Below are 42,853 nucleotides of genomic sequence, written 5' to 3'. Positions count from 1 at the left end.
AATATCAGAAAGTAATGGATGGTCAAAGATAAAGTTTAAAGGAAAAGAAGCATATGTATCAAGTGCATATTTAAAGAATAGTGATGGAGGATCAGTAACACCAGATCCAGACCCAGAACCAGACACAGGAAATACTACAACAAAGGTAGTAACAGCAACATCACTAAACGTAAGAAGTGGGCCATCAACAAGTAATAGTGTTATTGGAAGCTTAAAACAAAATGAAAAAGTAGAAGTAATATCAGAAAGTAATGGATGGTCAAAGATAAAGTTTAAAGGAAAAGAAGCATATGTATCAAGTGCATATTTAGAAAATAGTGATGGAGGATCAGTAACACCAGATCCAGACCCAGACACAGGAAATACTACAACAAAGGTAGTAACAGCAACATCATTAAATGTAAGAAGTGGGCCATCAACAAGTCATAGTGTTATTGGAAGCTTAAAGCAAAATGAAAAAGTAGAAGTAATATCAGAAAGTAATGGATGGTCAAAGATAAAGTTTAAAGGAAAAGAAGCATATGTATCAAGTGCATATTTAGAAAATAGTGATGGAGGATCAGTAACACCAGATCCAGACCCAGATACTAATTTAAAATCAGTAACAGCAACATCACTAAACGTAAGAAGTGGACCATCAACAAGTCATAGTGTAGTAGGAAGCTTAAAGCAAAATGAAGTTGTAGAGGTAATATCAGAAAGCAATGGATGGTCAAAGATAAAGTTTAAAGGATTAGATGGATATGTATCAAGTACATATCTAAAAGATTATGAAGGTGACCCTACTAATCCAGATGGCGGAGGATCAGGTGGAGATAGCTCTGAAATTGTAGATGGAGCAACTGTGAACTATAAATCTGTCGGATATTCACTACAAGAACATGTTAATAGACAAGTTAGTAAAGGTAGTGGAAATATGATAGCTTCTTCTTCAGGTGGATTTACTCAAGCTAATAAAAATGATGTACAACGTTTTGTAGATCCTAATAACTTTAAGGGAAGTAAGAAGGGAATGTTACAATTCTTAAGACTAGATAGCTACAAAGGTGGAATAACAGCAAGTGAGCTAAATGGGTACTTAAACAGTTTAAGACCAGCATCAAATGGAACTAATGTATTTTACAATCAAGGTCAAGCATTTATAGATGCTGCTCAAAAATATAATATTGATTTAGTATATTTAGTTAGTCACTCGATGTTAGAAACTGGATATGGAAGATCTACTCTAGCTCAAGGACAAATATTAACACATTATCAAGGTCAACCACTTCCGCAGCCGGTTAAAGTGTACAATTTCTTTGGAATAGGAGCATTTGATGGAACTGCTAATTTATCAGGAGCAGAAGCTGCATATAAAAATGGATGGACTACTGTTGAAAAAACTATAGAAGGATCTGCAAAGTGGATATCTTCAAACTATATACATAATAGTAAATATAGTCAAAATACTTTATATAAAATGAGATGGAGCTATGATCATTTATGGCATCAGTATGCAACGGATGTAAACTGGGCAAATGCTATATCTGGAATAATGTCTAAATTAATTGGGATGTATGATACTAATTCTAATTTAGTATACGAGGTTCCTGTACATAGATAAAAAATGAGGGTTTTACCCTCATTTTTTATATTGCTTTTTTATACTTTAGAAATGTATCTATATTATTTTCGTGTATTATATTCTTTATATTACCAAAATTATAAGTTGCTAAAGCATATTCTTTCATATTATCAAAAATAAGCTTTTCGTTTTTATTTTCAAAATCAATTAAATTAGATGCTATTTGCCAAGCCTTAACCTCCCGATTTATTAAATTTTTCTTTAATTTTATTACACAGTCTTCGATATCAGGAGGTAAATTTTTCTTGTGAAGGTTATCTATGTCTATATCTATATCATACTTGATGAGATTATTTAAAAGTGTTTTAACCAGTTGATTGTATTCTATTTTATTATCTTTTATATCTTTATCTAATATGTGGCCAACCTCATGATATATTACAAATTTAGCAATTAAAAAAACGTTTTTATAAGATATATTTAAGAAAATATTTTTAGAATGTAAAAAAGAGAAGAAATTATAACAAAAAGATATAAAACCTTGCTTAGATACTAATATCAATCTAAGGTTAGGCAATGTACATATAGGTATAAATTTTTTTTTGAAATAAATTAGATAAGGTTTTTTATTCGCATTTATATTTCTAACTATTTCTTTCATAATTTTTTTTTCGCCAAGATCACTATATATAATTAAAAGCTTATTTATTAATTCAGTATCACACATATTCATGAAATCACCACCTAAAGTATGTCATTGGATTATATAATATAGTATTAAAAAATATATAGTTTGTAGCTAATCCAAATTAAAAAAATATATTATATGTGATATAATGATTTGATAAAGAGGAGGTGTCTTCTTATGGAAAGTGTAAAAGATTATCTTGAAAGATTAGAGATAAATAATAATATACTAATCAAACAATTTGCAGATGTAAACATAAGCAAAGTTACTTATTTTAAAGAAGAAAAAATAATATATATATATTTAAACTCTAAAAATATAATAAGTTATGATCATATAAATCTTTTTAGAAAAGAGTTAAAACAGCACTTAGAGTACTTTAGTGATGTCAGAGTTAAGATAAGATATATTAAATTAGAAAAGCAGAAAACTAAAGATATTATAAAAAAATATTGGACAAATATAGTATATATACTTACAAAATTATGCCCATCACTAAGTGGCTGGGTAAAAAGTATTGAATATATGTGTATAAATGAAACTTTAAAGATAAAATTACCATCAGATCTTTTTTACAAAAGACTAATGCAAAAAAATGTAATACAGGTTTTAAACAATGTATTTAATGAAGAATTAGGTTTAGATATAGAAATCATGTTTGAAAAATCTATAAATAAAGGACCTAATGTAGAAAAGCTTATAAAGGAAAATGATAACTTAACAGAAGCTATGGTAAAGGAAAGAATAGAGGAAACTATAGCATTAGATTTTGAAGAAAACGAAGAAGTAGAAAATAAAGCAATAGAGGTGGAAGTCAAAGAAGAATATATATATGGAGAAAATGTAAATGCTCCTGTTGAAAAAATAAATAGATTAAATCAAGATTCTGGAACTGTATGTATAGTTGGAGAAGTGTTTGATATTGAACTTAAAGAATTAAGAAATGGAAAAGTTCTTATGATAGCAGCAATTACAGACTATACAAGTTCTATAAATTGCAAATTATTCTTAAATGACATGAATAAAGATAAGGTAATAGATAGTGTTACTAAAGGTGCTTATCTAAAAATAAAAGGGGATGCTCTATATGATAATTATCAAAGAGAGCTTACTATGACAATAAGTGGTATAAAAAAAGAAACTAAAGAAGAAAGAATGGATACATCGGATGTAAAGAGAGTGGAATTGCATGCTCATACTCAGATGTCATCTATGGATGCTATATGTTCTACTAAAAAGTTAGTGGAAAGAGCTGCTAAATGGGGACATCCAGCTATAGCTATAACTGACCATGGAGTAGTACAAGCATTTCCAGAAGCTATGGATGCTGCGAAAAAACATGGAATAAAGGTTATATACGGAGTTGAAGGTTACTTGGTTGAGGATGAGGTACCTATAATAAAAGATCCAAATGATAAAGATTTATCTCAAAGCTTTGTTGTATTTGACATAGAGACTACTGGTTTCTCAAATACTAATGACAAAATAACGGAGATTGGTGCAGTAAAGATAGAAAATTTTAAAGTTGTAGATAGATTTAGTGAACTAGTAAACCCAGAAACTGATATATCTTACAAAATTCAAGAACTTACAGGTATTACAAATGATATGGTAAAAGATAAGCCAACTATTGAAGAAGTTTTACCTAGGTTTTTAGAGTTTACAGGAGATAGTGTCTTAGTTGCTCATAATGCAGACTTTGATATGGGATTCATATCGCAAAAAAGTAGAGAGCAAGGTTTGGAGTTTAAAAATAAAAGTATAGATACTTTAATGTTAGCAAGAATATTACTTCCTCATCTAAAAAGACATAGATTAAATGTTATAGCAAAAGACTTAGGAATCCCACTTTTAAATCACCATAGAGCAGTAGATGATGCAGAAGCTACGGCACATATATTTAATAAGTTTTTAGAAATGCTAAAAAAACAAGGTGTGGAAAAGCTAAGCGATGTTAATGAAAAACTAGGAGGTCTTGACTATACTAAAATAGCGACTAACCACATAACTTTACTTGCTAAAGATTATACTGGATTAAAAAATCTATACAAAATAGTATCTGATGCTCATGTAAATCATTTTTATAGAGCTCCTAGAATTTTAAGAAGTGTATTAGAAAAGTATAAAGAAGGAATAATTATTGGATCTGCATGTGAAGCTGGACAAGTTTTCAATGCTGTAAAGAGAAACTTACCAGATGATGAAATTGAAAAAATTATAGAATTATATGACTATATAGAAGTTATGCCTATAGACAATAATAGATTTATGATTGAAAAAGGAGAAGTTAAAGACGAAGAAGAGCTGAGAGATCTAAACAGAAAATTAATACAAGTAGCTAAAAAATTTGGAAAACTACCAGTAGCTACTGGAGATGTACATTTTTTAGATAAACACGAAGCTGTTCTTAGAAAAGTTTTAAAAAACTCTCAAGGATTTAAGGTGGATGGAGAAGAAACGTATCTTCATTTTAGAACTACAAATGAAATGCTAGATGAATTTAGCTACCTAGACCCAATAGAGTCTTATGAAGTGGTTGTAGGAAATCCTAATAAAATTGCTGATATGGTTGAGGTTATAAAACCTATACCAGATGATACTTATCCTCCAGTTATAGAAGGGTCAGATGTCGAGTTAAGAGAAATGTGTTATGCTAAAGCAAAGAGGATATATGGAGATCCTATGCCACAAGTAGTTGAAGCTAGATTAGATAGAGAACTTAATTCCATAATAGGAAATGGATATGCAGTTATGTACATTATATCTCAAAAACTAGTTACTAAATCTTTAAGAGATGGATATCTAGTTGGATCTAGAGGTTCGGTTGGATCATCATTTGCAGCTACAATGAGTGATATAACAGAGGTTAACCCTCTACCAGCTCATTATATATGTGAAAATGAAGATTGCAAGTATTCCTATTTTTATGAAATAGGTGAATGGGGATCAGGAGCAGATTTACCTGATAAAGATTGTCCCAAATGTGGTAGGCCGCTAAAGAAAGATGGACATGATATACCATTTGAAGTTTTCTTAGGATTTGAAGGAGATAAAGAGCCGGATATAGATCTTAACTTCTCAGGAGATTATCAACCGGTAATTCATAAGTACACTGAAGAGCTATTTGGAGAAGGGTATGTTTATAGAGCTGGAACAATAGGTACAGTTGCAGAAAAGACTGCATTTGGATATGCGAAAAAATATATAGAAGAAAATAATATAAACACAACATCTGCAGAAGCACTAAGATTAGCAAATGGATGTACAGGTGTAAAAAGAACATCAGGGCAACATCCAGGAGGCGTTATGGTTGTTCCTCATTATAAAGAGGTTTATGATTTTACACCGATACAATATCCTGCTAATGATACATCTTGTGGGGTAATAACAACTCACTTTGACTATCACTCTATAAGTGGTAGGATATTAAAGCTTGATATACTAGGGCACGATGTGCCTACCATAATAAGAATGCTTGAAGATATAACGGGAATAGATGCTACAACTATACCGTTAGATGATAAAGAAACAATGTCTTTGTTTACATCAACTGATGCACTTGGAGTTACACCAGAAGAAATAAATTGTCCTATAGGATCACTTGCGATACCTGAATTTGGTACTAAGTTCGTTAGACAAATGTTACTTGATACAAAACCTACAACATTTGCAGAACTTGTTCGTATATCTGGACTTTCACACGGTACAGACGTGTGGCTAAACAATGCGCAAGAGCTTGTACAAAAAGAGATAGTTGGACTTAAAGATGTTATATCAACTCGTGACGATATAATGAACTACCTTATATTCAAAGGATTACCACCTAAGATGGCCTTTACGATAATGGAAAGTGTAAGAAAAGGTAGAGGGTTAAAGCCGGAACATATAGAAGAAATGGAAAAAAATGACGTACCTGAATGGTATATATGGTCATGTCAACAGATTAAGTACATGTTCCCTAAAGCACATGCGGTTGCATATGTAATGATGTCATTTAGATTAGCTTATTGTAAAGTACATTATCCTGAAGCTTTCTATGCAACATATTTTACAACTAAAGCTGAAGATTTTGATGCAGACTTAATAGTTAAGGGATTGCCGACAATTAAAGCTAAGATAAAAGAAATAGAAGAATTAGGGAATGAAGCTACAACAAAAGAAAAAAATATGTTAACTGTTTTAGAAGTTGCACTTGAAATGTATGCAAGAGATATAAAAATACTACCTGTAGATATTTATAAATCAGATGCTAAGAAATTCCAAGTGGTAGGTGAAAAAACACTTCTTCCGCCTATGATAGCTCTGCAAGGAGTAGGTGAAAATGCAGCTATAAATATACAAAAAGAAAGAGATAATGGAGAATTTATTTCAAAGGAAGATTTAAGAAAGAGAACTAAAATTTCAAAAACAGTAATAGAAACTCTAACAAATCATGGATCACTTGAAAACATGAGTGATGAAAATCAACTATCTCTATTTTAAAAATAATAAATTTGGTTGTTTTAAAGTTTAGATTACATTCTAGCTAAACTTTGAAACAACTGTATTATTAGGAGGGGATCAATATCAATAATTTAAAGCTTACAGAAAAAGGTATCAATAGAGACAAATCATCAAATAAAGGAATTATAGCATTTTTATTAGTTATTATTGCTATGATTATATCAACAGGGGGATTTATTTACTTAAATGATAAAGTTTCTATATGGAGCTTATCTGTTGTTATTGGAGGGTTAGACATTGTAATTATATCAGTATGCATAATTATATCTTCTAAATTATTTTCTTACAAAGGATTAGAATATTTAAAAAAACAGAAAATAATATTTAACGGAAAAAGTTTTTTAAATTCAATATATATGATAGTAGGATATATACTTATAAAATGTGTGATTACTTCGTTTATAAGTATGCATGTAGATTTAAATGCTACTAGTAAAATTTCTCAAACATTTATAAATACTTATTTAGGTGGAAATAAATTTTTAGGAATATTATTAGTATGCATTCAGATAATGATAATAGGTCCTATAGTAGAAGAGTTACTTTTTAGAGGGATATTATTAAGAAGTTTATTAGAAAAATTTTATCAAAAACCTTTTAAAGCAATAATCTACACATCTTTAGTATTTGGATTTGTACATTTCAACTTAGTGCAAGGGATATTTTCTTTTTTAGGAGGAATAATATTAGGAGTTATATACTACTACACAAAGTCTATTAAGCTATGTATAATAACTCATATATTGAATAATATATTGATAATAATTCCTAATCCAACAGGTATAACTATCAATATTTTATACATAATAATAGGGATAGCTTTAATAAAAAAAGGTCTAAGTGGATTAAGGATAGAATTTGAAAATGCATAAAATTCATAAGAAAAATGTCGATGAAAAAATAAAAAAATTTTAAGAAAACGCTTAACAAATTTAGAAAAACATAATATAATAATAGAGTAAAGACGAGGCGACATAGCCAAGTGGTAAGGCAGTGGACTGCAACTCCTTGATCCCCAGTTCGAATCTGGGTGTCGCCTCCAATTTAAAATATGGGAATATAGCTCAGTTGGTAGAGCAATTGACTGTTAATCAATGGGTCACAGGTTCGAGTCCTGTTATTCCCGCCATTAAAAAATAGGCTAATATTAGTCTATTTTTTTTGCTTAAAATTAAAAAAGGTCGACAATTTATGACAGATAACTTGCAGTTTAAAAATAATAGGAGTATTATGAAGTGTATGTGAAGAATTGGATTTTATAATATGTATGAGGTGATTTAAAATGAATGAGCTTAGAGAGCACATAAAAGAAAGTGGACTTATATCTAAGGTCTTTTTAAGGTGGTTTCTATTAGCTTCTATATCAGGAGTGGCAGTTGGAGTTGTAATTTCATTCTTTTTAAAAAGTTTACAATGGGCAACTAGTACGAGAGAAGCTAATCCATGGTTACTATATTTATTACCTTTAGGTGGAGCACTTGTAAGTTATTTATACGCTAAATATGGAAGAGACTCAGCCAAAGGTAACAACCTAATAATAGAAAGAATAAATGAAGGTGAAGGTCATATACCCTTTAGAATGGCGCCTCTAGTATTTTTTGGAACATTTATAACACATCTATTTGGAGGTTCAGCAGGTAGAGAGGGAACTGGGGTTCAAATTGGGGCAAGTATATCATCTAAAATAGGTAATTTACTTAAACTAAAAGGTATGGATTATACAATACTTATAATAAGTGGAGTAAGTAGTGGTTTTGGTGTTGTATTTGGAACTCCTATAGCGGGAACAATATTTGGACTTGAAGTAAGTACTGTTGGGAAAATGAGATATGAAGCTATAATACCTTGCTTTATATCGAGTTACATAGGAAACTTTGTAGCTAAGTTATTTAAAGTAGAACATAGTCATTATCATATGGGAGCTTCTGTAGATGGAGTAGATGTATTTTTTAAAGTTTTACTATGCGCAATTTTATTTGGATTGACAAGTAAGCTTTTTGCAGAACTTACTCATAATTTAAAAAAGTTTTTTGCTGAAAAAATACCAAATTCAACTTTAAAAAGCTTTGTAGGTGGTATAATTATCATTATTTTAGTTGGAATAATTGGGACAAGAATTTACCTTGGACTAAGCTTGGATTTATTAAGTGATGCATTTAATGGACCGGTTCCAAAGGGTGCATTTATAATAAAACTAGTACTTACAGCACTTACACTTGCAGTTGGATTCCAAGGTGGTGAGGTTACACCTTTATTTGTAATAGGGGCAACGTTAGGAAATTTACTAGCGGGAATTATTGGACTACCTATTCCGTTCTTAGCAGGTCTTGGAATGATAGCAGTATTTGCAGGAGCTACAAAAACTCCAATAGCTTCTTTTGTAATGGGTATTGAGTTATTTGGTTCTGCAAACATAGGATACTTATTTATAGTTTGTGTAATGAGTTATGTATTTGCAGGTAGAAGTGGAATATATACAGCACAAGATAGTAGTTTATTAAATAGAGATTAAAGACTAGCATATGCTAGCCTTTTTTGTTTAAGGAAATTTATAGAAAACACACTGAATTAAAATAAAAAATACATTTTAATTTAAAATTACAATTTATTTCACTTGAAAAATGAGAAATTTAGTGTAAAATATTTATGATTAAGTGTATGAAAGGTGTGAATTTAATGTATAAATATGCGATTTTAGCTAACCCAGGACATAATCGTATATACTTTGATACAGCTATGAAAATAGCATATTCAGAGTTACAGGCTATTACAAAATCAAGAGGGATTGAGCTGAAAATATATGAACAAAACTTGGGGTTACCTGCATCTATTTGTTTTACAACAAATAAAAAATTAAAAGAAGAAGATTTTAAGGTGTTAAGTGTATCGTCTATATATTATGCCATATTCGAAATTTTAGAAGACAATTTATTAAGAGCCATAAATCCAATTAAATATAATACTTTCCCGGAAAGTCTAAATCAAATATTAAAATACAATGGAAAAACTAATGAACAATTTACAAGATTAATGGTAAATTTAGCTATTAGTGCATGTGAAACAAAAAGTGAAAAAATATGTTTAATAGATCCAATGTGCGGAAAAGGAACAACACTATATGAAGGTATAATTAGAGGGTTTGATGTTTTTGGTGTAGAGATAAACTCACAATGGACACAAGAAATATATACATATCTTCTTAGATACTTGAAAACAGGTAAATACAAGCATAAAGCTGAAAAAGGAAAACAATCATCTCAAAAAGGAAAGAAAATTGCTGAATATTTTAAAGTTGTAACTGCTTGTACAAAAGAACTTTATAATAAAAAATGTGTGCAAAATATTAATGTTTTTAATTCGGATACAAGAAATACAGGAGTATTAATAAAAAAAGAATCTTGCGACATTTTAGTTTCAGATTTACCGTATGGGGTTCAACATGGAAGTAAAAATGAAAAAGATTCTAATTTAAATAGAAGTCCACTAGATTTACTAAAAGATTGTATACCATCATGGAAAAAAGTAATAAAAGTAGGGGGATCAGTCGTAATATCTTTTAATGAATTTACTTTAAAGTATAGTGATGTTGAGAAAGTATTTGAAAGTAATGGATTTAAAGTTTTAAATGAAGATCCTTATATAAATTATATACACAGAGTTGATCAATCTATAAATAGAAATTTAATAGTAGCAGTAAAGATTAAATAAAAATATTGTAAAAATATGTAGATTAAATGAAATATATAATGTATACTAAGTATTATGACTAGGTAATAATACGAGGTGAATAATGAAAAAGAAAGCAATTATAATAATATCAATAATAATTTTAATATTAGTTGGAGTATCTTGTTACATTGGATACTTAGTATATGATGGATCCGTGGGATCTGAACAAAAAATAAAAAATGAAGACATAGTAGAAGTTTTTTCTCAAAGAGAGGGCAAACCTCTTGAAAAACTTAAAAACTATAAATATGAAGATGTTTTTATACAATCTCCTGAAAATGGATATAAAGTAGAAGGAAAACTTATAAAATCTAATGAACAAACTGAAAATACTGTAATTATAGTCCATGGTATAGAAAGTAATTATTATGAATATCTAGAAAAAGCATATGTATATTTAGAAAATGGATACAATGTTATGCTATATAATCAAAGACACACAGGTCATACAGGTGGGGATGATTATACATTTGGGTTACGCGAAAAATATGATTTAGAAAGTGTAGCTAAATTTGTACATGATAAATATCCTAATGGAATAATTGGAGCACATGGACACTCTATGGGAGCTGCAACGGTAGTTATGCATTCAGAAATAAATGAAAAGAATAAATATGTTGATTTTTATATAGCAGATTCTCCATATCACGAAATGAAAGATGCGGTAAGATTAGGTATTGAAGCTGAAAATATACCATTGTTACCAGTTGCATATGCAGAGGCTATGGGAGATATTTACACTCAAGTTAAATCTGGATTCAAATATGAAGATGTAAAACCATATAAATCGGTAGAAAACATAACTACTCCTATGTTTTTAATTCATGGAAAAGAAGATAAAGTATGTTCTCCAAAAAGTAGTCAAATTATATATGATAATATACCACATGATAAAAAAGAATTATGGCTTATTGATGGAGTTCAACATGTAAATGGATATGATATTTTAGGAAAAGAATATTTTGATAGAATATTTAATTTTATAAATGAAAATATTGAAAGTAAGTAATCTTAAAGTTAGAAAATAAAGTGTTTAAAAAATATACAATATATACTAAAAATATTAAAAATTTAAAACGAAAAGAGTATGTAAATTTAATTTTGATAGAATTTGCATACTTTTTTTTTATTTTTATTAATTTTATGAAAAATGAATAAAGATGCACGGGCTTGACTAAAAAGTATAAATATATATAATAAAAGACAATATGAAAATGATTTCCAAATGGCATTTTTGTATTAAACAGTAAGGAGGGGATTATTTTGTTTGGAAAGAAAAAATTAGGTTTAGTTCCTAAGCTAATAATAGCTATAATTATAGGTATTATATTAGGAAGTTATGCACCGAAAGGAATTATTGAGATTTTAATAACTGTAAGTGGTTTATTCTCAGCATTTTTAAAATTTGTAATACCATTTATAATACTAGGGTTTGTAACTGCTGGTATAGCAGACTTAACTTCAGGAGCAGGAAAATTATTAGGAATCACAACTGGTATAGCTTATGGGTCAACTGTACTTGCAGGTACTATTGCATACTTGGTTGCAATAACTATATTTCCTACTTTTATAGACAGTAGCATATCTGGGACAATAGGGGATCCAAATGCAGGTATGTTATCGCCAATATTTACAATACCGTTAGAACCTATGCTAGATGTTACAGCTGCTATAGTATTTGCATTTATGATGGGGCTAGGAATATCAGCATTAAGAGGAAAAGGTAAAGGGGAAGTTTTATTTAATATAGCTATGGATTTTCAAGAAATAATAAAAGCTACATTATCAACTATAATAATACCGTTATTACCACTTTATATAGCAGGAACTTTTGCAAATATAACTTATGCAGGTCAAGTTTGGAACATATTAAGTGTATTTGGAAGAGTATATTTAATAGTAATACCATTACATATAATTTATATATGTTTCCAATTCACTGTTGCTGGAATGTATGCTAAGAAAAATCCAATACAAATGATAAAAAATCAAATACCAGGATATTTAACAGCTGTTGGAACTCAATCATCTGCAGCTACAATACCTGTAAATATAGAATGTGCAGAAAAAAATGGGGTATCAAGCCAAATAAGAGAATTTGTTGTACCACTTTGTGCAACTATACATTTATCAGGAAGTATAATATCTGTAATTTCATTTACAGTTGGAGTATTAATGATGAATAACATGAATTATAGCCCAGGAGTTATATTCCCGTATTTATTTATGTTAGGGGTTGCTATGGTTGCTGCTCCAGGAGCACCTGGGGGAGCTATAATGAGTGCACTTCCATTTTTACCAATGGTAGGGATACCTTCAGATGGAGGGCTTGCAAGTTTAATGATAGCTTTATATATAACACAAGATAGTTTTGGGACAGCAGCAAACGTATCAGGAGATAATGCTATAGCTGTTGTTATTGATAAAATTAACAGTAAATGGACTAAAAAAGAAGTAGCATAGTACGATTTTATTAGTTTACTTAAACTTAATGATAAATTATTTATTAATTGGAAATAGGTAACATCTTCACAGAAGATGTTACCTATTTTATTTAATATTAAAATACAATATTTGAATATTAAATAAATAAAATTGCAAAATAAAATATATATTTAATTATAAAAATCTTGACAAATTAAGATAGACACTAGAAAATTTGCAAAGAAAAACAATATATGGTATTATAGTATATAAAATAGTATATATTGCAAAAACTAAGAGTGAGACAACGAGTTCTCACTCTTTTATTATAGCATGTACATATGCTTAAAATAACAACTGAATAGGAGGGAAGCAAAATGAAAAAAAGTACAGAGTCGTTAATAGAAGAATTAGTACTTCCAATAACTGATGAAAACAACATAGAATTAGTTGATGTTGAATATGTTAAAGAAGCAGGAGAATATTACTTAAGAATATTTATAGATAAAGATGGAGGAGTATCTCTAAATGACTGCGAAGTTATAACGAGAGCTATAAACCCAATATTAGATGAAAAAGACCCGATAAAAGAAAACTATTTCTTAGAAGTGTCTTCACCAGGACTTGATAGACCACTTAAGAAAGAAAAAGATTTTATAAGATATGCGGGAAGAGATGTAGAAGTTAAATTATATAAAAACATAAATGGATTAAAACATTTTGAAGCTGAACTAGTTGAATTAGTTGATAATAAAGTAGTTAAACTAATAGTAGATGGTGAAGAAATGGAATTTGATAAAAAAGATATAGCTCTTATAAGACTTGCTATAAATTTTTAATTAAAACTTAATATAGGAGGACAAAAAAATGAATCACGAATTTATGGAAGCATTAGATGAATTAGAAAAAGATAGAGGAATAGACAAAGATATACTTATAGATACTATAGAACAAGCATTATTAACAGCTTATAAGAAAAACTTTGGGTCTGCTCAAAATGTTAGAGTATATTTTGATAGAGACAAAGGAGATGTAAAAGTATATTCTCAAAGAGTTGTTGTTGATTCAGAAGATATCTATGATACATTCTTAGAAATCGAAATAGATGAAGCAAGACAAATAAGCCCTAACTATGAGATCGGTGATATAATAGAAAATGAGATAACTACTACTGAGTTTGGTAGAATAGCAGCTCAAACAGCTAAACAAGTTGTTGTTCAAAGAATAAGAGAAGCTGAAAGAGACATAGTATATAATGAGTTTATAGATAAGCAAGACGAAATAGTAACAGGTGAAGTTGCTAGAGTTAACAAAAATGTAGTTCACGTTAACCTTGGAAGAATAGAAGCTATAATGACTCAAGCTGAGCAAATACCTGGAGAATATTATAAAGCGGGACAACATATAAAAGTATATATATTAGAAGTTAAGAAAACTAATAAAGGACCTCAAATAAATGTTTCAAGAAGTCATCCAGGATTAGTAAAGAGATTATTTGAGATGGAAGTACCTGAAATATTTGAAGGAACTGTTCAAGTTAAGAGTATTGCAAGAGAAGCAGGATCAAGAACTAAGATGGCAGTTTACTCAGTGGATGAAAATATAGATCCAATCGGAGCATGTGTTGGACCTAAAGGATCAAGAGTTAAAAACATAGTTGATGAATTAGGTGATGAAAAAATAGATATAATCAAATACAGTGAAAACCCAGTAGAATTTATATCAGCAGCACTTAGTCCATCAAAAGTTGTATCTGTAGATGTTAACGAAGAAGAAAAGAGTGCATTAGTAGTAGTTCCTGATTACCAATTATCACTTGCAATAGGTAAAGAAGGACAAAATGCAAGATTAGCAGCTAAGTTAACTAACTGGAAAATAGATATAAAAAGTGAAAGTCAAGCAGCTAAAGATGCAGAAGCTTTAGAAACAGTTGATGAAGCAGACAATCAAGAAGATATAGATGCTTAATTGTAAGGAGTGATACATTTGCAAAAGGTAAAGAAAATTCCTCAAAGAAAGTGTATAGCTTGCCAAGATAGAGATAATAAAAAAGAGCTAATACGAATTGTGAAAAATAAAGAAGGTCAAATCTTTTTAGATAAAACAGGAAAAGCAAATGGTAGAGGAGCATATATTTGTAATTGTAGAGAATGTTTAGAGAAAGCTATTAAAAGTAAAGCTTTAAACAGAGCTTTTAAAATAGATGTTGCCGATGAAGTTTATGAAGGGTTAATGAAGGAGATAGATGATAATGAATAAAGCCGATGAAGCTAAGTTATACTCTTTCTTAGGTCTAGCACAACGTGCAGGTAAATTAGTATCAGGTGATGACTCTACTATGCTTGATGTTAAAAAAAATAGAGTTGAATTAGTTATAGTAGCAGAAGATGCTTCTAAAAATACTAAAAAGTTATTTAAAGATAAAACATCTTTTAGAAATATAAAATGTGTTACATATTCGACTAAGCTACAATTAGGATTAGCCATTGGAAAGGCGCCTAGAGCAGTTATGGGAATAAAGGACACAGGTTTTGCAAATAAGATACTAGATCTTATTGAAAATACAAAAATATAATAGGGGGTGGTCTTGTGTCAACAAGAGTATACCAATTAGCAGAAAATTTAGGAATGACTAGTGAAGAGCTTATAGCTAAGCTAGGTGAATTAGATATAAACGTAAGTAATAAAAATGATGAATTAAGTGAAGAAGACACTGAAATGGCTATGGAATTATTAGCTGATGAAGTTGCAGCAGGAAGTGGACTTCCTACTATATCAGTAGAAGGAAAATTAACTGTTCAAGAATTAGCAAATGCTTTAGATAAAGCAGCTACAGAAGTAATAATGAAGCTTATGAAAATGGGAACTATGGCAACTATAAACCAAGAAATAACATTTGAAATAGCTTCTTTAGTAGCTAAAGATTATGGATTTGAATTAGTTGAAGGATCAGCTAACGAAGATTCTGAAGAAGAAATAGAAGCATTAATGGATATACAAGAAGATAAAGAAGAAGATTTAGAAAAGAGACCTCCAGTTGTTACAGTTATGGGACATGTTGACCATGGTAAAACATCTTTATTAGATGCTATAAGATCAACAAGCGTAACAAACAAAGAGGCTGGTGGAATAACTCAACATATAGGTGCATCTGAAGTTACTATAAACGGAGAAAAAATAGTATTCTTAGATACTCCAGGACATGAAGCTTTCACATCTATGAGAGCTAGAGGAGCACAAGTAACAGATATGGCGATACTTGTTGTTGCTGCAGATGACGGTATAATGCCTCAAACTATAGAAGCTATAAACCATGCTAAAGCTGCTGAAGTACCAATAATAGTTGCTATAAACAAAATAGACAAGCCTGCTGCTAATGTTGATAGAGTAAAACAAGAATTAGCAGATCAAGGATTATTAGTTGAAGACTGGGGTGGAGATGTTATATCAGTACCAGTATCAGCTAGACAAGGAACTAATATAGATACATTACTTGAAATGATATTATTAGTTGCAGAAGTTGAAGAATTAAAAGCTAATCCAAATAAAAGAGCAGTAGGTACTGTAATAGAGGCTCAACTTGATAAAGGTAGAGGACCTGTTGCGACTATACTTGTTCAAGGAGGAACTTTAAACGTAGGAGATCCTATAGTTGCAGGATCAGCTTCTGGTAAAGTTAGAGCAATGATAAACGATAAAGGTAGAAGAGTTAAAACTGCAGGACCTTCAACTGCTGTTGAGATACTAGGTTTATCTGAAGTACCACAAGGTGGAGATCAATTCGTAGCAGTTGCTAGTGAAAAAATAGCTAGAAACGTAGCTGAGAAGAGACAACACATAGCAAGAGAAGAAATGTTAAAATCTAACCAAAGAGTAAGTCTTGATGACTTCTTTAGTCAATTAGAAAGTGCAGAAGTTAAAGAACTTAACGTAGTTGTTAAAGCTGACGTTCAAGGATCTGTTCAAGCGGTTAAGCAAGCATTAGAAAAATTATCTACAGAAGAAGTTGCTGTTAGAGTTATACACTGTGGAGTTGGAGCTATAACTGAATCTGACGTAATGTTAGCAAGAGCATCTAATGCTATAATAATAGGATTTAGCGTAAGACCAATAGCTACTGCTGAGGTTATGGCTAAGAAAGAAGAAGTAGACATAAGAACATACACAATAATATATAAAGCTATAGAAGACGTACAAGCTGCTATGACTGGTATGTTAGATCCAGAATATGTAGATGAAGAAACTGGTAAAGCAGAAGTAAGAAATACATTTAAAATATCTGGAGTTGGAACTGTAGCAGGATGTTATGTATTAAGTGGTAAGATATTTAGAAGTGGTAAAGCTAGAATAGTTAGAGATGGAATAATAATACATGATGGAGAAATAGCTGCATTAAAGAGATTTAAAGATGACGCTAAAGAAGTAAATCATGGATACGAGTGTGGTATGACGTTTACTAACTTTAATGATATAAAAGAAGGCGACATAGTAGAAGCTTATGTAATAAAAGAAGTTGAAAGAAAATTAAAATAGTAAGTAAAAGAGGTCGATATTATGGCATCATATAACAGAACGCAAAGAATAGGCGAAGAAATAAGAAAAGTTGTAAGCACAATGCTTATAAGTGGAATAAAAGATTATAGAATAAATTCTATGATAAGTGTTACGGATGTTGAAGTAACAAGTGACTTAAGTTATGCTTATGTTTATGTAAGTATATTAGGTGGAAATAAAGAATCAAGTATGCAAGGTTTAAAAAGTGCATGTGGATATATAAGAAAAGAAGTAGGAAGAAATGTTAAGCTTAGACATACTCCAGAGATAATATTTAAGATAGATGATTCTATAGAAAAAGGAATGTATATGGAAAATCTAATCAAGCAAGTTAATGAAGAAAATAAAAAAAGCAAGAATGACTCTGATGGGGAGACTCAAGGAGAATAATTCATGTTAGATAATATTAAAAATATTATAAAAGCTATAATTGAAGGTAACAATTTTATTGTTACCTCTCATTATAGTCCGGATGGAGATAACATAGGCTCAACACTATCAATGTATTATGCACTTAATAAATTAGAAAAAAATGTATTATATGTATTAGATGATAGTATACCTAGAAACTTAGAGTTTTTAGTTGATGAAATAAATATACTAAAATCTGAAGAAGTTAATGTGAACTTAAATGATTATACATTAATATCACTTGACTGTGGAGACTTTAGCAGAATTTGTGTAGATGAAAAAATTAAGACAGAAGTTAAACAATTAATATGTATAGACCATCATGCTAGTAATGATAGTTTTGGAGATTTAAATTATATAAATCCTAAAGAATCTTCTACTTGTGAATTGGTATACAATTTACTAAAAGAGATGTCTGAAACTATAGGGAATCAGATGATAGATGAATCTATAGCAACATGTTTATATACAGGACTTTTAACTGATACTGGTAATTTTTCTTATTCTAATACAAATCCAAGTAGTTACTTAATGGCTTATGATTTAGTAAACTTAGGAGCTAAAAAAGATAATATAATCCAAAGGTTATTCCAAAGTAATCCTTTTAATTATTACAAATTATTAGGGGAAGCTTTAGAAACATTAGATATAGTCGATGGAAAAGTTGCTAGTATGATGCTAACTATAGAGATGTTGGATAGAAATCAAATTTCGTTCAATGATGCTGATGGGGTTACATCTTATACTAGAGATATAGACGGAGTTGAAGTTGGAATCTTATTTAAAGAAAAAGGTCCAGGAGAAATAAAAGTAAGTTTTAGATCTAAAAACTATGTAAATGTAAGTGCTATAGCACAATCTTTTGGTGGAGGCGGACATGTTAGAGCCTCAGGATGTACTATAAAAGATAGTATTGAAAATGCTAAAGAAATGGTGATTAACGAAGTTTTAAAACATATTTAAGGATGATTGAAAATGAATAAAATTGTAAATATACTTAAACCTACAGGAATGACATCTCATGATGTTGTAGGTAAAGTTAGAAAAATATTAAATATAAAAAAAGTTGGTCACACAGGTACCCTTGATCCAGATGCATCAGGGGTACTACCTATATGTATAGGAAAAGCTACAAAAGTAAGTGAACTTATTCTTAATAAGGATAAATCTTATATTTGTGAATTAACATTAGGAATAACTACGGATACATATGATTCATCAGGTGAAATACTTGAAAGATGTGATGAGTTTAGTATTTCAAAAGATGAACTAGAGAAAGCTTTTGAAACTCAAAGAGGAGAAATAAAACAATTACCTCCTATGTATTCAGCGCTTAAAGTTAATGGTAAGAGAATGTGTGATCTTGTAAGAGCAGGGCGAGCTGATGAAATAAAACTTAAATACAGAGATGTAAATATAAAAGAGTTAACTTTATTATCGTTTAAAGATAATAAAGTAATGTTTTATGTAAAGTGCTCTAAAGGAACTTATGTAAGAAGTATATGTTATGATATAGGTCAAACATTAGGTTGTGGAGGACATATGTCTTTTTTACTTAGAACATCTTCTGGTAAGTTTAATATAGACAATGCTATAACTTTAGAGGAATTAGAGTTACTACGCGATGAAAATAAATTAGAAGAACATTTATATGATATAGATTATGTTTTATCAAACCTTAATTATATAGAAATAAATCCTAAGGCGATTAAGTCTTATGTTAATGGAGCTATAGTATATAAAAAAGGATTTGTAAAAGGTGATTATAAAGAAAGTGATGAACTTGTAAGGGTTTATAGTGAAGGTGAATTTTTAGGAGTAGGTAAATTCTTAAAAGTAGATGGCACATTATGCTTAAAAAGTGATAAACTATTTATATAGAATATAAGTAGTGGGGAATTTATTATGACTATTATAAAATCATTAGACAAAATAAACAATATTGGAGATAGTTTTGTAACAATTGGGAATTTTGATGGCATACACAAAGGGCATGTAAAGCTTATAAAAAAGACTGTAGAAGAAGCTAAAAATAAAGGGCACAAAAGTGTAGTATTTACTTTTGAAAATCATCCTATGAGGTATTTTAGGACAAACTCTGTGAAAAATATAATTACTAACGATGAAAAAATAAAAATATTAAAATCATTAGGAGTAGACATTATTTTAATGATACCATTTGATGAGTATATGACTAAAATTTCAACAGTTGAATTTGTAAAAAATATTTTAATTGATAAGTTGAGTTGTAAAAAAATTATAGTTGGACATGATTTTACTTTTGCTAGAAATAAAGAGGGCAATTGTACAATCTTAAAAGAATTAGGAAAACTATACGATATGGAAGTGGAAATAATAGAACCTATAAAGATAGATGATATTAGAGTTAGTAGTAGCCATATAAGAAAACTTATAGAGTTAGGGAAAGTAAATGATATAAAAAAATTTTTAGGAAGAAACTATTATTTAGAAGGCGAAGTAATACATGCACGAAAGATAGGGCGTACTATAGGATTCCCTACTGCAAATTTAAAAGTGGATGACAATTTAATAGTTCCTAAAAATGGTATATATGCAGTGAAAGTGTATTTAAAAAATAGAGAGTTTTATGGGGCTACAAACATAGGATATAATCCAACTGTAAATGGAAAAACTCTATCTATAGAAACCCATATACTAGATTTTGAAGAAGATATATATGGCGATATCATTAAGGTAGAATTTTTAAACAGGATAAGAGATGAGAAAAAATTTAACTCTTTGGATGAACTTAAGAATCAATTAAGTGAAGATGTAAAATATGTTTATAAAAAGTATATTTGCAAATAAGTATACTTTGTGATAAAATAAGACTCGTGAACCATTACTCAGCATTTGAATACTCCAATCAATGCTTAGTAATAGGGGATTAATAAAATAAATGGAGGTATTCACAAATGAACAAAACTGAAATAATAAAAGAATTCGGAAGAGCTGAAGGAGATACTGGTTCTCCAGAAGTACAAATAGCTTTATTAACAGCTAGAATAAATGAATTAAACGGTCACTTAAAAATACACAAAAAAGACCACCACTCAAGAAGAGGTCTTTTAAAGATGGTTGGTAAGAGAAGAAACTTATTAGCTTACTTAAAAGAAAAGGACTTAGAAGGATACAGAGCTTTAATAGCTAAGTTAGGATTAAGAAAATAATTATATTTTTTAAAAAATAAAAAGAAGGTTTATGCCTTCTTTTTTTGTTTTAAATCTTGAAATTTAGTATCAGCTTTAGTTTAAATATAAACAATTTACAATAAATTGATATTAAATTAAAATATATAAAGGAATAAGAACAATTTATATAGAAATTTTTCTTTTAGGAGGGGATTTACTATGAAAATAAAATTAATATGTGATAGTTTATGTGATATACCTATGGAGTTAGTAGAAAAATATGATATAGAAATAATTCCATTAACTATAATAATAGAAGATAAAGAATACAAAGATGGTATAGATATGACTAATGAAGAATTCTATAAGACTATGAAAGAAATACACACTGTACCGAAGACATCTCAAGCTACATATATGCAATTTAAAGAGGTATTTGATAAATATAAGGATGATTACTCGATAGTTTGTATAAATGGTTCTTCGAACTCATCAGGAACATATCAAAGTGCAGTTATGGCAAAAAATGATACAGAAGGAGATATAAATGTATTTGATACATTAAGTTTATCTTTAGGAAGTGGGCAATATGTTATAAAAGCATGTGAACTTATAGAGCAAGGTTTAGACGCTAAAAATATAATTAATGAGCTTGAGAACTTGAGAGAAAGTGTTAATTTATTTTTTGTTCCGGATAGTTTAGAATACCTAAAAAGAAGTGGAAGGGTATCTGTAACAACAGCCACTATAGGAAATATGTTAAGTTTAAAACCTGTATTTTCCATGAAAGATGGAAATATATCTTTAGTAACAAAGGTAAGAGGTAAAAAACATGTAGTACATACATTGATAGATTTGATAAAAGAGCAATATGATACATTTGAAGATAAAAACGTAATGATCGGTTGCGGAGCTAATTTAAAAGAGTTTGAAGTTCTAAAAAAAGATGTTGAAGAACATTTAAAAGCAAAAAAAGTATATTTAACTAGAGGTGGAGCTTGTATTTGTTCTCACACAGGACCAGATATACTTGCGATTAGTTGTTCAAATTAAATGTATTAAATTTAATATAATAAGCAAATAATAAGTTAAAGTAAAAATATTTGTTTATTTACGTTTTGTATCTCTAAAAACATATCAATACAAGTCAGTAATTTACTTTTATGTTGTTAAATTATAGTATTTTTGATAAGATAATACATAGGATACTAAACGCGGTTTTAATTAAAGAGGAGGTACAAGCATTAATGTTTGAACATAAAGTTTTTAAAATGGATTTTGCAGGAAGAGAGCTTTCTGTTGAGATAGGGAAAATTGCCGAACTAGCTAGTGGAAGTGCTATACTTCAGTATGGTGAAACTATGGTTATGGTAAATACATCAAAATCATCACAACCAAGAGATGGAATAGACTTTTTCCCTCTAAGTGTTGATTATGAAGAAAAATTATATTCAGTAGGAAAAATACCTGGAGGTTTCTTAAAAAGAGAAGGAAAACCTTCAGAAAAAGCTATACTTACATCAAGACTTATAGATAGACCTATAAGACCTTTATTCCCTAAGGGATTTAGAAATGATGTACAAGTAGTTGCTACAGTTTTATCAGTAGACCAAGACTGTACTCCTGATATAGTAGCTATGATAGGTTCATCTGTAGCTTTATCTATATCTGATATACCATTTAATGGACCAACAGGTTCAGTATTAGTGGGATTAGTAGATGGGGCATTTGTTATAAATCCAACAGCAGAACAAAGAGAAAAGAGTTGCCTTCACCTTGTAGTTTCAGGAACTAAAGATGCTATAATGATGGTTGAAGCTGGAGCTGAAGAAATACCAGATGAATTAATGTTAGAAGCTATATTATTTGCACATGAAGAAATTAAGAAAGTTGTAGAGTTTATAGAAACTATAGTTAATGAAGTTGGTAAAGAAAAAATGGAAGTTACTCTTTATCAAATAGATGAAGATGTTGAAAAAGCTGTTCGTGAATTTGCTACAGACAAAATGAAAGAAGCGGTAAAAACTGTAGAGAAGCTTGAAAGAATGGAAAAAATGGATGCAGTAAAAGAAGAAACTTTTGCTCATTTTGAAGATATAATAGAAGAGTTCGGACAAGATATAGAGGAAACGTTACATGCTATAATAAAAGAAGAAGTAAGAAAACTTATAGTACATGAAAATATAAGACCAGATAACAGAAAGCCAAATGAAATAAGACCTATATGGTGTGATAATGGATTTATACCAAGAGCACATGGTTCTGGGTTATTTACAAGAGGACAAACTCAAGTTATGTCTATAGCAACATTAGGAGCACTTGGGGATGTTCAAATACTTGATGGACTTGATGAAGAAGAAAGTAAGAGATACATGCATCACTACAACTTCCCAGCATACAGTGTTGGTGAAGCTAGACCTTCAAGAGGTCCAGGAAGAAGAGAAATAGGACATGGTGCACTTGCAGAAAGAGCATTACTTCCTGTAATACCTTCTAAAGAAGAGTTCCCATATGCAATAAGAGTAGTTTCAGAAGTTTTAAGTTCTAATGGATCAACATCTCAAGGTAGTGTATGTGGATCAACATTATCACTTTTAGATGCTGGTGTACCTCTTAAGGATATGGTAGCAGGTATAGCTATGGGACTTATAAAGCATGATGAAAAAGTTGCTGTACTTTCAGATATACAAGGTATGGAAGACCACTTAGGAGACATGGACTTTAAAGTTGCAGGTACTGAAAAAGGTATAACAGCTATACAAATGGATATAAAAATAGCTGGTATAGATGAAGAAGTTTTAAGAACAGCTTTAAGCCAAGCTAAAGTTGGTAGAATACACATACTAAATGAAATGAGAAAAACAATAGATGCTCCAAAACCAGAGTTATCTAAGTATGCTCCTAAGATAGTAACAATGAATATAAATCCAGATAAAATAAGAGATGTTATAGGACCTGGAGGAAAGATAATAACTAAGATAATAGATGAAACTGGAGTTAAAATAGATATAGAACAAACTGGAGAAGTATTTATAAGTGGAATTGATGCTGAAATGATTGCAAAAGCTCAACAACTTATAAATGATATAGTTGCGGAAGCTGAAGTTGGAGAAACTTACACAGGTAAAGTAACTAGAATAATGAACTTCGGTGCATTTGTAGAAATACTTCCAGGAAAAGAAGGATTACTTCACATATCACATATTGCACATGAAAGAGTAAATAAAGTTGAAGATGTGTTAAACATAGGTGATGAAGTGACTGTAAAAGTAACTGAAATAGATGAAAAAGGAAGAGTTAATTTATCTAGAAAAGTACTTTTACCAAAGCCTGAGAAAAAAGAAGCTAAAGAAGTTAAAGAAAATAAAGAAAATAAATAAACATAATATAAATTGAAATACCTCATAGCTAAATAGCTATGAGGTATTTTTTTACGCTTAAGGAATTTATGTTGATAACTGATATAACATAGTTATATCAATACCTTGATGAAAGTAAAAAAGGACATTTTTGAGCAACGGACGAAGTCGTTGGCGACATGAAGTACTTCGCACACGTAGTGGCTCAAGCGAAGCAAATTTTTTATAAAAGCATTTTTTACAATAGTAAAAGCACTTTAAGTTATATATACAACTAAAAATACGATATATAATTATAAATGCATAAAAAGTTAGACTACCTAATAGAATTTAATAAGATGAAATTATACATATTAGGAGGAAGCTTTTATGATAATGATGGTACTTAATAAAAAGAAGTTAAAAAAAATTATTACGATAGCAATAGTTATAATTTTAGCAATTACAGGTATTGTATTTATGAGTAAGAACTCTTCTAAACCTACCATGAATACCTTTTACAAAGCTAGTGAGCCATATCATAATGGGACAAAGGAAAATAGTGGATACGTTGCAATTAGTTGCAACGTAGACCTAGGTTGGGAGAGTGAGTACATAGAAAAAATACTTAAAGTTTTGGATGAAAAAAAATTAAATATAACATTTGCTGTTACAGGAAGATGGGCTGAAGAGAATCCAGAATTTTTACTTGAGATTCAAAAAAAAGGACATGAAATAGCTAATCATGGATATAAGCATTTAGATTATGCTACATTAGACTATAACAAAAATTATGAGCAAATAAAAACATCTAAAGAAATAATTGAAAATATAATTAAAGAAGAAACAAAATTTTTCCAAGCTCCAGGTGGATCTTTTAATAAAGAGACAGTAAAAGCATGTAATGATCTTGGATATATACCATACAAATGGGATATAGATACTATAGACTGGAAAAATAGACAAGAACCAGATGTGATTATAGATAGAGTTAAGTCTAAAGATATGAAAAATTCTAGTATAATACTTATGCATCCTACTTATGCAAGTGCTGAAGGTATTGACGATATTATAAAAATTATAGAAAATAAGGGATTAAAACCTGGCAAACTTAGTGATGTTTTTGAGATTTAAAATAGAAAATAGATTATTTTAATGTTGAATAATTCATTTTACTAAATTATAATTTAAAGGACATTGATTAAGATATGAACTTAAATAACTATCATAAATATTATAATGCACAAAGAAATTGGAGGATGAGTATGCATAAAATACACGTATTAGATAATGGACTTACAATAGTGGGGGAAGAAATACCGTACTTAAAATCTATAACACTAGGAGTATGGGTAAATGCAGGGTCAAGAATTGAAAGTGAAAAACTAAGTGGAGTTTCTCACTTTATAGAACATATGCTATTTAAAGGAACTAAAAATAGAACATCAAAAGAGATAGCTAGTACAGTGGATAATCTAGGTGGGCAAATAAATGCTTTTACTAGTAAAGAATGCACTTGCTATTATGTAAAATTATTAGATGAACATATAAATATAGGATTAGATATATTAAGTGATATGTTTTTAAATCCACTATTTGATGAGAAGGATATAGAAAAAGAAAGACAAGTAATATTAGAAGAATTAAAAATGTATGAAGATTCTCCAGAGGACTTAGTATATGACTTGCTTATGGAAAAAATATACAAAACAGATGCACTTGGAATGAATATAATAGGAACTAAAGAATCTCTAAAAAAAATGAATAGAGAAGTTATAAAAGACTATTTTAATAAATATTATGTAGCTAGTAACTCTGTTATATCGATAAGTGGAAACTTTAAATTTGAAGATATGGTAAATTTAATTGAAGCTAAATTCAAAGATTTACCTAAAGGTGATGTTGAAGTAAATATAACAACTCCAAAATTTCATCCTTGCTTTATAGCTAAAAATAAAGATACAGAACAAGTTAATTTGGCTATAAGTTTAAAAGCTATACCATTAGAGGATAGAGAAGATGCTTATGCCCTTTCTATTGTTAATAATATATTTGGAGGAAGTATAAGTTCTAGACTATTTCAAAGTATAAGAGAAAATAAGGGACTAGTTTACTCTATATACTCTGCTCCAAGTCTTTATAGAAAAAGTGGAGAACTAGGTATTTATGCAAGTATGAGTAACGAAAATCTAAAAAAAGTATATAATTTAGTATTGGAAGAAATTGATAACTTAAGAAAAAATGGACTTACAGACCAAGAGATAAAGGAAAGTAAAGAGCAACTAAAAGGAAGTTATATTCTAGGGCTAGAAAGCACGAGTAGTAGAATGATGTCTATAGGAAAATCTATGCTCTTAACTAAAAAAGTAAAAAATCCTAATGATATTATAGAAAGTATAAATAATATTGATAAAGAGAGAATAGACTTAATTATAGACAAGATATTTAATAAAGACAAAATAGGTGTATGCATCGTAGGAAGAGATGTAGAGAATATAACTTTAGACTAATTAGAATAGACATATAATTTAAGGTTATCTATAAAAAAGATATATTATTATATGGGGGGATACTTATGAATTTATCTGAAGTGGCAGGTAAGGAGATTGTAAACTTAGTTACAGGAGAAAGATTAGGTGTTGTTGGAGAATGTGACCTTATTATCGAAGATACTACAGGGAAAATACTAGCTTTATTAATTCCTAGAGAAAGAGGTTTCTTTGGATTTAGAAAAGACAAGTCTGTGTTGGAAGTACCATGGAGAAATGTTAAAAAAATTGGGAATGACATGATTATAATAGAATATGAAGGTATGTACTAGGAGGATAATATGACAATAGTAGTTCAAAAATTTGGTGGGACATCTGTGGAATCTTATGAAAAAATGCAACAAGTTTGCAAAATAGTAAAAGATTATAAGGAAAAAGGCATAGATTTAGTAGTTGTAGTTTCGGCTATGGGGAGAAAAGGTGCTCCATATGCGACAGACACATTAATCAATTTATGTAAAGAAGCAAATGACAATCCATCTAAAAGAGAATTAGACTTAATAATGTCTTGTGGAGAGATAATATCAGGGACGATATTAGCTAATATGTTAAAAGGATATGGAATAGATGCTGTGTTTTTAACAGGTAGTCAAGCTGGAATATATACTGATGGTAAATTTTCAGACTCTAGAATAGTGGATATAAAACCAGAAAGAATATACAAAGAACTATCAGAAGGCAAGGTTGTGATTGTAGCTGGATTCCAAGGGTCAACAGAAAGTGGAGAAATAACAACTTTAGGAAGAGGTGGAAGTGATACTTCTGCTGTAGCCATAGGTAAGGCATTGGAATGTGAGAATGTTGAAATTTATACTGATGTTGATGGAATAATGACTGCAGATCCAAGGGTAGAGCCAGAAGCTAAAGTATTAAATTATATAAATTATGAAGAAGTATTTCAAATGGCAGATAAGGGAGCAAAAGTAATACATCCTAGAGCTGTAGAAATAGCTAAAAGTGGTTCTATAACTTTAAATATAAAAAACACATTAAATCCATCATACCCAGGAACTAAAATAAGTGGTATGTGCCCAAAGTTTGAAGTTAACAAAGAAGAAAATACTTTAAAAACTATGACAGCAGTAGCTCATAAAAATGGAATTGCTCAAGTTAAAGTAAAATCTAGAGAAGATATATTTACAGAGATAATGAATGAAATAGAAGAAAATGAAATAAGTTTAGATATGATAAATTTCTTCATAGAAGAAAAAGCCTTTGTAATAGATAATGAAAAAGTAAATGCTCTGACTAAGATACTTACAAATCACAATTTAGATTATAAAATAAAAGAAGATTGTGCTAAAGTAACTTTAATAGGATCTAAAATGACAGGCATTCCAGGTGTTATGGCAAAAATAGTAAGAGCTTTATCAAAAGAAAAAATAAACTTACTACAAACATCAGATTCAAACATGACAATTTCATGTTTAGTTGAAGAAAAAGATATGAAAAAAGCTGTTCATGCTATACATGAAGAGTTTAAATTAAATTAATAATATCCTCCTTTTTTGGTTAACTTATATTTAAAGTTAAACCTGATAAGGAGGATATTTTTATGTCAAATAAAAATAAAAAGTCAAAAAATAAACAACCGCATTTTAAATTAGAATTTGGTGAAGAATTAAGTTTACCAGCTCACTTTAGACCTAAAAAAAGTGGGTCTGTAGCACAAAACACAGCTAGACCTATAAGTAAACACCCTAAAGGAGATAAATAAAAATCTTAAAGGAGGCTATGTATGAAACTTAAATCAGAAGAAAATCAAAATAACAACGAGGAACCTGAAGATATACAAGACATAAAACAGATGGGAGTTCCAAATATTCCGCAGCAAAACACTAAAGACATACAATGTATAACTATAATAGGTGAAATAGAAGGACATTTTGCAGGAAATCCTCAAAAAAAATCTACTAAGTATGAACATATAATACCTATGTTATTTTCTATAGAAGAAAGTAAGGATATAAAAGGAGTTTTAATTATATTAAATACAGTAGGTGGAGATGTTGAAGCAGGGCTTGCAATGTCGGAGCTTATAAATAGCGTATCTAAAAAGGTGGTAACTTTAGTGCTTGGAGGAAGTCATAGTATAGGGGTGCCACTTGCAACTGCTGGAGATTATTCATTTATAGCACCTACAGCTACGATGATTGTTCACCCTATAAGAACAAATGGATTAGTTATTGGAGTTAATGAAACTTTTGAATATTTTAAGAAAATGCAAGAAAGAATAACTCAATTTATAACTAGAACATCACAAATAGAAAGAGATGAATTAGAAAAGCTAATGTATTCAAAAGAAGAATTGGTTAGTGATGTAGGGAGTGTACTTATAGGTAAAGAAGCTGTAGAATGTGGACTTATAAATGAAGTAGGCGGGCTTAAAGAAGCAATGTGCAAGCTAAGACAGCTTATAAAAGAAGAGGATAGTGAAGAGAATAAGTAATATAATTAAATAAATTTGGTTAAATAATAAAATATGTGATATAATTAAAAGATATAAAAGTGTTAGTGTATAGATACATTAGCACTTTTTGCTATGATTTTGGAGTTTATTAATTCTTAGATAAATTTATTTTTAAAGAGGTGAGATTGATGGCTAAGAAGAAATCTAAAAAGAAAAAGAACATAGAATCTAGCTTTAAAGCAGAATATAACAACCTAATAACTATATTCATAGGAATATTTTTATTATATAGTTTAAACTCTAGTTCTATGGGGCTATTAGGTACTATTATTCAAAATATATTTTTAGGATTGTTTGGGAAATTATCTATATTTATACCATTTATGATAATTATAGGTGGAATACTAGGTTTTTTCGAGAAAAACGAATATATATATAGAATTAAAAGTACAAAGTTATATTATGTAGGGGTATTATTTATATTTATATTCTACGGGCTTATAAATGCAAATAGCTTGCCTATAGATAGTCCTACTAACTCATATGTAATTAAAGAAGTTACAAAACAAGCAGTAAGTGGAGAAGGATGTGGATTAATAGCTACAGTTATAACATATTATGTAACTAAAATATTTGGAATAACAGGAGCTTGGTTAGTAAGTATATTTGCATTAATTATAATAGGATTGTTTACATTTAATATATCTTTAAAAGATTTAATATATACTATGAAAGTTAAAGCTCAAAAAGAAAAAAATAGTAATCTTACTATTAAAGAGAAAGCTCAGAATTTAAAAGAAGCTATGTTTAATATGGTAACTGAAGAAGTAGATGAAAATACAATGGTTACTAAAAAAGGACTAAGAGGTAAATCTAAAAAAGAAGAAACTAATGAAGATAGTATAGAAGATGATGAAAATGACAAAACAATAAAGATAGTTGGATTTAATAAAGCTGAAGATGATTACTTAGAAATTCTAGAAGGAACTCAAAGTATGCCAGAATTAGAAGTTCTAAAAGAACTTCAAAAAGCCAAGCCTACTGAGAAAACTGAAGTTTCTAATAAAACAAACAACAGTTTAGAAAAAACTCAACCTATGGAAATAAAAACTGAATCAAAGTATGAAAATTACAAAAAACCTAGCATTGAACTTTTAAATAAAATAGACTCAAAAACTGATGATAAGAGTAAGAAGAAAGTACTAAAAAATGCTTCTTTACTAGAAAAAACTTTATCTGACTTTGGAGTTGAAGCAAGTGTAAACCAAGTAACTGTTGGGCCTACTATAACAAGATATGAATTACAACCAAGTCCAGGAGTAAAGGTAAGTAAAATTGTAAACTTAACAGATGATATAGCGCTTAGTTTAGCTGCTAAAAGCATAAGAATAGAAGCTCCTATACCAGGAAAGAGTGCAATTGGTATAGAGGTTCCAAATGAAGAAGCGCAAATGGTTACATTAAGAGAAGTTCTTGAAAGTGATGAGTTTAAGAAGTTTGACTCTCCTTTAGCTATGGGATTAGGTAAGGATATAGCAGGTAAGCCTATAATTGCGGATATAGGTAAAATGCCTCACTTACTTATAGCAGGATCTACTGGTTCGGGGAAAAGTGTATGTGTAAATACTTTAATAAATAGTATATTATACAAATCAAATCCTGATGAAGTTAAGTTTTTACTTATAGACCCTAAAGTAGTTGAATTAGCAAACTACAATGGAATTCCTCATTTATTAATACCAGTTGTAACTGATCCTAAAAAAGCAGCAAATGCTTTAAATTGGGCTGTTACAGAAATGAACAGAAGATATAAATTATTTGCAGAGACAAGCGTAAAAGATATAACTAGTTATAATGAAAAAGCAGAAGATAAACTTCCTAAAATAGTCATAATAATAGATGAGCTTGCAGACCTTATGATGGTTAGTGCAAGTGATGTGGAAGATTATATATGTAGATTAGCTCAGATGGCAAGAGCGGCAGGAATGCATTTAATAGTTGCAACGCAAAGACCATCAGTGGATGTTATAACAGGAGTTATAAAAGCAAATATACCATCAAGAATTGCATTTGCAGTATCATCTCAAACTGACTCAAGAACAATACTTGATATGGGTGGAGCAGAAAAACTTTTAGGAAAAGGTGATATGTTATTCTATCCATTAGGAGCAGCAAAGCCTGTAAGATTACAAGGAGCTTTTATATCTGAAGATGAATCAGAAAAAGTTATAGAATATGTAAAGAGTCAAGTTAATGAAGAAGTTAAATATGAAGAATGTATAGTAGATAGTATAGCTAAAATATCTAAAGAACAAGCAAGTGATGTAGATGAACTTTTAAATGATGCTATAGAATTTGTAGTTGAAAGCGGACAAGCATCAGCATCAATGCTTCAAAGAAAGTTTAAAATAGGATTTAACAGAGCGGCAAGATTAATAGATGCTATGGAGGAAAGAAACATAGTAGGGCAAAGTGAAGGTAGTAAACCTAGAAAAGTTTTAATAAGCAAACAAGATTTAGATAATTTAGAAGGTGAATAAGGTTGAAGACAATAAGTGTAAAAAATGCGTTAGAGTTACCAAGTACAATATTTATAGACGTTAGAACAGAAGCGGAATTTAATGAAGATCATATGATGGATGCGTTTCATATGCCATTATTTAATGATGATGAGCACAAAGATATAGGTACAATTTATAAAATGCAAGGAAAGCAAGATGCTATACAAAAAGGCTTTGATTATGTAAAAGATAAGCTAAAGCATATGTATATGGAAGTATTAAGTCTAGCGAATGAATACGAGAATATAGTTTTATATTGTGCTAGAGGCGGTATGAGAAGTGGAAGCTTAGCAAATATGATAGCTACTTTAGGTGTTAATGTATATCAATTAGAAGGTGGATATAAGGCGTATAGAAACTTTGTATTAGATTACTTTAAAACTGTTATGGATACTAAAGAATTTATAGTACTGCACGGATTAACAGGTGTTGGTAAAACAGATATGCTTTTAATGTTAGAAGAAAAAGGTATAGATATTATAGACTTAGAAGGTATAGCTAAGAATAGCGGTTCTACATTTGGATTTATAATGTTTGACGAAAAACCACCAACTCAAAAGAAATTTGAAACTAAACTTTTTGAAAGACTTTATTTTTCAAAAAGTAACTATATATTTATAGAAAGTGAAAGTAAGAGAGTTGGACATGTTAATGTTCCTCACGAAATATATGAAGGTATAGTAAGAGATGGATATCATATTCTAATGGAGTGTAGTGTTAAATCTAGAGTGGATAGATTATGCAGAGATTATATATATACAGACAAGAAAAAACCAGAAGCATTAATAGAATGTATGAATAAATTTAGAAAAAGATTAGGAAATGCAAAAGTAGATCATTATATTGAACTATTTAATGAAGGAAAATATGAAGAGCTTATAGAACATTATTTAGTAGAATATTATGATGCGCTATATGGTCACTCAGTTGAAAAGTATAAATACAATAAAGTTGTAAACTGTGATGATATGGAAAAGTCTCTTCAAGTATTGATAGACTTTCATGAATCAGCAAAGGAAGGAGCAAATTAGATGTTAAAGATAGCATTAGAGTCATTAGGATGTTCGAAAAATTTAGTAGATGCAGAAATAATGATGGGAATTTTAAATAGAAAAGGATATAAATTAGTAGGAGAGTTTGAAGAAGCAGATATAATTTTAGTTAATACTTGTGGATTCATAGAATCAGCAAAGCAAGAGTCTATAGATACTATACTAGATCTTGCAGAATTAAAGAAAACTGCAAACTTAAAACTACTTATAGTTACAGGCTGTTTAGCACAAAGATATGCAAAAGAACTTCAAGAAGAGATTCCAGAAATAGATGCAATAGTTGGAACTGGAAGTTACCAACAAATAGATGAAATTATAGCAGGTCTTGAAAAAGAAAATAATATAGTAAGTTTAAATGATATAGAATTTGCTTATAATGAAGATCTTCCAAGATATGTTACAACTCCAGAACACATGGCTTATTTAAAAATAGGTGAAGGATGTGACAATCACTGTACTTACTGTATAATACCTAAGTTAAGAGGTAAATACAGAAGTAGAAAGATAGAAGATATAGTAAAAGAAGCAAAGGAATTAGCTTCAAATGGAGTTAAAGAACTTGTAGTAATAGCACAAGATACAACTAAGTATGGATTTGATTTATATGGAGAAGTTAAACTTCCTCAATTATTAGAAGAACTTGCTCAAATAGAAGGAATTAAATGGATAAGAATAATGTACTCATATCCAGAGTCAATAACAGAAGAACTTGTAAAAGTAATAAAAAAATATGATAATATATGTAATTACTTTGACATGCCGATTCAACATGCGAGTAATAAAATATTAAAATTAATGAATAGACAGACAACAAGAGAAGATATAAAATCTAAAGTAGATATGATAAGAAGTTACATACCAGATGCAACATTAAGAACTACTATAATAGTAGGGTTCCCTGGTGAAACGGAGGAAGACTTTAAAGAATTAGTTGAATTTGCAAAAGAAGTTAAGTTTGATAGATTAGGAGCATTTGCGTACTCAAGAGAAGAAGATACAGCAGCTGATAGATTACCTAATCATTTAGAGGAAGATGTTAAAGCGAGAAGAAGAGATGAACTTATGTTAGTACAACAAGGGATATCTCAAGAATTAAATGCTAATAAAGTAAATAAAGTTTATGAAGTATTAATAGAAGAACAAATAGAAGATAAAGTTTATATTGGAAGAACTCAAGGAGATGCAGAAGAAATAGACAGTATAGTTTATGTTAAATCTGAAGACCAACTTAACCCAGGAGATTTTGTTGATGTTAAAATAAATAATGCCTTAGAGTATGATTTGATGGGAGATGTAGTTAATGAACTTGCCTAATAAGCTAACTTTATTTAGGATATTTTTAATACCAATATTTATAATTGTTATGATGATTAATATACCAAGTAAGTTTTTGATAGCATGTATCATATTTATAATAGCTTCAGTTACAGATGCTATGGATGGACATATAGCTAGAAAATACAATTTAATAACTGATTTTGGAAAGTTCATGGATCCATTAGCAGATAAATTACTTGTTATATCAGCGTTAACTACTATGATTGAATATAATTTAGTTGCAGCATGGATGGTTATAATAATTGTAGCAAGAGAACTTACGGTTAGTATATTAAGGGCAATAGCTGCAGCAGACGGAAAAGTTATAGCGGCTAGCTCAGGAGGAAAGTTAAAGACTATTTCACAAATGGTAGCAATAGTAGTACTTTTATTAGGAGCGCATACTGGTAGTATATTACTTATAAATATAGGGAAGATAACTATACTAATAGCTACATTACTTACTCTTTATTCAGGATGGGAGTATGTATACAAAAATAAAAACTTATTTATGGAAAGTAAATAAAGAGAAAAAAGATGGGTATTAATGATAATATACTCATCTTTTTTATGTATAAGAATGGTACAGTCGGTAAAAGTTTATTTTAGATGTTATGGAAAAATATGTATAAATAAATAATCTTAAAGTTAATACTAATAATGTATTATTTATTTGACTTTAAGATACAAAATAGATATAATATTAATAGAACAAGTGTTTGATATAAACTTTAACTTAAAGTTAAGATAATATAAATGACTGATAGAAGGGAAGGTAGTATAAATGGCAGGAATACAAGATGAAAAATTAAAAGCATTAAACTCAGCGTTATCACAAATAGAAAAAGACTTTGGTAAAGGTTCAGTAATGAAACTAGGTGAATCTAAAACTATGGCTATAGATGTAATACCAACAGGGTCTGTAGGACTTGATATAGCAGTTGGTATAGGAGGACTTCCAAAAGGAAGAATAGTTGAGATATACGGACCAGAATCTTCAGGTAAAACAACAGTTACGCTACATGCAGTGGCAGAAGCTCAAAAACTTGGAGGTATAGCAGCATTCATAGATGCTGAACATGCATTAGATCCAATTTATGCAAAAGCATTAGGTGTAGATGTTGATAATTTAATAGTTTCACAACCAGACACGGGAGAACAAGCTTTAGAAATAGCTGAAGCTCTTATAAGAAGTGGAGCTATAGATATAATAGTAGTTGACTCTGTTGCAGCATTAGTACCAAAAGCTGAAATAGAAGGAGATATGGGAGATTCTCATGTTGGACTTCAAGCAAGACTTATGTCTCAAGCATTAAGAAAATTAACTGGTTCTATTAAAAAATCTAACTGTGTTGCTATATTTATAAACCAGTTAAGAGAAAAAGTTGGAGTTATGTTTGGTAGTCCTGAAACAACAACAGGTGGACGTGCTTTAAAGTTCTACTCTTCAGTTAGACTAGATGTTAGAAAGATAGACACTATAAAGCAAGGTGATAGAGTTATGGGAAGTAGAACAAGAGTAAAAGTTGTTAAAAATAAGGTTGCACCACCATTTAAGCAGTGTGAATTCGATATAATGTATGGAGAAGGTATATCTAGGGTTGGTGATTTACTGGATATAGCAGCAGATGTAGATATAGTTAAGAAATCAGGAGCATGGTATAGCTACAATGAAACTAAATTAGGACAAGGAAGGGAGAATGTTAAAAAGTTCTTAGCAGATAATCCTGATTTAGTAGAAGAAATAGAAGTTTTAGTTAGAAAACACTACAAACTAGATGAAAATAGAGAGAACTCAGAGACAAATGATGAGTCAATAGAAAATATTGGAGAATAATAGTCTGTATACCTCCTATTAACTTGACACAAGGTAGAAAAAATTATAAAATTAAATAAGAATAAAATATTCTTATTTAGTTTATAAAAGTATATGTTATAAATACTGTAGTGACGGTTTATATTAACAAAGGAGGTGGATGTCATAGAGGCAATATTAAGCGCTTTATTGGGAATATTTGTGGGTATTATAGTTGGTTATTTTGTAAGAAAAAATATATCTGAAGCTAAAATTGGCCAAGCTGAAAAGATGGCCGATGATATAATAGATAAGGCAAAAAAAGACGCAGAAACTCTACAAAAAGAAAAACTATTAGAAGCAAAAGAAGAGATCCATAAATGGAGAAATGAAGCAGAAAAAGAGAACAAAGAGAGAAGAGTAGAAGTTCAAAGATTTGAAAAAAGAATAATTCAAAAGGAAGAAGTTTTGGATAAAAAACTTCAAACACTAGAGAATAAAGATTCTGTACTAAATGATAAGCTAAAGAAAATTGAGAAAAAAGAAGAACAAGTTGAAGCTATAAAAGTTCAACAATTAGAAAAATTAGAAAGTATATCTGGAATAACTTCTGATAAAGCTAAAGAAATAATTTTAACTAATGCAGAGAGAGATGTAAGACGTGAAATGTCTATAATGATAAAAGAAATAGAATCTCAAGCAAAAGAAGAAGCGGATAAGAAATCAAGAGAAATAATTGGATATGCTATACAAAAATGTGCAGCAGATCATGTTGCTGAAACTACTGTTACAGTAGTTAATCTACCTAATGATGAAATGAAAGGTAGAATAATAGGAAGAGAAGGAAGAAATATAAGAACATTAGAAACTTTAACTGGAATAGATTTAATAATAGACGATACTCCAGAAGCCGTAATACTATCAGGATTTGATCCTATAAGAAGAGAAGTTGCAAGAATAGCACTTGAAAAACTTATAGCAGATGGAAGAATACATCCAGCTAGAATAGAAGAAATGGTTGAAAAAGCTAGAAAAGAAGTTGACAATATTATTAAAGAATTTGGGGAACAAGCTACATTTGAAACAGGGGTTCATGGATTACATCCAGAATTAGTAAGACTTTTAGGTAGATTAAACTATAGAACTAGTTATGGGCAAAACGTTCTTAAGCATTCTATAGAAGTTGCTCATATAGCTGGAATAATGGCGGCTGAAATCGGTGCAGATGTTAAGTTAGCTAAAAGAGCAGGACTTTTACATGATATAGGTAAGTCAGTTGACCATGAAATGGAAGGAACTCATGTTGAGATAGGTATGGATTTACTTAGAAGATATAAAGAATCTAAAGATGTTATACATGCTATGAGTACTCATCATGGAGATTATGAACCACAAACTATAGAAGCTGTATTAGTTACAGCAGCAGATGCTATATCAGCAGCGAGACCTGGTGCTAGACGTGAAACATTAGAAGCATATATAAAACGTTTAGAGAAACTTGAAGAAATAGCAAATTCATATGAAGGTGTAGATAAATCGTTTGCTATACAAGCAGGTAGAGAAATCAGAATAATGGTTAAGCCTGAAAATGTAAGCGATGAAGATATACATTTATTAGCTAGAGATATGACTAAGAGAATAGAAGATGAATTAGAATATCCAGGACAAATAAAAGTTAGTATAATAAGAGAAACAAGAGCAATCGAATATGCTAAATAAGAAAATAATGTAAGCGAATATATCAATTGATATATTCGCTTTTTTAATATGTAAATATTTATATAGAATAATAGAATATAAATAAGACTAAAATATAAGTATTATATTAAGAAATATTTACATCATAGGAGAGATGTTTATGAGACGTCCAAAGTTAGTTGTAAGCAAGTGTCTAGGATTTGAAAATTGCAGATATAATGGACAGGGCTCTAGTAGTAAATTAATAGATATATTACAGCCCTATGTTGATTTTGTTACAGTTTGCCCAGAAACAGGTATAGGATTATCAACACCTAGAGAGGCTATAAGAATAGTTGATTATGATAGTCAAAAAAAACTGATACAACCTAAAAGTAATATAGACCATACTGAAAGTATGAAAAAGTTTTCGAAAGACTATATTAACACATTGAATGATATAGATGGGTTTATATTAAAAAGTAAATCTCCATCTTGTGGAATTAAAGATGTTAAGGTATATCATAAAAATGGGAAATCAAGCTTGTTTAATGACGGTAATGGTTTTTTTGCACAAGAAGTAATAGATTCATACGGTCATTTACCTATTGAAAATGAAGGAAGACTTAAAAATTATTTAATAAGAGATGAATTTTTTACTAAATTATTTACTATAAATGAATTTAAACATAATAAAAGTGACTTGAAAAGCTTTCATAATAAGAATAAAGCACTTTTAAAAAGTTATGATATAAACTTATATTCTAGATTAGAAGAAATAGCTAAACATGAATTTAATACAGAAAAAGAAATATTAGAATATGAAAAAAATTTGTATGAGTTACTAAGAAAGAATAGGAATTCCAAGAAAAATATACAGAGTATAATAGATATGTATAATAAATATGAATCTAAAATATCTATGAAGGAAAAAGAAATATTTGTAGATAGTTTAGTTAAATATAGTAAAGGTAAATTGCACTTAAGTGCATTATTTACTAATATAAAATCATATGCAGCTAGATTTGATGATGATGAAATATTAAATCAAAGTATATTTTCACCTTATCCAGAGAATTTAGTTGATTTAAGTGATTCTGGAAAAGGAAGAACTATATAATCATATATAATAAAATTCCTTAAAAAAGAGAATACTAATTTAAAAGAAGAGAGGAGTAAGACTATGTTAAATAATTTATCACAAAATCAATATGTTAAAATTTCAAATAGCAACAAAATAGATGAATCTGTAGAATATGGAGTTGTTATAAATAAAAATGAAAATAAATACGATATAATGAGTATTGGATTTGAAAATAAAAATGGAAACTTTCTTGAATATCCACCTAATGTAGAAAAATTAGTGCAAACTTATAGTATAGAAGACGCACAATTTGATGAAGTTAAGAAAAATGAAATAAGAAGAAAAATGAATATATGGTTAGAGAATCATTATCAAATGTAGTAAAAGGGAAACTTATTAAAGTTTCCCTTTTATTTTATGGATATAACTTATCTAATTTTTAGATTAAATCGTATATAATATGGAAATAATATATTAAATACATCAAATATAGAAAAAAACTAATTAAAATGATATAATTATATAAAATAAGGGGGATGAGAAATTGAGCCAGTACATAAATATAAATTCCGAGCTAGATGCATTAAAGATAAAAGAATTTGAAAGAATTTTTTATCTAAATATGAAAGAGGAAGCAAATGTAGTGCCAAAGGTAACTCCTTTCAAGGGTATCAATACAGATCTTTTATATATAAAAGATGGACGTGTTTTATTTATAAAATTTATGGATACAACTGAAGATTTATTTATGATTTTAGAAGATGAACTTTTGGAAATAATGGAAGAAGAATATGATATCTTAAGAAAAAAAATGGGTAAAGTAGCAAATAATATAGATTATAACTATGTATTTATCATGCCATATGTATCTATTTATGATACAGAAGAGTATGGTGAGTTTGTAGAGAATAATATAATAGATAAAAATAAATTACATAAGATGATGGATTATGAAATTAACATAGATGAATATTTAGGAAATCGTAATGAGGAAATTTTACTTAATTTGTTTATGCTACAAATTTGTCCTGAGTATTATGTAATAAATGATAATTTAAACTTAAATAAAAACTTAAAGAAAATTTCATTTTCAAATGATGATTATAGTTATACAGCTACTATGTTAGAAAAAGAGCAAATAGAAGATATAGTATCAATAAAATATGGAAACACTTTATATAAGGGTCCATCAGGGTCTGGAAAAACAACTATATTGCTATCTAGAGTAATTAAATTAGCTAGAGTATATCCTCATCATAAATTTATAGTATTTACTCATACAAAGCAGCTTAAAAATGAACTTAAGGAAAGGCTATCTATTTTATATAAAGATAACAATAATATTGAAGTACATACATTTAGTTCATTTTTATTTAAATTAGCTAAAATCTATAACTTAGTATTTGATTATAATACACTAAAAAGTAATCCAGATAAAGTATATAAAAATCTAGTGTTACAAGCTAAAAATACTATAAAAAATAGAAGTATGTTTAAAGGTGTATTTATAGATGAAATAGAAAGTTTTGACGAAAGTCAGATAGATTTTATAAGAGAGTTTTTATATAAATCTAAATATATATTTAATGCATTTGAGTGTAAGGGACTAAACATATCTAGTAGTTTAAATTTATTTAAAAATTCTTGGGATAATATAGAATTTAAAAATATAATTAAGCTAAATAAAAATTATAGACAAAGTAATCACTTAGTTGAATTTGTAAATAATTTTGATGAAAATTCTAATGAATATATAAAAAATATTAGACCAACGGTAAAAGATGATATTTATTATACATCGAATCCTATTAGAAGAAGCAATAAAGCAGTAGATATAATAAAAGTATCTGATATAGAAGAACAAATAAGTTCAGTAATTTGGGAAATAGATTATTTAACGAATAAAAAGGGGTTAAGATATTCAGATATAGCTGTAGTATTTCCATTCAATAAGAAAAGATTAAAGAATGGAAAAACAATATATTTTCAATATATGCTAAAAAAAGATTTGGAAGAAAATGAAATTCCATATGTATATGGAGACGATGAACTAACTAATATATCTAAAAAAACAGGAGTTACTATATCAAACATATACTCAATAAAAAATTTAGAATACAAGGCTGTTATATTTTGTGAGCTAGAGATGTTATACAATCATAGTATTAATGATATTACTCAAGATTATCAAGTTAATGACTTTGTAGGAGATTTGAATAAAGTTTACTTAGCTATAAATAGAGCGACTGACTATTTAAGTATAATAACTACTTTTAATGAAAGTGCAAGTGACATAATTAAGTTATTGGTTGAATCTAAAAAATAAAAGAAGCACATAGTGCTTCTTTTGTTTGTGTTAAACTATCATAGTAAAATATGTAAATACTATAATACCAAGTACGATTCTATAATAACCGAATACTTTAAAGTCATGCTTTTTAATGTAGTCCATTAAGAATTTAATAGCGAAAACTGAAACTACAAAAGCTGTTATAAATCCTACAGCTATAACAGACCATTCAAAACCAGAGAAAGCTGCTCCAGTTTTTAAAAGTTTTAATCCACTAGCTCCAACCATAGTTGGTATAGCTAAGAAGAATGAGAACTCAGCTGCTATATATCTAGATGTACCTAATAGTACTGCACCTATTATAGTTGAACCAGATCTAGACGTACCAGGGATAAGAGCTAAACATTGAAATAAACCTATGCCAAGTGCTAGCTTATATGTAAGTTGAGAAAAATCTGTAACTTTAGGCTTTTTATTTCTATTTTCAAGCATTATCATTATGATACCGTAAACTACAAGAGTTATTGAAACGGTAGTAGGATTAAAGAACAATCTATCGATTGTATCATCATATAATACACCTAATATTCCAGATGGAATTACCGCTATTATAACCTTGATCCATAGGTCTATAGTATCCTTTTTTTCCTTTTGAGTTTTTGAACGATCTAATGGGTTTAATTTCTTAAAATATAATGTTAGTACAGCTAGTATAGATCCAAGTTGAATTACAACCATAAATGTACTAACGAAAACGTCTGATAAATTAAACTTTACAAATTGTTCAACTAATATTAGATGGCCTGTACTACTTACAGGAAGCCATTCAGTTATACCTTGAACTATACCAAGTATAATGGCTTTAAACATTTCTAACAATTTTAACTACCTCCTAAATTAAAAGTATTTTGACCATAAGTTAAAGTATACCAATGTTAATAAATATATTCAATATATATAAGGAGGTATTTAATAAAATATTAATAATTTTAAAATAATAAATATAGGGGGATAAAAGATAGTGGAAAACATATTATTAAATGAATATGAATATGAAATTTTCAAAGAATTTTCAAAAAAACATAATCCAAATACACGACATGATTATTTAAGTAAAGTTATTTTATTTAAAGAATTTATTAAGAATAAGGACTTACTAGATATAACTAAAGAAGATTGTAGCAATTTTATAGACTTTGTAAGAGATAACTATGCTAAATCAACATCAGAAAAGATATATAGTTATTTGCATAGCTTTTACAATTATATGAATAAACAAGGATATATAGAAAATAACTTGTTTAAATTAGTAAAAAAACCACAGGTGAGTAGAATAAAAACAAAGGATGATGTATTAAGCATTCAGGAAATAAACAAGTTAATAGATAGCTTAATAAGACTTAATGTTAGAGATAGATTAATAGTTATATTTTTAATAACTACAGGGTGCCTTTTAAATGAACTTGTGAATTTAAAATGGAAAGATTTAATGATAGATGATAAAGGGAATTCTTATGTAAGACTTGGGAAAAATAAAAAAGAAAGAGTTGTTAAGTTACACCCATACTGTTTTTCTATAATGGAGGATTATAGAAAGTACTTAGGATTACCAGAAGTTATAATGCCAACAGATGATTTTGTTTTTGTAACTCAAAAAAGTAATTCTATAACAGATAGAAATGTAAGAATAATTGTAAGAAAGGCATTAGACATAGCGGGATTAAGCAATTACTCATCTAAAGATTTTAGACATTC

Annotated in this window: 37 protein-coding genes and 2 tRNA genes (1 of these 39 running past the window's edge); 37 read left to right on the top strand and 2 right to left on the bottom strand. The window is 29.1% G+C overall.

The window, feature by feature from the left end; genetic code table 11:
• Nucleotides 1–1,603: SH3 domain-containing protein (locus ACEXNK_RS15545; protein ID WP_373601614.1), on the top strand; the 1,603-nt coding region annotated here is incomplete at its 5' end.
• Nucleotides 1,604–1,628: 25 nt separating this feature from the next.
• On the opposite strand, the gene ACEXNK_RS15540 is transcribed toward ACEXNK_RS15545, so the two are convergent.
• On the bottom strand, nt 1,629–2,297 hold the full coding sequence (locus tag ACEXNK_RS15540) for a hypothetical protein (protein ID WP_373600601.1): 669 nt from the start codon (nt 2,295–2,297) through the stop codon (nt 1,629–1,631).
• A gap of 132 nt (nt 2,298–2,429) precedes the next feature.
• On the opposite strand from ACEXNK_RS15540, the gene ACEXNK_RS15535 reads away from it, so the two are divergent.
• The 35 genes from ACEXNK_RS15535 (at nt 2,430) to ACEXNK_RS15365 (ending at nt 41,134) form a co-directional block, all read left to right on the top strand.
• Entirely contained in the window at nt 2,430–6,734 is a 4,305-nt protein-coding gene (locus tag ACEXNK_RS15535; RefSeq protein ID WP_373600600.1) for a PolC-type DNA polymerase III, read from the top strand.
• A gap of 173 nt (nt 6,735–6,907) precedes the next feature.
• Nucleotides 6,908–7,627 (top strand): CPBP family intramembrane glutamic endopeptidase, encoded by a 720-nt coding sequence (locus tag ACEXNK_RS15530; protein ID WP_373600599.1) that lies wholly within the window; start codon nt 6,908–6,910, stop codon nt 7,625–7,627.
• Nucleotides 7,628–7,723: 96 nt separating this feature from the next.
• Nucleotides 7,724–7,797 (top strand) — tRNA-Cys (locus tag ACEXNK_RS15525).
• An 11-nt stretch (nt 7,798–7,808) separates the two neighbouring features.
• Nucleotides 7,809–7,884, top strand: a tRNA-Asn gene (locus tag ACEXNK_RS15520).
• A gap of 153 nt (nt 7,885–8,037) precedes the next feature.
• Nucleotides 8,038–9,267, top strand: a complete 1,230-nt coding sequence (locus ACEXNK_RS15515; protein ID WP_373600598.1) for a chloride channel protein — start codon at nt 8,038–8,040, stop codon at nt 9,265–9,267.
• A 164-nt stretch (nt 9,268–9,431) separates the two neighbouring features.
• Nucleotides 9,432–10,463, top strand: coding sequence for a TRM11 family SAM-dependent methyltransferase (locus tag ACEXNK_RS15510; RefSeq protein ID WP_373601613.1), 1,032 nt, complete (start codon nt 9,432–9,434; stop codon nt 10,461–10,463).
• A gap of 82 nt (nt 10,464–10,545) precedes the next feature.
• Complete coding sequence (locus tag ACEXNK_RS15505; RefSeq protein ID WP_373600596.1) at nt 10,546–11,493, top strand: alpha/beta hydrolase; 948 nt, start codon at nt 10,546–10,548, stop codon at nt 11,491–11,493.
• A 254-nt stretch (nt 11,494–11,747) separates the two neighbouring features.
• Nucleotides 11,748–12,947, top strand: a complete 1,200-nt coding sequence (locus tag ACEXNK_RS15500; RefSeq protein WP_373600595.1) for a dicarboxylate/amino acid:cation symporter — start codon at nt 11,748–11,750, stop codon at nt 12,945–12,947.
• Nucleotides 12,948–13,285: 338 nt separating this feature from the next.
• Complete coding sequence (gene rimP / locus ACEXNK_RS15495) at nt 13,286–13,747, top strand: ribosome maturation factor RimP (RefSeq protein ID WP_373600594.1); 462 nt, start codon at nt 13,286–13,288, stop codon at nt 13,745–13,747.
• Between the two features lie 28 nt (nt 13,748–13,775).
• Nucleotides 13,776–14,876 (top strand): transcription termination factor NusA, encoded by a 1,101-nt coding sequence (gene nusA, locus ACEXNK_RS15490; protein WP_373600593.1) that lies wholly within the window; start codon nt 13,776–13,778, stop codon nt 14,874–14,876.
• Between the two features lie 18 nt (nt 14,877–14,894).
• On the top strand, nt 14,895–15,167 hold the full coding sequence (gene rnpM / locus ACEXNK_RS15485) for an RNase P modulator RnpM (RefSeq protein ID WP_373600592.1): 273 nt from the start codon (nt 14,895–14,897) through the stop codon (nt 15,165–15,167).
• A complete protein-coding gene (locus ACEXNK_RS15480) occupies nt 15,160–15,483 on the top strand; it encodes a L7Ae/L30e/S12e/Gadd45 family ribosomal protein (protein ID WP_373600591.1) in 324 nt (107 codons plus the stop codon). Before rnpM ends, ACEXNK_RS15480 begins: the two co-directional genes overlap by 8 nt.
• A gap of 14 nt (nt 15,484–15,497) precedes the next feature.
• Nucleotides 15,498–17,441 (top strand): translation initiation factor IF-2, encoded by a 1,944-nt coding sequence (gene infB / locus ACEXNK_RS15475; protein WP_373600590.1) that lies wholly within the window; start codon nt 15,498–15,500, stop codon nt 17,439–17,441.
• A 21-nt stretch (nt 17,442–17,462) separates the two neighbouring features.
• Entirely contained in the window at nt 17,463–17,852 is a 390-nt protein-coding gene (gene rbfA / locus ACEXNK_RS15470; protein WP_373600589.1) for a 30S ribosome-binding factor RbfA, read from the top strand.
• 3 nt (nt 17,853–17,855) lie between these two features.
• Complete coding sequence (locus ACEXNK_RS15465) at nt 17,856–18,836, top strand: DHH family phosphoesterase (protein WP_373600588.1); 981 nt, start codon at nt 17,856–17,858, stop codon at nt 18,834–18,836.
• A gap of 12 nt (nt 18,837–18,848) precedes the next feature.
• On the top strand, nt 18,849–19,754 hold the full coding sequence (gene truB / locus ACEXNK_RS15460) for a tRNA pseudouridine(55) synthase TruB (RefSeq protein WP_373600587.1): 906 nt from the start codon (nt 18,849–18,851) through the stop codon (nt 19,752–19,754).
• A 24-nt stretch (nt 19,755–19,778) separates the two neighbouring features.
• Entirely contained in the window at nt 19,779–20,702 is a 924-nt protein-coding gene (locus ACEXNK_RS15455; RefSeq protein ID WP_373600586.1) for a bifunctional riboflavin kinase/FAD synthetase, read from the top strand.
• Between the two features lie 107 nt (nt 20,703–20,809).
• On the top strand, nt 20,810–21,064 hold the full coding sequence (rpsO, locus tag ACEXNK_RS15450) for a 30S ribosomal protein S15 (RefSeq protein ID WP_373600585.1): 255 nt from the start codon (nt 20,810–20,812) through the stop codon (nt 21,062–21,064).
• A 180-nt stretch (nt 21,065–21,244) separates the two neighbouring features.
• Entirely contained in the window at nt 21,245–22,078 is an 834-nt protein-coding gene (locus ACEXNK_RS15445) for a DegV family protein (RefSeq protein ID WP_373600584.1), read from the top strand.
• Nucleotides 22,079–22,272: 194 nt separating this feature from the next.
• The gene (locus tag ACEXNK_RS15440; protein ID WP_373600583.1) at nt 22,273–24,405 is read left to right on the top strand and encodes a polyribonucleotide nucleotidyltransferase; all 2,133 of its coding nucleotides are present in this window, start codon (nt 22,273–22,275) and stop codon (nt 24,403–24,405) included.
• A gap of 348 nt (nt 24,406–24,753) precedes the next feature.
• Entirely contained in the window at nt 24,754–25,497 is a 744-nt protein-coding gene (locus ACEXNK_RS15435; protein WP_373600582.1) for a polysaccharide deacetylase family protein, read from the top strand.
• Between the two features lie 131 nt (nt 25,498–25,628).
• Entirely contained in the window at nt 25,629–26,873 is a 1,245-nt protein-coding gene (locus ACEXNK_RS15430; RefSeq protein ID WP_373600581.1) for a M16 family metallopeptidase, read from the top strand.
• Nucleotides 26,874–26,938: 65 nt separating this feature from the next.
• The gene (locus tag ACEXNK_RS15425) at nt 26,939–27,184 is read left to right on the top strand and encodes a YlmC/YmxH family sporulation protein (RefSeq protein WP_250672831.1); all 246 of its coding nucleotides are present in this window, start codon (nt 26,939–26,941) and stop codon (nt 27,182–27,184) included.
• Nucleotides 27,185–27,193: 9 nt separating this feature from the next.
• The gene (gene dapG / locus ACEXNK_RS15420) at nt 27,194–28,405 is read left to right on the top strand and encodes an aspartate kinase (protein ID WP_373600580.1); all 1,212 of its coding nucleotides are present in this window, start codon (nt 27,194–27,196) and stop codon (nt 28,403–28,405) included.
• 62 nt (nt 28,406–28,467) lie between these two features.
• Entirely contained in the window at nt 28,468–28,629 is a 162-nt protein-coding gene (locus ACEXNK_RS15415) for a hypothetical protein (protein WP_373600579.1), read from the top strand.
• A gap of 21 nt (nt 28,630–28,650) precedes the next feature.
• The gene (locus ACEXNK_RS15410) at nt 28,651–29,361 is read left to right on the top strand and encodes a ClpP family protease (RefSeq protein WP_373600578.1); all 711 of its coding nucleotides are present in this window, start codon (nt 28,651–28,653) and stop codon (nt 29,359–29,361) included.
• 149 nt (nt 29,362–29,510) lie between these two features.
• Entirely contained in the window at nt 29,511–31,862 is a 2,352-nt protein-coding gene (locus ACEXNK_RS15405; RefSeq protein WP_373600577.1) for a DNA translocase FtsK 4TM domain-containing protein, read from the top strand.
• Between the two features lie 2 nt (nt 31,863–31,864).
• Nucleotides 31,865–32,914, top strand: a complete 1,050-nt coding sequence (mnmH, locus tag ACEXNK_RS15400) for a tRNA 2-selenouridine(34) synthase MnmH (RefSeq protein ID WP_373600576.1) — start codon at nt 31,865–31,867, stop codon at nt 32,912–32,914.
• A complete protein-coding gene (gene rimO, locus ACEXNK_RS15395) occupies nt 32,915–34,249 on the top strand; it encodes a 30S ribosomal protein S12 methylthiotransferase RimO (RefSeq protein WP_373600575.1) in 1,335 nt (444 codons plus the stop codon).
• Nucleotides 34,236–34,778 carry a CDP-diacylglycerol--glycerol-3-phosphate 3-phosphatidyltransferase gene (pgsA, locus tag ACEXNK_RS15390; RefSeq protein ID WP_373600574.1) on the top strand — a complete coding sequence of 181 codons (543 nt, stop codon included), beginning with the start codon at nt 34,236–34,238 and terminating at the stop codon, nt 34,776–34,778. Before rimO ends, pgsA begins: the two co-directional genes overlap by 14 nt.
• A gap of 258 nt (nt 34,779–35,036) precedes the next feature.
• Nucleotides 35,037–36,089 (top strand): recombinase RecA, encoded by a 1,053-nt coding sequence (gene recA / locus ACEXNK_RS15385; protein WP_373600573.1) that lies wholly within the window; start codon nt 35,037–35,039, stop codon nt 36,087–36,089.
• Nucleotides 36,090–36,224: 135 nt separating this feature from the next.
• Entirely contained in the window at nt 36,225–37,766 is a 1,542-nt protein-coding gene (gene rny / locus ACEXNK_RS15380; protein WP_373600572.1) for a ribonuclease Y, read from the top strand.
• 139 nt (nt 37,767–37,905) lie between these two features.
• Nucleotides 37,906–38,844, top strand: coding sequence for a YbgA family protein (locus ACEXNK_RS15375; protein WP_373600571.1), 939 nt, complete (start codon nt 37,906–37,908; stop codon nt 38,842–38,844).
• 63 nt (nt 38,845–38,907) lie between these two features.
• The gene (locus ACEXNK_RS15370; RefSeq protein WP_373600570.1) at nt 38,908–39,189 is read left to right on the top strand and encodes a hypothetical protein; all 282 of its coding nucleotides are present in this window, start codon (nt 38,908–38,910) and stop codon (nt 39,187–39,189) included.
• Nucleotides 39,190–39,352: 163 nt separating this feature from the next.
• A complete protein-coding gene (locus ACEXNK_RS15365) occupies nt 39,353–41,134 on the top strand; it encodes a UvrD-helicase domain-containing protein (protein ID WP_373601612.1) in 1,782 nt (593 codons plus the stop codon).
• A 30-nt stretch (nt 41,135–41,164) separates the two neighbouring features.
• Here the strand turns inward: ACEXNK_RS15365 and ACEXNK_RS15360 are convergent, their stop codons facing one another.
• Complete coding sequence (locus tag ACEXNK_RS15360; RefSeq protein WP_373600064.1) at nt 41,165–41,968, bottom strand: undecaprenyl-diphosphate phosphatase; 804 nt, start codon at nt 41,966–41,968, stop codon at nt 41,165–41,167.
• A 148-nt stretch (nt 41,969–42,116) separates the two neighbouring features.
• On the opposite strand from ACEXNK_RS15360, the gene ACEXNK_RS15355 reads away from it, so the two are divergent.
• On the top strand, nt 42,117–42,853 hold the 5' portion of the coding sequence (locus ACEXNK_RS15355) for a tyrosine-type recombinase/integrase (RefSeq protein ID WP_373600065.1). 172 nt of this gene lie beyond the right edge of the window; the window shows 737 of its 909 coding nt (coding positions 1–737); the start codon lies at nt 42,117–42,119; its stop codon lies beyond the right edge, outside the window.

This window comes from Paraclostridium bifermentans, from assembly GCF_964259345.1.
Taxonomy (GTDB): Bacteria; Bacillota; Clostridia; order Peptostreptococcales; family Peptostreptococcaceae; genus Paraclostridium; species Paraclostridium bifermentans_B.
Note: the sequence above shows the minus strand (reverse complement) of the source record. Positions and strands in the feature narration are given on the sequence as shown.

Bases quoted from the DNA above. Each gene is read 5' to 3' on its own strand.
- ACEXNK_RS15540 (WP_373600601.1), bottom strand. From the start codon at position 2,297: ATGAATATGTGTGATACTGAATTAATAAATAAGCTTTTAATTATATAT.
- ACEXNK_RS15535 (WP_373600600.1), top strand. From the start codon at position 2,430: ATGGAAAGTGTAAAAGATTATCTTGAAAGATTAGAGATAAATAATAAT.
- ACEXNK_RS15530 (WP_373600599.1), top strand. From the start codon at position 6,908: ATGATTATATCAACAGGGGGATTTATTTACTTAAATGATAAAGTTTCT.
- ACEXNK_RS15515 (WP_373600598.1), top strand. From the start codon at position 8,038: ATGAATGAGCTTAGAGAGCACATAAAAGAAAGTGGACTTATATCTAAG.
- ACEXNK_RS15510 (WP_373601613.1), top strand. From the start codon at position 9,432: ATGTATAAATATGCGATTTTAGCTAACCCAGGACATAATCGTATATAC.
- ACEXNK_RS15505 (WP_373600596.1), top strand. From the start codon at position 10,546: ATGAAAAAGAAAGCAATTATAATAATATCAATAATAATTTTAATATTA.
- rimP (WP_373600594.1), top strand. From the start codon at position 13,286: ATGAAAAAAAGTACAGAGTCGTTAATAGAAGAATTAGTACTTCCAATA.
- nusA (WP_373600593.1), top strand. From the start codon at position 13,776: ATGAATCACGAATTTATGGAAGCATTAGATGAATTAGAAAAAGATAGA.
- ACEXNK_RS15480 (WP_373600591.1), top strand. From the start codon at position 15,160: ATGAATAAAGCCGATGAAGCTAAGTTATACTCTTTCTTAGGTCTAGCA.
- rbfA (WP_373600589.1), top strand. From the start codon at position 17,463: ATGGCATCATATAACAGAACGCAAAGAATAGGCGAAGAAATAAGAAAA.
- ACEXNK_RS15465 (WP_373600588.1), top strand. From the start codon at position 17,856: ATGTTAGATAATATTAAAAATATTATAAAAGCTATAATTGAAGGTAAC.
- truB (WP_373600587.1), top strand. From the start codon at position 18,849: ATGAATAAAATTGTAAATATACTTAAACCTACAGGAATGACATCTCAT.
- ACEXNK_RS15455 (WP_373600586.1), top strand. From the start codon at position 19,779: ATGACTATTATAAAATCATTAGACAAAATAAACAATATTGGAGATAGT.
- rpsO (WP_373600585.1), top strand. From the start codon at position 20,810: ATGAACAAAACTGAAATAATAAAAGAATTCGGAAGAGCTGAAGGAGAT.
- ACEXNK_RS15445 (WP_373600584.1), top strand. From the start codon at position 21,245: ATGAAAATAAAATTAATATGTGATAGTTTATGTGATATACCTATGGAG.
- ACEXNK_RS15440 (WP_373600583.1), top strand. From the start codon at position 22,273: ATGTTTGAACATAAAGTTTTTAAAATGGATTTTGCAGGAAGAGAGCTT.
- ACEXNK_RS15435 (WP_373600582.1), top strand. From the start codon at position 24,754: ATGATAATGATGGTACTTAATAAAAAGAAGTTAAAAAAAATTATTACG.
- ACEXNK_RS15430 (WP_373600581.1), top strand. From the start codon at position 25,629: ATGCATAAAATACACGTATTAGATAATGGACTTACAATAGTGGGGGAA.
- ACEXNK_RS15425 (WP_250672831.1), top strand. From the start codon at position 26,939: ATGAATTTATCTGAAGTGGCAGGTAAGGAGATTGTAAACTTAGTTACA.
- dapG (WP_373600580.1), top strand. From the start codon at position 27,194: ATGACAATAGTAGTTCAAAAATTTGGTGGGACATCTGTGGAATCTTAT.
- ACEXNK_RS15415 (WP_373600579.1), top strand. From the start codon at position 28,468: ATGTCAAATAAAAATAAAAAGTCAAAAAATAAACAACCGCATTTTAAA.
- ACEXNK_RS15410 (WP_373600578.1), top strand. From the start codon at position 28,651: ATGAAACTTAAATCAGAAGAAAATCAAAATAACAACGAGGAACCTGAA.
- ACEXNK_RS15405 (WP_373600577.1), top strand. From the start codon at position 29,511: ATGGCTAAGAAGAAATCTAAAAAGAAAAAGAACATAGAATCTAGCTTT.
- rimO (WP_373600575.1), top strand. From the start codon at position 32,915: ATGTTAAAGATAGCATTAGAGTCATTAGGATGTTCGAAAAATTTAGTA.
- pgsA (WP_373600574.1), top strand. From the start codon at position 34,236: ATGAACTTGCCTAATAAGCTAACTTTATTTAGGATATTTTTAATACCA.
- recA (WP_373600573.1), top strand. From the start codon at position 35,037: ATGGCAGGAATACAAGATGAAAAATTAAAAGCATTAAACTCAGCGTTA.
- ACEXNK_RS15375 (WP_373600571.1), top strand. From the start codon at position 37,906: ATGAGACGTCCAAAGTTAGTTGTAAGCAAGTGTCTAGGATTTGAAAAT.
- ACEXNK_RS15370 (WP_373600570.1), top strand. From the start codon at position 38,908: ATGTTAAATAATTTATCACAAAATCAATATGTTAAAATTTCAAATAGC.
- ACEXNK_RS15360 (WP_373600064.1), bottom strand. From the start codon at position 41,968: ATGTTTAAAGCCATTATACTTGGTATAGTTCAAGGTATAACTGAATGG.